Genomic DNA, 54,173 nt, shown 5'->3' with positions numbered 1-54,173 from the left:
TATGTCTGGTTCCAACTCATCGCCCCCTTCCGCCGTGCACGCCTTGCCCGCCGCGGCTGACGAGCCGCTCGGCCTGACCGTGCATTCGATGCCGTCGCCGCGCCAGGCCCTGGCGGGCGCCGAGGGCCGGCGCACGGTCCAGGGCCGCTGGAAGATGATCTTCGTGCTGCTGTGCTGCGCGGCCCCGGTGATCGCCTCCTACTTCACCTACTACGTGGTGCGCCCCGAAAGCCGCAGCGTCTACGGCGAGCTGATCGACCCGCAGCGTCCGCTGCCGAACATCGCGGCGACGCTGCCGGACGGCACCACCCAGCGCCTGCCCTCGCTCAAGGGCCAGTGGCTGCTGCTGACCGTGGCCGATGCCGGCTGCGATGCGCTCTGCGAACAACAGCTGTACCTGCAGCGCCAGCTGCGCGAGAGCCTCGGGCGCGAAAAGGACCGGCTCGACCGCGTCTGGCTGGTCAGCGACGACAAGCCGCTGCCCGAGCGGCTCGCCAACGGCCTGCGCGGCGCCACCGTGCTGCGCCTGCCGGCGGCCGAGATCGCCAAGTGGCTGCCGGCTGCCGCCGGCCATGCGCCGGCGGAGCACCTCTTCGTGGTCGATCCGCTGGGCAACCTGATGATGCGGTTCCCGGCCCGCATGGACGCCGCCGGCGCCAGCCGCGGCAAGCGCGACCTCGACCGGCTGCTGCGCGCCTCGTCTTCGTGGGACGAAGCCGGCCGCTGATCAACGCCATGGACACGACCTCGCTCTACGACCTCAAGCCGATCGCCTGGCTGCTGGCGGTCGGCGTCCTGCTGGCTCTCGGTCCGCTGGTCTGGGTCTGGCGCCGCAACGCCGGCGCCGCTGCCGCGCGCCGGCTGCATGCGCTGACCGTCCTGACCCTGTTCCTGACCTTCGACCTGACCCTGTTCGGCGCCTTCACCCGCCTGAGCGATTCGGGCCTGGGCTGCCCCGACTGGCCCGGCTGCTACGGCAACGCCAGCCCGGTCGGTGCCCGGCACGACATCGCGATGGCGCAGGCCGCCCAGCCGACCGGGCCGGTGACGCACAGCAAGGCCTGGGTCGAGATGGTCCACCGCTACCTCGCCACCGGGGTCGGCTTCCTGATCCTGGTGCTGGCGATCGCGACCTGGGTCGCGCGCCGCCGCCAACGCCGGCCCGACCACCGCGGCGAGCGTGCGCTCAGCGCCTGGTGGCCCGCGGCCACGCTGGCCTGGGTCTGCCTGCAGGGCGCCTTCGGTGCCCTGACCGTCACCTGGAAGCTGTTCCCGGCCATCGTGACGCTGCACCTGATGGGCGCCGTGGTGCTGCTGGCGCTGCTGTGCATCCAGGCCGTGCGCTACCAGCAGGCGGCGACGCAGCGCCTGCCGATGCCCCTGCCGTCGCCGCTGCGCGGCCTTCTTGTCGCCACCACCGCCTTGCTCGCGCTGCAGATCGCCCTGGGCGGCTGGGTCAGCACGAACTATGCGGTGCTGGCCTGCACCCAGTTCCCGACCTGCCAGGACAGCTGGTGGCCGCCGATGGACTTCGCCCAGGGCTTCCAGGTCTGGCGCCACCTGGGCGAGACCGCCGCCGGCAGCCCGATCGATTTCGCGGCGCTCACCGCCATCCACTACGTGCACCGCCTGATGGCCTACCTCGTGTTCGTCGCCATCGGGCTGCTGGCCTGGCGGCTGCGCCGCATCCGGCCGCTGCGTGCCCAATCGCGGTGGCTGGCTGGCCTGGCGCTGCTGCAGCTCGCCAGCGGCCTCGGCAACGTGCTGCTCGGCTGGCCGCTCGCGGCGGCCCTGCTCCACACCGGCGGCGCCGCCGCGCTCGCGGTGGTGCTGACCTGGACCCTCTGCGAAAGCCGTCGCGAAGGCGCGCGCAGCGCGGCCGGCGCCGGCGCCCGTGTTCCCAAAATGGAGGTGGCCCGATGAGCGCCCCCGTGTCTGTTCCCGCCCCGACCACCGCCAGCGTGCTGCGCCAGTTCTATGCGCTGACCAAGCCGCGGGTGGTGCAACTGATCGTCTTCTGCGCCCTGATCGGCATGGTGCTCGCGGTGCCCGGCGTGCCGTCGCTGGCCGATCTGCAGCAGGGCGCACTCGCCTGCCTCGGGATCTGGCTGGTTGCCGGCGCGGCGGCCGCCTTCAACTGCCTGGTCGAGAAGGGCATCGACGCCAAGATGAAGCGCACCGCCTGGCGGCCGACGGCGCGCGGGCAACTGAGCGACAAGCAGGCGCTGATCTTCTCGGCCGCGCTCTGCGCCGCCGGCTCGGCGCTGCTGTGGTTCACCGTGAACCCGCTGACCATGTGGCTGACCTTCGCCACCTTCGTCGGCTACGCGGTGGTCTACACCGTCATCCTGAAGCCGCTGACGCCGCAGAACATCGTGATCGGCGGCGCCTCGGGCGCGATGCCGCCGGTGCTGGGCTGGGCCGCGATGACCGGCGACGTCGGCCCCGAGGCGCTGATCCTGTTCCTGATCATCTTTCTGTGGACGCCGCCGCACTTCTGGGCCCTGGCCCTGTACCGGGTCGAGGACTACCGCAAGGCCGGCCTGCCGATGCTGCCCGTGACCCACGGCAACGAGTTCACGCGGCTGCAGGTGCTGCTCTACACATTCATCCTCTTCGCCGCCTGCCTGATGCCCTTCATCTACGGCATGAGCGGCTGGCTCTATCTGGTGGTCGCGATCGGCGTCAGCATCGGCTTCACCGGCTATGCCTTCGCGCTGTGGCGGAACTATTCCGACGCGCTGGCGCGCAAGACCTTTCGCTTTTCACTGATCCACCTGAGCGTGCTGTTCGCGGCGCTGCTGGTCGACCACTACCTCCAATGACCGAATCCATGAACAAGCGCCAAGCACTCCGGACCCTGGCCTGGGTCGGCGTCGCCGCGGCCGCGGGTGTCCAGCTCGCGGGCTGCACCGAGGCCAAGCCCAGCTTCAATGCGGTCGACATCACGGGCGCCGACTATGCCCGCGACTTCTCGCTGACCGATGCCGACGGCAAGGTCCGCACCCTGGCCGATTTCAAGGGCAAGGCGGTGGTGCTCTTCTTCGGCTACGCGCAGTGCCCCGACGTCTGCCCGACCACCATGAGCGAGATGGCGCAGGTCAAGCAGCAGCTGGGCGCCGATGGCGACAAGTTGCAGGTGGTGTTCGTCACGGTCGACCCGGCGCGCGACACGCCCGAGGTCATGAAGGCCTACATGGGCGCCTTCGACCCGTCGTTCGTGGCGCTGATCCCGACGCCGGACCAGCTCGCCGCGGTGGCCAAGGACTTCAAGGTCTACTTCAAGAAGGTCGAGGGCAAGACGCCGACCAGCTATTCGATGGACCACTCGGCGGCCAGCTTCGTCTACGACCCGCAGGGCCGGTTGCGGCTGTACGCGCGCTATGGCGCCGGCGTGGCGCCGATGGTGTCGGACCTCAAGACCCTGCTCAAATCCTGAACCCGTGGCGTCGGTCGACCACCTGAAGCAGCGCAAGGGCGCCTTCCGTATCGCGTTGATCCCGCCCGAGGTGCTGGACGCGCTCAACGACGGCCTGCTCGAGACCGTCAACCTCAACGAATTCATGGCGCTGGAGCTGCCGCGGCTGGCGCGCAGCGTGGCAGCGCAGATCGGGCTCGACCCGGCCAGCGAACGGCTGGCCGACACCTGCGCCATGCTGCCCGCCTTCAAGCCGATGCAGCGCCACGGCCACATCGCCCGGGCGTTCTACGACCTGGCCGGCGCCCACCCGGAGCGCGATGCCGTGGCCCACCGCCTGGCCACCCATGCGAGCGACGTGGCGCGCTGCTGGGCGACCCAGTGGCTCCCGATGTCGGGGCTCGCGCTGCCCGAGCAGCTGGCGGCGGTGCGCCGCTTTGCCGCCGATCCGCATTTCGGCGTCCGCGAGATGGCCTGGATGGGGGTGCGCGAGGCGACCATCCGCGCGCTCGATCAGGCGCTGGCCCTGCTCCAGCCCTGGACCGCCGATCCCGATCCGAACATCCGCCGCTTCGCCAGCGAGCTGACCCGTCCGCGCGGGGTCTGGTGCCCCCAGATCGAGCGGCTCAAGGCCGAGCCCTGGCTGGCCCTGCCGCTGCTGGAGCCGCTGCGCGCCGACCCCAGCCGCTACGTCCAGAACTCGGTCGCCAACTGGCTCAACGATGCCAGCCGGACCCAGCCGGACTGGGTCGAAGCCACCTGCGAGCGCTGGCTGGCCGACAGCGATGCCGCCGAAACCCGCTACATCGCGCGCCGGGCCTTGCGCACGCTGGCCAAGCGGCCGCCCGAAGAAGCGGCCTGACAACGAAAAAGCCCGGCGCGGGCCGGGCTTGTTTCGGGGGGCGGAGGCGCTCAGGCGTATTCGGCCAGGGCCTTCTTCATCTTCTTCATCGCGGCGACCTCGATCTGGCGGATGCGCTCGGCGCTCACGCCATAGACCGCGGCCAGGTCGTGCAGGGTCATGCCGCCCGAACCGTCGTCGTTGACCTTGAGCCAGCGCTCCTCGACGATGCGGCGGCTGCGGTCGTCCAGCGCCTCGAGCGCGGTCGAGATGCCGTCGGTCGACAGGCGGTCGCGCTGGCGCGATTCGATCTGCGCGGTCGGCTCCTGCGTGGCGTCGGCCAGGTAGGCGATCGGGCCGAAGCCTTCGTCGCCGTCGTCGGACGGGCTCGGGTCGAGCAGCACGTCGCCGCCCGAGAGCCGGGTTTCCATCTCGAGCACTTCCTCGGGCTTCACGTTGAGCCGGGTGGCCATCTGCGACACCTCGTCAGGGCTCAGCGTCTCGCGGTGGGTGCCCGCATCGGCGGCGGCCGAATCGGCCTTGAAACCCTGTTTCATGGAGCGCAGGTTGAAGAAAAGCTTGCGCTGGGCCTTGGTCGTCGCGACCTTGACCATGCGCCAGTTCTTCAGGATGTACTCGTGGATCTCGGCCTTGATCCAGTGCATGGCGTAGCTCACCAGCCGGACGCCCTGGTCCGGATCGAAGCGTTTCACGGCCTTCATGAGGCCGACATTGCCTTCCTGGATCAGGTCGCCGTGCGGCAGCCCGTAGCCCAGATATTGGCGGGAGATAGACACAACAAGGCGCAGATGCGACAAGATAAGCGCACCAGCAGCTTCGAGATCGTTGTTGTCGCGCAGTTTGCGCGCAAAGCCCTGCTCTTCTTCGAGCGTGAGCAACGGCAGGCGGTTGGCTGCCGAGATGTAGGCGTCCAAGTTACCCAGCGGCGGGACCATCGACCACGGATTGGCGACGGCGAGCTGGTTGGCAGAGGCTCCAGACAGTGTTGTCATTCGGGGAACTCCTTCTTTCATGGCCATATTAGCACTCGGTTGGAGGGAGTGCTAAGCTAAGGGTTCCCACCTATTTTCTATGGGGGCGATAGCCTTTTCCCGCGCCTACCAGCGAATGCCGAGGCGAGAAAAAAGCAGCGACAGCACGAACAAAGGGCCGACCCAAAGGTATTGGATGTCCTCGAAGAAGGAAGGTTTCCGCCCTTCGATCTTGTGGCCGATGAACTGGAAGATCCAGGCCACCACGAAGATGGCGGCGGAAATCGGCAGCACAAGGTCCCCCATGGCGTGGACCAGCGCCAGTGCGGCGGCCGTGGCCGCGAGCATCGCCACCAGGAAGACCGGCGCCCGCAGCCCGACGTAATAGACCGCGCTGGCCGCCACGAAGGCATAGGCCACCCAGGGATGGAGAGCGAACAGCAGCCCGACGATGCTGACCATGATCGCTGGGATCGCGACCACGTGGATCGCCTCGTTGGTCGGGTTGCGGTGGCTCTCGCCATAGTGGGCGAGCAGGCGGTCGACCTTGCGGTCGGCGCCGGCGAGGGGGGCGGAAGCGGTGTTCATGCGGGTCTCCGGGGCCTCTTGGCGGGCTCCGGCCATGATGCCAGAGCGCCCCGCGGCGCACAAATTAGCCGAGGAGGGCCTGAGCGAACTCGCGCGCGTCGAAGGTTTCCAGGTCCTCGAGCTTCTCGCCGACGCCGATGAAATAGACCGGGATCGGCCGTTCGCGCGCGATCGCGCACAGCACGCCGCCCTTGGCCGTACCGTCGAGCTTGGTCACGACCAGCCCGGTCAGGCCCAGCGCCTCGTCGAAGGACTTGACCTGCGCCAGCGCGTTCTGGCCGGTGTTGCCGTCGATCACCAGCAGCACCTCGTGCGGCGCCGTCGGGTCGGCCCGGTTGACCACCCGCTTGATCTTCTTGAGCTCGTCCATCAGGTGGATCTGGGTCGGCAGCCGGCCGGCGGTGTCGACCAGCACCACGTCCTTGCCGCGCGCCTTGCCGGCATTGACCGCGTCGAAGCTCACGGCAGCCGGATCGCCGCCCTCCTGGCTGACGATCTCGACCGTGTTGCGGTCGGCCCAGACCAGCAACTGCTCGCGCGCCGCGGCGCGGAAGGTGTCGGCCGCCGCAAGCAGCACCGAGGCACCCTCGTTGGCCAGGTGCTTGGTGAGCTTGCCGATCGAGGTGGTCTTGCCGGCGCCGTTGACGCCGGCGACCATGATCACGGTCGGCGTGTGCTCGCCGATGACCAGCGATTTCTCCAGCGGGCGCAGCAGGTCGGCGATGGCGTCCGCCAGCAGCAGCTTGACCTGTGCCGCGTCGCTCGCCATGGTGCTCTTGACGCGGCGGCGCAGGTCCTCGAGCAGGTGCTCGGTGGCCTTGACCCCGGTGTCGGCCATCAGCAGCGCTTCCTCGAGTTCTTCGTAGAGTGCGTCGTCGATCTGGGCGTTGACGAAGGTGGCGGCGATGCTGTTGCCGGTCTTGCGCAGACCGTTCTTTAGCTTGCCGAGCCAGCCGCTGCGCGCGGGTTCGGCCGCGGGCGGGGGAGGGGGAGGTGGTGGAGGCGGGGGCGGCGGTTCGGGCACCGGCGGCAACGCAGCGGGCAGGGCCGGCGCAGCCGCGGAAGGCGCGGGCACCGGGGCCGGCACCGCGACGGGGGCAGGAGGTGTCGGCGCAGCCACGGGGGCTGGCGGCGGCGGCTCCACCACAGGCGCCGCCTTGCCGCCGAACCAGCTGGAGGGCGAAAAGACCGATTTGGGGGCGGGCGCGGGCGATTCGGCCGGCGGGGCCGCCGGCTCCGGAGCCGGCGCCGGGCTCTCGACCGCAGGTTTTTTCTTGAAGAAACTGAACATTGGGCGCTTTTTACAATCCGAGCCATTCTATGAAACACCCCTTGCCACGCCGCGCTGCGTCGGTCGCGGTGCTGGCTTCGGTGCTGTTGGCACTGCCGAGCCTGCCTGCGCTGGCCCAGTCCGCCCATTCGCCCACCGCCGAGACGGCCGCGCCCACGGCGCCGGTTCCGGCCCGGCAATTCACGCTTTCCAACGGCATGACCCTGATCGTCAAGCCCGACCGCCGGGCGCCGACCGCGGTCCAGATGCTCTGGGTCCGGGTCGGGTCGGTCGACGAGGTCGACGGCACTTCGGGCGTCGCCCACGTGCTCGAGCACATGATGTTCAAGGGCAGCAAGCAGCTCAAGCCGGGCGAGTTCTCGCGCCGCGTGGCTGCGCTCGGCGGGCGCGAGAACGCCTTCACCACCCGCGACTACACCGGCTACTACCAGCAGATTCCGGCCGGCCAGCTGGAGCAGGTGATGAAGCTCGAATCCGACCGCTTCGCCAGCAGCCAGTGGCCCGACGACGAATTCAAGCGCGAGATCGAGGTCGTCAAGGAGGAGCGCCGGATGCGCACCGACGACCAGCCGCGGGCGCTGCTCGGCGAACAGCAGAACGCGGCGATCTTCACCGCCTCGCCCTACCACCGCCCGGTGGTCGGCTGGATGAGCGACCTCGAAGCGATGACGCCGGCCGATGCCCGCGCCTTCTTCCAGCGCTGGTACGTGCCGTCCAATGCGGCGATCGTGGTGGCCGGCGACGTCGATGTCGACCAGGTGCGGGCCTGGGCCGAGAAATACTACGGCTCGATCCCGACCCGCGCCGTGCCGGAGCGCAAGCCGCGCACCGAGCCGGCGCAGCGCGGCGTGCGCCGGGTCGAATTCAAGGCGCCGGCCGAGCAGGCCTATGTGTCGCTGGCCTTCCGCGCGCCGCAGATCGCGACCGGCGACGCTTTCGGCGCCGCGGCCGACAGCGACGCCTATGCGCTGGTGGTGCTGGCGGCCCTGCTCGACGGCTATCCCGGTGCCCGGCTCGACCGCGCCCTGACGCAGGGGCCCGACCGCGTGGCCGATTCGGCCGGCGCCTATGCAGGCTTCATCGGCCGCGGGCCGCAGATCTTCGGGCTCGACGGCGTGCCAGCCGCCGGCAAGACGCCCGAGGCCGTGGAGGCCGCGCTGCGCGCCGAGGTCGCCAAGGTGGCGCGCGAGGGCGTCGGCGCGGCCGAACTGGCCCGCGTCAAGACCCAGTGGGTGGCCAGCGAGACCTACAAGCTCGATTCGGTGATGGCCCAGGCCCGCGAGCTCGGCAGCAACTGGGTGCAGGGCCTGCCGCTGGACGCCAGCGAGCGGATCATCGCGAAGCTGCAGGCGGTCACGGCCGAGCAGGTGCAGGCGGTGGCGGCGAAATACTTCGGCGACGACCAGATGACGGCCGCCGTTCTGCGGCCGCTGCCGCCCGAACCCAACCGCCGCCCGCGCGGTTTTGCAGCGCCTGCCGGCGATCTGCGTTGAAACGAGGTTGCATCCCCATGTTTGACACACGACAGTTCGCGCTGCGCAGCCTGCTGGCCGGCGCCGCGCTTTTCATCGGCGCCGCCGCCCAGGCCGCCATTCCGATCCAGCACTGGAGCCTCGCGAACGGTGCCAAGGTCTACCTGGCCGCCACCAACGCGCTGCCGATCGTCGATGTCCAGGTCGACTTCGACGCCGGTGGGCGGCGCGACCCTCCGGCCCAGGCCGGCCTGGCCTCGATGACCGCAGGGATGGTCGAGAAAGGCATTCGTGCGAACGGCAGCGACCCCGCCTTGGACCAGAACGCGTTGGGCGAAGCCTGGGCTGATCTCGGCGCCAATTTCGACGCCGGTGCCGGCTCCGACCGCACCAGCTTCACCTTGCGCACGCTGTCCGATCCGGTGCTGCTCGACAAGGCGGTGCGCCTGGCCGCGCGCGAGATCGGCGAGCCGGCCTTCCCCGAGGACGTCTGGAAGCGTGAGCGCGAGCGCATCGGGGCCTCGATCCGGGAAGCCAACACCAAGCCCGCCACCCGGGTCGAGCGGGCCTTTTCGCAGGGCGTCTACGGCAGCCATCCCTACGGCCTGGAGACCACCGAGGCCACGCTGGCTCAGATCGACGTCGCCGCGATGCGTGCGCGCTATGCGCAGCTGATCGTGCCCTGCCGCGCCAAGATCAGCATCGTCGGCGCCGTCACGCGGGCGCAGGCCGACGGCATCGCCGCCACGCTGCTGTCGCGGCTGCCCGCCGGGGGCGCTTGCGCCGCGCTGCCGGCGGTGCCCGAAGTGCAGCCGCTGGCGGCGCCCAAGGACGATCGCATCCCTTTCGATTCGGCCCAGGCCCATGTGCTGATCGGCCAGCCCGGCTATCGGCGCGCCGACCCCGACCACTTCGCGCTCACGCTCGGCAACTACGTGCTCGGCGGCGGTGGCTTCGTCTCGCGCCTGACCGAGCAGGTGCGCGAGAAACGCGGGCTGGCCTACAGCGTCTACAGCGGCTTCTCGCCGGGCCTGCATGCGGGCGCCTTCCGCATCGGTTTCCAGACCCGGCCCGACCAGGCCGATGAAGCCGTCAAGGTCTCGAAGGACGTACTGGCGAAGTTCGTCGCCGACGGCCCGACCGAGGCCGAGCTCAAGGCCGCGAAAGACAACCTGATCGGCGGCTTTCCGCTGCTGCTGGACAGCAACCGGAAGCTGCTCGGCAACGTCGCCAACATCGCCTGGAACGACCTGCCGCTCGACTACCTCGAGACCTGGACCGCGCGCGTGAACGCGATCACCGTGGCCGACGTCAAGGCGGCCTTCGCGCGCAAGCTCCAGCCGGAGAAGATGGTGACGGTGGTGGTGGGCGGGCAACCTTGAAGGCCCGGTGCAGGCGGCTGCCGTTAAGCTCCCGGGTGTGAAACCAAAGTCCCGAACACCCGCCCCCGCGGCACCGGCCAAGCCGGCCAAACTCGCCAAGGCACCGCATTTCGTCCGCATCATCGGCGGCCAGTGGAAGCGAACCCGCCTCGCGGTCGCCGACAAGCCCGGCCTGCGCCCGACTCCCGACCGGGTGCGCGAAACCCTCTTCAATTGGCTCGCCAGCCTGGCCGGCGTCGGCGGCGGCGAGCTGCCCGGCTGGCAGTGCGTCGATGCCTTCGCCGGCACCGGCGCGATCGGCCTCGAAGCCGCCTCGCGCGGCGCCGCCTCGGTGCTGCTGTGCGAGCAGGACCCGACCCTGGTCGCCCAGCTCCAGGGCCTGAAGGCCAAGCTCGGCGCCGACGCCGTGCGCGTCGAGCGCGGCAACGGCGTCACGGCGCTCGAGCGGGTGCCGGCCGGGAGCCTGCATGCGGTGTTCCTGGACCCGCCGTTCGAGAACCCCGCCTTGTACGAGCCGGCCCTGCGTGCGGCCCTGCGGGCTCTGCGGCCCGAGGGCGTGGTCTACCTGGAGGCCGCCCGGCGCTGGAGCGACGACGAGCTCGCCGCGCTCGGCCTTTCGGTCTTCCGCTACCTGAAGGCCGGCGCCGTGCACGCCCACCTTCTGCAGGCCGCGGCAAGCCCCGCTGCATAATCCGCCGAACCTGGCCGACGGCGGCCGAATCAGGAGGAAAGAAGCATGTCCAGCAACGTGATCGCCGTATATCCCGGCACCTTCGACCCCATGACGCTCGGTCACGAGGACGTGGTGCGGCGCGCGACCCAGCTGTTTTCGCGGGTCATCGTCGCGGTGGCAGCGGGACACCACAAAAAGGCCTTGTTCACGCTGCAGGAGCGCATCGACATGGCGAGCGACGCCGTCAAGCCCTACAGCGACCAGGTCACGGTCGAGAGCTTCTCGGGCCTGCTGCGCGATTTCGTGGTCGCCCGCGGCGGCAAGGCGATGGTGCGCGGCCTGCGCGCCGTGACCGACTTCGACTACGAGTTCCAGCTGGCCGGCATGAACCGTTCGCTCATGCCCGAGGTCGAGACCGTGTTCCTGACGCCGAGCGACAAGTACCAGTTCATTTCCAGCACCTTCGTTCGCGAGATCGCGATGCTGGGCGGCGAAGTCGACAAATTCGTCTCGCCCAACGTCCAGGACAGCCTGCTCGCCAAGGTCCGCGGCCTCGTGCGCGAATGAGCCCCCGCCCGGCCGCTCCGAAGGGGGCTCGCACCGCAGTGCGAAGCACGGAGGTTTTCAAATGAGCCCCCGCCCGGCCGCTCCGAAGGGGGCTCGCACCGCAGTGCGAAGCACGGAGGTTGCCGTTTGACCCCCCAGCCGCTTCGGCTGCATTCTCTGGGCGAGGCCGCCTTGCTGTGCGAGCTGCCGGCGCCGGCGACGCTGGTCCAGCAGCAGCGCATCTGGGCACTGGCCGCGGAAGCGATGCAGTGGCGCGGCGTGCAGGAGGTGCTGCCGGGCATGAACAACCTGAGCCTGCTGTTCGATCCGGCGCAGATCGATGTCGTCGAACTCGAGATGCAGGTGCTGTCGGCCTGGCCGCAACTGGCCGCGGCCGGCATCCAGGGCAGGCAGGTCGAGATTCCGGTCGCCTATGGCGGCGAGTCCGGCCCCGACCTGGCCGAGGTCGCCCGCCACACCGGCCTGTCGCCGGCCGAGGTCGTGAAGCGGCACAGCGCGGGTCATTACGTGGTGTACCTGCTCGGCTTCCTGCCGGGCTTCGCCTTCATGGGCGGCCTGCCGCCGGAGCTGGCGACGCCGCGGCGCAAGGAGCCGCGCCTGGCCGTGCCGGCGCGTTCGGTGGGCATCGGCGGCGAGCAGACCGGCATCTACCCGCTGGTCTCGCCGGGCGGCTGGCAGCTGATCGGCCGCACCTCGCTGGAGATGTTCGATCCGGGCGCGGCCGAGCCGACCCGCCTGCGGCCGGGCGACCAGGTGCGTTTCGTGGTCGAAAGCATGGAAGCCTGATGACGGGCGCTTCCGGGCTCACGGTCCTGCGACCGGGCATGCTGGCCTCGGTGCAGGACCTCGGGCGTCCGGGGCACCGCCAGCTCGGCATCTGCCCGGGCGGCGCGCTCGACACGCTGGCCCTGACCCTCGCCAACCGGCTGGCCGGCAACCCCGACGGCGCCGCCGGCCTCGAACTCACGATGGGCGGCTGCGAGATTCGCTTCGAGGTCCCGACCCGCATCGCGCTGGCCGGCGACGACTTCGGCGCCACGCTCGACGGCGTGCCGCTGTGGCCGTGCTGGAGCCTGCCAGTGGCCGCGGGGCAGGTGCTCAAGCTGGCCGGCGCCAACCGGTCGGCACTGAAGGCCGGGCTGCGCAGCTGGCTGGCGGTGGCCGGCGGGATCGATGTCCCGGTGATCCTCGGCTCGCGCAGCACCGACCTCAAGGCCGGTTTCGGCGGCCACCACGGTCGGGCCCTCAAGAAGGGCGACAAGCTGGCGCTCGGCACGACGGCACTGGACGCGCAGCAGCTGGCGCGGCGGCCCTTCGGCGTGCGCAGCCCCGATCCGGGCCGCGGCAGCGACGGCGCGACCGTGCTGCGGGTGATGCCCGGCCCCGAGTTCGAGCAGTTCACGATCGCGTCGCGCGAGGCGCTGTGGGGCGGGTCCTGGCGCCTCACGCCGCAGAGCAACCGCATGGGGAGCCGGCTCGAGGGCTTCGAGCTCAAGCGCCGGCGCGCCGTCGACATGCTGTCTTCGGGCGTGATCCCGGGGACGATCCAGGTGCCGCCCGCGGGCCAGCCGATCATCCTGATGGGCGATGCCCAGACCACCGGCGGCTATCCGCGCATCGGCGTGGTGATCCGCGCCGACCTCTGGAAGCTGGCGCAGGCGCCGCTCAATGGCCGGCTGCGGCTGCAGCAGGTCGATTCGGCACAGGCGCTGGCGGCCTGGGACGAGCGCCGGCGCTATCTCTCGCAGGTGGCGCAAGGCCTGGCGTCGGCGGGGTGGATCGCACCGGCGCAGAATCCTCCCCAAGGAGAAAGCGATGCAGATTGACCTCAACGCCGACCTCGGCGAGGGATGCGACAACGACGAGGCCCTGCTCGGGCTGGTGAGCTCGGCCAACATCGCCTGCGGCTGGCACGCCGGCGACGCCCGCACCATGCAGCAGTGCGTGCGCTGGGCGATCGCCAACGGCGTCGCGATCGGCGCCCACCCGAGCTTCCCGGACCGCGAGAACTTCGGCCGCAGCACCATGCACCTGCCGCCCGAGGAGATCGTCGCCGGCGTGCTCTATCAGATCGGCGCGCTGGCCGCGATCGTCAAGGCCGAAGGCGGCCGGCTGGCCCACGTCAAGCCACACGGCGCGCTCTACAACCAGGCGGTCAAAGAGCCGGCGCTGGCCGAGGCGATCTGCGAGGCCGTGCGCCGCTTCGATCCCTCGCTGCGCTATTTCGGGCTGGCCGGCAGCGGCATGATCGGCGCCGCCGAGCGCGCCGGCCTGCGGCCGGTCGAGGAGGTCTTCGCAGACCGCGGCTACATGCCAGACGGCAGCCTGGTGCCGCGCAGCCAGCCGGGCGCCCTGATCGACGACGAAGAAGCCTCGCTGGCCCAGACCCTGTCGCTGGTGCGCGACCGGCAGGTGCGCGCCATCGACGGCAGCCTGGTGGCGGTGAATGCGCAGACGGTCTGCCTGCATGGCGACGGCCCGCATGCGCTGGCCTTCGCGCGCCGCATCCGCGAGCGGCTGGCGGCCGAAGGCATCGCGGTCGCGGCGACGTGAACGTCCTGCTGACCGGCTTCGAGCCCTTTGACCGGGAGACGGTCAATCCGTCCTGGGAGGCCGTGCGCGCGCTCGACGGCTGGCGCCAGGGCGCTGTCGTGGTGCATGCGCGCCGCATCCCCTGCGTATTCGGTGCCGCGCTGCGGGCGCTCGACGCGGCGATCGACGAACTGCAGCCGCAGCTGGTGCTCGCCGTCGGCCAGGCCGGCGGCCGCAGCGAGTTCACGCCCGAACGGGTGGCGATCAATGTCGACGACGGCCGCATCGGCGACAACGTCGGCCACCAGCCGATCGACCAACCGGTGGTGGCGGGCGCGCCCGCGGCCTACTTCTCGACCTTGCCGATCAAGGCCATGGTGCGCGACCTGCGGGCCGCGGGCATCCCGGCCGCAGTGTCGAACAGCGCCGGCACCTTCGTCTGCAACCACCTGTTCTTCGGGTTGATGCACCGGGCCGCGACCCGCCCGGTGCCCGGCATGCGGGCTGGCTTCATTCACGTCCCGTACCTGCCCGAGCAGGTGGCGCGACTGCCGGGGCAGCCGAGCATGGCGCTGGCCACCATGGTCGCCGCGCTGCGCGTCGCGATCGCCACGTCGCTCGCGGTCGGCGAGGACATCCGCGAGACCGGCGGCCAACTGCACTGATCGCGGTTTCCGAAAGTCCGGGGGTGCGTGCCGTGCGGTGCTGCCGAGGATGAACCGTCGGCGTGAGCCCACTCCGAACAACGGACCTATGGCGCGACCAGCAGGCGCTGCAGCCAGGGCCCCAGCGTGGCGTTGACCAGCTCCGGCCGCTCCATCGTGAGCATGTGGCCGCATTGCGGGACCCAGACCAGCTCGGCCTGCGGCACCAGGCTCGCGATCTCGCTCGAGCACTCGGGCGGCGTCAGGCGATCACCGTCGCCGCACATCACCAGCACCGGACAGCGCAGCGAGGGCAGGTGGGGGCGGGCGTCCGGGCGCGCCATCAGGGCCCGGTTCTGCCGCACCAGCTGCGCCGCGCCGGCATCGAGCACCAGTTCGACGTAGCGCCGCAGCAGGGGGGCATCGCCGCCGCGCGAGCTGTGGAAGGCGAAGCCGGCGTTCAGCTCGATCACGTCGCGGGCCTCGCCGTTCTCGAACAGCTCGATCGCCGAACGCCGCAGTTCGAACATCTCGGGCGTTTCGGCGCGCGCGTTGGTGCCGAGCAGGGCCAGCCCGGCGATGCGCGCGGGCGCCTGCCGGGCGACCTCCATCGCGACCATGCCGCCCATCGAGGCTCCGCAGAGGATCAGCGAGCCCGGGTGGTCGGCCAGCACGGCGGCGGCCATGGTCTCGATGCGGTCGCAGCGCATGTGGGCGTCGCTCACGCGGACATCGAGCGCCGGGGGCAGGACCGGCCGCTGGGCCTCCCAGAGGCGTTCGTCGCAGGCGAGTCCGGGGAGCAACACGAGGCTTGGCATGCCCGGATTCTCGGTGAAGCCGCGAACGGTCGCGTGCCTGACACCGGCTGCGGGGAGAATAGACCCTGCCTATGTCCACTCCCACCGAACTCATCCTGATCCGCCACGGCGAGACCGACTGGAACCGCGAGCTGCGTTTCCAGGGCCACATCGACGTGCCCCTCAACGACATGGGTCACGAGCAGGCGCGCCGCCTCGGGCTGCGCCTGGCCGGCGAACCGGTGCAGCAGCTGATCAGCAGCGACCTGATGCGGGCGCAGCAGACCGCGGCGCCGGCCGCGCGGCAGCTCGGGCTCGAGATCCTCACCACCGTCTCGCTGCGCGAGCAGAACTTCGGCATCGTCGAGGGGATGCGCGCCGACGAGATCCAGGCCCGGCATCCGCGCGCCTGGGAGGACTGGCTGAAGTTCAGCGAGGACCATGCGATGCCCGAAGGCGAATCGCCGCGCCAGTTCCACGCCCGCATCATCGAGGCGCTGGGCCGCATCGCGACCGCCAACACGGGGCAGCGGCTCTTGGTGGTCACCCACGGCGGCGTGCTCGACATGGTCTGGCGCACCGCGCGCGGGCTGGGACTCAACGGGCCGCGCCAGAGCGACATTCCCAATGCCGGCTTCAACCGAATCCGCATCGCCGAGGCCGCGAAGCCCGACCAGATCGAGATCGTCGACTGGGCCGATACGCGGCATCTGGCGGACCTGCCGGAGCAGCCTACGTACGACCAGCGGCGGCATTCCTGAGACCTTGCGGGACAGACCAAGAAACTGCGCAGCAGTTTTTGCTCTGTCCTCGACCTCGTGAGACCTTGTGGGACAGACCAAGAAACTGCGCAGCAGTTTTTGCTCTGTCCTCAACTGACTAGAGGAGCCCGCCCCCATGCCCTACGCGACCACCCGCGAACTAGTCGCAGCCCTCCAATCCGGCAAGACCTCCGCCGCCGCCCTCCTGGCGGATTCCATCGAGCGAATCAAACAGTTCGACCCGGCGCTCAATGCCGTCGCAGTGCGCGATTTCGAGCGTGCCCGCGTGGCCGCGCTGGCCGCCGATGCCGCGCTGGCGCGGGGCGATCGCCGCCCGCTGCTGGGCGTACCGGTCACGGTCAAGGAGGCCTTCAACGTCGAGGGCCTGCCGACCACCTGGGGCATCCCCGGCACCGGGCAGCCGCCCGCGGCCGAGGACGCGGTGCTGGTGCGCCGGCTCAAGGCGGCCGGCGCCATCGTCATCGGCAAGACCAACGTGGCGATGCAGCTGGCGGACTGGCAGTCGAGCAATCCGGTCTACGGCCGCACCAACAATCCCTGGGACCTGGCGCGCACGCCCGGCGGCTCGTCGGGGGGCGGTGCGGCAGCGCTGGCGGCGGGCTACGTGTCGCTCGAGTTCGGTTCCGACCTGGTCGGCTCGCTGCGCGTGCCGGCCCATTTCTGCGGCGTCTTCGCGCACAAGCCCACGCACGGCCTGGTGCCGATGCGCGGCAGCGCGCCGCCGGGCACGCCGGCCCTGTCGGCCGACCCCTGGGTCGACCTCGCGGTGGTCGGCCCGATGGCGCGCAGCCCCGCCGACCTGGCGCTGGCGCTCGACGCCATCGCCGGCCCGGACGATGCGCAGGCGATCGCCTACCGGCTGGCGCTGCCGCCGTCGCGCCATGCCGCGCTGGCGGATTTCCGCGTGCTGTTGCTCGACACCCATCCGCTGGTGCCGACCTCCGCGGCGGTCCGTTCGGCCTTGCAGCGTCTGGCCGACGGCCTGGCGCGCGCCGGCTGCCGGGTCGAGCGCGGCAGCCCGCTGCTGCCCGACCTGGCGCGGGTGGCGTCGCTCTGGGGCCAGCTCTTGTGGGCCCAGCTCGGTGCGGACATGCCGGGCGCCGAAGCGGGGATCAGCCATCGCGACTGGATTCATGCCGACCGCATGCGTGCCGCCACGGCGCACCGGTGGCGCGCCTTGTTCGCCCAGTGGGACGTGGTGCTGTGCCCGGTGTCGCCGACGCCGGCCTTCCCGCACGATCCGGGCGAGATGGAGACCCGGCGGCTGCGGATCGACGACCACGAGATCGCCTACAAGGACCAGTCGCCCTGGTCGAGCCTGGCGACGCTGACCGGGCTGCCCGCGACCGCGATGCCGATCGGCCTGAGCGAGGAGGGGCTGCCGGTCGGCATGCAGATCATCGGCCCGTACCTGGAGGACCGCACGACCATCGCCTTCGCCGAGGCCGTGGAGCGCGCCTTCGGCGGCTTCGTCCCGCCGCCTGGCTACGACGGCTGAACTGCCCATAATGGGCGCCTCCACGAGGTGCACACATGGCGCAACTGTCCGCACGAGAGATCGCGCAGTACCAGTCCGAAGGCTGGGTGATCCCGCAGTTCCGGCTGCCCGAGGCGCGGGTCGCGACGATGCGCGAGGCGCTCGACGAACTGATCCGCAACAACCCCGGCGTGCGTCCCGAGAAGCTGGTCTCGGCACATGTCGAGGGCGACAACGGCGAGGGCGTGCGCGGCAGCCGGCGCTTTCTCGAACTGGCGATGGACCCCGAGATCGTCGAACTGGTGTCGGGCGTGATCGGCGACGACGTGATCCTCTGGGGCTGCCACGTGTTCTGCAAGCCGGCCGCCGAAGGCTACGAGACCCCCTGGCACCAGGACGGCCACTACTGGCCGATCCGGCCGCTGGCCAACTGCACGGTCTGGGTTGCACTTGAAGCGTCGACGGTCGAGAACGGCTGCCTGCGCGTCATCCCCCGCTCGCACCGTGGCCAGGTGCTGCACGAGCACCTGCATGAAGATCGCACCGACCTGACCCTCAACCAGCGCCTGGCGGCGGGCAGCTTCGACGAGGCCTCGGCGGTCGACCTCGAACTGCAGCCGGGCCAGATGTCGCTGCACGACGTCTACATGATTCACGGCGCCCAGGCCAACACCTCCGCGAAACGCCGAACCGGCGTCGCCCTGCGCTACATGCCCGCGACCTCGGTGTTCCAGCGCGATCTGCGGCCGGTCGACGGCAAGAGCGGCGTGGCGGTCGATTTCGCCCGCCGCCCGCTGTGGCTGCTGCGCGGCACCGACCGCAGCGGCCGCAACGATTTCGAGATCGGGCACCGGGCGATGGGGCTGGATCGGTAGCGCTACCGCGGGCCTAGAATCCGGGCCATGAGCAATGAGGAGCCTCCGGTTCGACGGGCCCGCCGCGGCAGCGGCGCGGTCACGCTGCACGATGTCGCCAAGCTCGCCGGCGTCGCGCCGATCACGGCTTCGCGCGCGCTGAGCAGTCCCCGGCAGGTGTCGGCCGAGGTGTTGCAGAAGGTCACCGCGGCCGTCGAGCGCACCGGCTACGTGCGCAACGTGCTGGCCGGCGGGCTGGCGTCCACCCGCAGCCGGCTGGTGGCGGCGGTGGTGCCGACCATCGCCGGCCCGGTGTTCCTGCAGACGGTCCAGGCGCTGACCCAGGCGCTGGCCGAGCGCGGCTACCAGTTGATGCTGGGCCAGAGCGGCTACGTCGATTCGCGCGAGGACGCGCTGCTCGAGACCATCATCGGCCGCCGACCCGACGGCATCGTGCTGACCGGCATCATGCATTCGACCGAGGGCCGCAAGCGCCTGCTGGCGGCCGGCATCCCGGTGGTCGAGACCTGGGACCTGACGCCGACGCCGCTCGACATGCTGGTCGGCTTCTCGCATCCCGCGGTCGGCCGCGCGGTGGCCGAGTTCCTCCATGTCCGCGGCCGGCGCCGGCTGGCGGCGATCGCCGGCGACGACGAGCGCGCGTTCCGCCGGCTGCAGGCCTTCCAGGACACCGCGCGGGCCATCGGCCTGCCCGAGGTGGCCGTGGTGCGGGTGCCGGCCCCGACCACCCTCAAGAGCGGCCGCGCGGCGCTGGCCGAGCTGCTGCGCGACGCGCCGGGCATCGACGCCGTGTTCTGCAGCTCGGACCTGCTCGCGCTCGGCGTCATGACCGAGGCGCAGGCGCGCGGCATCGCGGTGCCCGGGCAGCTGGCGGTGGTCGGATTCGGCGACCTCGAGTTCGCCGCCGATCTCCACCCGGCCCTGACCACGGTGCGGATCGACGGCACAGCCATCGGCCGGCAGGCGGCGCAGTTCATCGTCGAGCGGGCCGAAGGCGGCCAGCGCGGCCCGCGGGTGGTGGACATCGGCTTCTCGATCATCGAGCGGGAGAGCGCCTGATCGGTACAAACCCCTAGTGGGTGTTTCGGATAGGTAGCGCTATCATTCGGCATCTGAAGGTAGCGCTACCATTTCCATTCATCCGCAGGAGACAGACATGAAACGATTGCTCGGCACCCTCGCGCTCGGCCTCGCGGCCCTCGGCGCCCAGGCCCAGGACTGGCCCCAGAAACCCGTGACGCTGGTGGTCCCGTTCCCGGCCGGCGGATCGACCGACATGGTGGCGCGTGCCATCTCGCCCCGGCTCGGCGAGAAGCTGGGCCAGTCCTTCCTGGTCGACAACAAGGCCGGGGCCACCGGCACCATCGGCGCCACCTTCGTGAAGCGGGCTACGCCCGACGGCGCCACCTTCCTCGTGACCTCCCTGGGCCCGCTGGTGATCGCGCCGCACCTGATCAAGGGCATGCAGTACGACGCCCTGAAGGATTTCGACCCGATCACGGTGGCGGTGCAGGCGCCCAACGTGCTGGTGGTCCCCGCCAAGTCGCCGTTCAAGACGGTGGCCGAGGTGATCGCCAACCTGAAGGCGCATCCCGGCAAGATGACCTTCGCGTCGTCGGGCAACGGCTCCAGCGACCATCTCACGGCCGAACTGTTCTGGCAGCAGACCGGCACCCAGGGCCTCCATGTCCCCTACAAGGGCGGCGCGCCGGCGATCACCGACCTGCTCGGCGGCCAGGTCGATGCCTCGTTCCAAAACGTCAACGCGGTGGTGCAGAACATCAACGCCGGCAAGCTGCGGGCGCTCGCGGTCACCGGCGACAAGCGTTCGCCGGTACTGCCCGACGTGCCGACCACGGCCGAGGCCGGCGTCAAGAACCTCGAGGTGTATTCGTGGCAGGCGATCGTCGCGCCCAAGGGCCTGCCGCCGGCGCTGCGCAGCAAGGCGCATGATGCGATGACCGCGGCGCTGAACGACCCCGCCGTGAAGCAGCAGTTCACCGCCATCGGCCTGGAGGTGGTCGCCAACACGCCCGAGCAGTTCGCCAAGTTCCAGCAGCAGGAGTCCGCCCGCTGGAAGAAAGTGATCGAGACAGGCAAGATCACTATCGACTGAGAGACCCGCCATGTCCCACTCCACTCCCCTCGTCACCGATTTGCGCGTGATCCCGGTCGCCGGCCGCGACAGCATGCTGCTCAACCTGAGCGGCGCCCACGGCCCCTTCTTCACCCGCAACCTGCTGATCCTCAGCGACAACGCCGGCCGCACCGGCGTCGGTGAAGTCCCTGGCGGCGAGAAGATCCGCCAGACCCTCGAGGACGCCCGCGACCTGGTGGTTGGCCAGTCGATCGGCAACGCCCAGCGCGTGATGCAGCAGGTGCAAAAGCAGTTCGCCGACCGCGATGCCGGCGGCCGCGGCCTGCAGACCTTCGACCTGCGCACCACGATCCATGCCGTGACCGCGATCGAGTCGGCGCTGCTCGACCTGCTGGGCCAGCACCTGGGCGTGCCGGTCGCGGCGCTGCTCGGCGAAGGGCAGCAGCGCGACGCGGTCGAGATGCTGGGCTACCTGTTCTATGTCGGCGACCGCGACAAGAGCGACCTGCCCTACGCCCGCGAGCCCGAGGCCGACAACGACTGGTTCCGCCTGCGCCACGAGAAGGCCATGACGCCCGAGGCCATCGTGCGGCTGGCCGAGGCGGCGCGCGACAAGTACGGCTTCAACGACTTCAAGCTCAAGGGCGGCGTGCTGCGCGGCGACGAGGAGGTCGATGCCATCGTCGCGCTGCACGAGCGCTTCCCCGAAGCGCGCGTGACGCTCGACCCGAACGGCGGCTGGCTGCTCAAGGATGCGATCCGCCTGGGCCAGCGGATGCGCGGCGTGGTCGCCTATGCCGAAGACCCCTGCGGCGCCGAGGAAGGCTTCTCGGGCCGCGAGGTGATGGCCGAGTTCCGGCGCGCCACCGGCCTGCCGACCGCCACCAACATGATCGCCACCGACTGGCGCCAGATGAGCCACGCCCTGGCGCTGCAGTCGGTGGACATCCCGCTGGCCGACCCGCATTTCTGGACCATGGCCGGGTCGGTGCGCGTGGCCCAGACCTGCCGCGACTGGGGCCTGACCTGGGGCTCGCATTCGAACAACCACTTCGATGTCTCGCTGGCGATGTTCACCCAGGTCGGCGCCGCCGCGCCGGGCCGTGTCACGGCGATCGATACGCATTGGATCTGGCAGGACGGCCAGCGCCTCACCAAAGACCCGCTGCAGATCGTCGGCGGCCACGTGCAGGTGCCGAAGAAGCCGGGCCTGGGCGTCGAGCTCGACATGGTCGAGGTCGAGAAGGCGCACCAGTTGTACAAGCAGCACGGCCTGGGCTCGCGCGACGATGCGATGGCGATGCAGGCGCTCATTCCCGGCTGGAAATTCGATCCCAAGCGGCCGGCCTTCGATCGTTGAAGACTTTGCGGGACAGACCAAGAAACTGCGCAGCAGTTTTTGCTCTGTCCTCGACTGACTGAGACCTTGCGGGACAGACCAAGAAACTGCGCAGCAGTTTTGCTCTGTCCTCGACTGACTGAGACCTTGCGGGACAGACCAAGAAACTGCGCAGCAGTTTTTGCTCTGTCCTCAACTGACTAGAAGGAGCTGTTCATGAGAGAAAACCGCCTGCGCACACTATGGAAATCGGGAGGCGCCGCAGTCAACGGCTGGCTCGCGATCCCCAACGGCTTCTCGGCCGAGACCATGGCCCACCAGGGCTGGGATTCGCTGACCATCGACCTGCAGCACGGCGTGGTCGACTACCAGTCGATGATCCCGATGCTGCAGGCGATCTCCACCACCGACACGGTGCCGGTGGTGCGCGTGCCCTGGCTCGACCCGAGCGCGCTGATGAAGACGCTCGATGCCGGCGCCTACGGCGTCATCTGCCCGATGATCAGCACCGCCGACGAGGCCGCCAGGCTGGTCGCCTACACCCACTACGCGCCGCGCGGCACGCGCAGCTTCGGCCCGGTGCGCGCGCTGCTCTACAGCGGCGCCGACTACGCCCAGCATGCCAACGACACCATCGTCACCTTCGCGATGATCGAGACCGCGCAGGCGCTGGAGAACCTCGACGCCATCATGTCGGTCGAGGGCCTGGACGCGGTCTACATCGGGCCCTCGGACCTCTCGCTGGCGCTCGGCTGCCGGCCGGTGTTCGACGACGTCGATCCGCCGGCGGCGCAGGCGATCGACCACATCCTCGAGCGCGCCAAGGCGCACGGCCTGGTGGCCGGCATCCACAACGGCACGCCCGAGGGCGCACTGGCGCGCATCGCCAAGGGCTTCCAGTTCGTCACCGTGAGCTCGGATGCGCGCCTGATGGCCGCCGGCTCGCAGCAAGTGCTTTCCAAGATGCGCGCCGCACCGGCCGCGCCCGGCTCCTCCACCTACTGAAAGGGAACATCACATGAAGATCGGATTCATCGGCCTCGGCATCATGGGCGCGCCGATGGCGCAGAACCTCATGAAGGCCGGCCACGAGATGGTCGTGCGCACGCGCAGCAAGGTGCCCGACGCCCTGCAGGGCGCCACCGTCTGCAAGACCAACGCCGAGGTCGCGCGCGCGGCCGAGGTCGTGATCCTGATGCTGCCCGACACGCCGGACGTCGAGCAGGTGCTGTTCGGCGAGGACGGCGTGGCCTCGGGCCTCTCCAAGGGCAAGACCGTGATCGACATGAGCTCGATCGCGCCGATGGAGACCAAGCGCTTCGCCAAGAAGATCAATGAACTCGGCTGCGACTACCTCGACGCGCCGGTGTCGGGCGGCGAAGTCGGCGCCAAGGCGGGCAGCCTGACGATCATGGTGGGCGGCGACGAGGCCGTGTTCGAGCGCGCCCGGCCGCTGTTCGAGGCCATGGGCAAGAACATCACGCTGGTCGGCGGCAACGGCGACGGCCAGACCACCAAGGTCGCGAACCAGATCATCGTGGCGCTCAACATCGCGGCGGTCGGCGAGGCGCTGCTGTTCGCGAGCAAGGCCGGCGCCGACCCGGCCAAGGTGCGGCAGGCACTGATGGGCGGCTTCGCGGCCAGCCGCATCCTCGAGGTGCACGGCGAGCGGATGATCAAGCGCACCTTCAATCCGGGCTTCCGCATCGCGCTGCACCAGAAGGACCTGAGCCTGGCGCTCGCCGGTGCCAAGGAGATGGACGTGTCGCTGCCCCAGACCGCTTCGGCGGCGCAGCTGATGCAGTCCTGCGCCGCCCATGGCTGGGACCAGCTCGACCATTCGGCGCTGGTCAAGGCGCTGGAGCAGATGGCCGCGCACGAGGTGGCGGCGGGCTGATCAGCCGAACGCGGGCAGGCCCAGCCGTGCGCAGACCGCGGCGGCCTGCTTTCTCAAGCGCAGCGACTCCGGCTGGCGGTTGACCTGCTGCTGCAGGATGCCTTGGGCGCCGGCCAGCGAAGCCTCGGTGCCGAGGCGCACCAGCGCATCGAGGTACACCTGCTCGAACAGGTCGCGCTGGGCATGGCTGCCGCCGATCTCGACCAGCCGCGGCAGGGCCAGCCCCAGGCCATCGATCGCCGCCGCGAAGTCGCCGCGGGCGTGGGCGCGCAGCCCGTGCGCCGCCGGCACGCAGACCCGCTGCCAGGCATCGCGGCTCGAAGGCGGCGCATGCGGTGCGAAGGATTCGATGTTGCGCAGCAGCAGGTCGGCCTCGTCCCGGCCCGCACGTGCCAGGCCGTAGAGGTATTGCAGGTCCAGGAAGGGCAGCACGTGGTCGTCGAGGCGCCGCGCGAGGTGGTTGGCCAGGTCCTGCCAGCGATCTTCGACCGGAATGCCCGCAAGCTCGAAGCGCGCCAGCAACGACACGGCGCCGATCTGGTCCTGCGAGTAGTCCTTGACCACGCCCCAGACCTCCCGGTCGTAGACCTCGAGCGCCTCGGCGTCACGGCCGAGGTCGATCAGGAACAGCGCCACGTGCCACCAGTTGTGCGTGACCATGAAGGAGTTGAGCCCGACCCAGGTGTCGCTGAGCGCGCGCATCACGGCCAGCCCTTCGGCCAGGCGCCCCTCGGTCAGCATCACGTGGCCGAGCGCGTGGTGTGCCCACGGCTCCTTGCGACGCATCATGATCGCGCGGCGCGCGCTGGCCTCGGCCTCGCGCATCAGGTGGCATTGCTCGTAGCCGAAGGCGGCCATTCCGTGCAGGTACGCGACGTCGCCGGCCGCCGGCAGCGCGGCCAGCGCGAGCCGCAGCATGCCGGGGCAGTCGCCGCTGTTGAAGCAGTGGTACTGGCCGAGCTTGAGCGAGGCCAGGTCGCGCGGATGCTCCAGTGCCTGCTCCTGGTGCAGTGCGATCGCGCGCGCGATGTCGCCCGCGGCCCAGGCGGCGACCGCGTCGATGTAGCGCTGCTCGCGCGGCGTGGCGCGCGACGCGCCGGCCTGGGCGCGCTCGAGGAAGGGCCGCGCGTTGGCCACTGCATCCTTCGATTCGGCGAACAGGTGCAGGGTGGCGCAGTAGGCCTGCACCAGCGGGCTCGGGTCATGAGCGGCGGCCAGCGTGTCGACCGCCCGGGCCTCGCAGGCGATGAAGCCCTCGACGAAGGCATTGACCGCCGGCAGGCTCGCCGCGTCCTCCAGCGTGACCGGATTGCCGAGGCTGTCGGTGCTGCGCATGGCGTCGCGCCGCTCAGTCGCGCGGCGGTTCGGGCCAGGGCCGCTGCGGGTCGCGGATCTGCTCGAAGGCGCGCGAGACCTTCAGCACGCCCAGGTCGTCGAAACGCCTGCCGGCGATCTGCAATCCGATCGGCAGTCCGCCGCTGCTGTAGCCGCAGTTGATCGAGGCCGCCGGCTGCTCCGACATGTTGAACGGCACCGTGAAGCCGATGTGCTCCAGCGGGCGCAGCGGATCGTTGGTGGGCGACGGCGCCTCGGCCGCGGCCGGCAGGTTGGGTGCGGTCGGCGAGATCACGTAGTCGTAGCCTGCGCAGGCCGCCACCGCGGCGACGCGGGTCGCGTGGAACTGGCTGAAAGCCCTGAATACGTGCTCGCCGCTGAAGCCCTCGGCGCTGTCGGCCCACTGCCGGATATAGGGCAGCACCTTGGCACGCTGGTCGGGGCGCAGTGCGTTCATGTCGACCCGCGAGCGCATGCGCCACAGGTGGTCCATGCCGTCGAGCATGGTCTGCGTCATGAAGGGCTGCATCGGCTCGACGATCGCGCCCGCGCGTTCGAAAAGCCGTGCCGCATGCTCGACCGCGGCGCGGATCTCGGGCTCCACCGCCAGGCCGCAGCCGGCGTCGAGCAGCAGGCCGATGCGCAGGCCGCGCAGGTGTTCGACCCCGACGTCGAAGCCGGACCAGTCGATCGCCTCCGGCGGCAGGCTCATGCTGTCGCGCGCGTCGGCCAGCGACAGCGGCGCCATCATCAGCGCCGCGTCGGCCACCGTGCGCGTCATGGGACCGGCGGCGCGCCCCATGTAGGGCGGGTCGATCGGGATCCGGCCCAGGCTGGGCTTGAGCGTGAAGATGCCGCACCAGGCGGCCGGCAGGCGCAGCGAGCCACCGATGTCGGTGCCGATGTGCAGCGGACCGTAGCCCGCGGCCGCCGCGGCGCCGGCGCCGGCGCTCGATCCGCCCGGCGTGCGCGACAGGTCCCAGGGATTGCGCGCCAGCACATGGAAGCTCGACAGGCCGGAGGACAGCATGCCGTAGTCGGGCATGGTGGTCTTCGCCAGGATCACCGCGCCGGCTTCCTTGAGCCGGGCCGCGGGCGGCGCGTCGACCGCCGCCGGCCGCAGGTCGGTGGCCGCGGTGCCGGCCGGCATCGGGTCGCCGCGGGTCGCGATGTTCTCCTTGATCGTGGTCGGGACGCCGTCGAGCGGGCCCAGTGGCTCGCCGCGGGCCCAGCGCGCCTCGGCCGCGCGGGCCTGTTCCAGCGCGGCCTCGGGGCGCAGCAGCCAGGTGGCCTGCAGCCGCGGCTCCCAGCGCCCGATGTGGTCCAGCACCGACTGCGTCACCTCGACCGGAGAGAGGCGCTTGGCGTGGTAGCCGGCGATCAGTTCGCGCGCCGACAGGTCATGCAGCGCGCCCCTCACGACCAGGACAGCGCCGACAGGTCGTTGACGAAGATCGGCATGTCCTTCCACAGCCCCCGCACGCTCTTCTTCGCGACGGTCGGCCATACGGGCTGGAACAGGAAGCCGTTGGCCGCATCGTTGGCCAGCAGGCGCTGGGCGTCGCCGAGCAGCTTGTTGCGCTCGGCCGCATTGCCGGTGGTCTTGATCTTGTCGAACAGCGTGTTGAAGTCCTTCGACTGGTAGCCCCAGTAGTAGTCGGCCTTGGCATAGTTGCCGAGGTCGAAGGGCTCGACGTGCGAGACGATGCTGAGGTCGAAGTCGTGGCCGCCGCCGTAGGTGCCGCTGAGCCACTGGGCCCACTCGACGTTCTGCACTTTCACGTTGATGCCGATCTTGGCCAGTTGGGCCACGATCATCTCGCCGCCCTGGCGCGCATACGGCGGCGGCGGCAAGGTCATCGTGAGTTCGAGCGGCGTCTTCACGCCGGCCTCGGCCAGCAGCGCCTTGGCCTTCTCGATGTTGAACGGGTTTACGCCCGTGGTGTCGACATAGCCGGCGGCGCCCGGCACGTAGTGGCTGCCGATCGGCACGCCGAAGCCGTCGACTGCGCCCTCGATCAAGGCCTTGCGGTCGATCGCCATCAGGATCGCGCGCCGCACGCGGACATCGTCCAGCGGCTTGCGCTTGTTGTTGATCGCCAGGATGGTCTTGGCCCGCGAACCGCTCAGGATGACCTGGAACTGCGGGTTGTTCTTGAACTGCGGCACGACGCGCGTGCCGATGCGCGGGAAGGCGTCGACGTCGCCGGCCAGCAGCGAGGCGGCCTGGGCTGCGGGGTCGGCAATGAAGCGGAAGCTGACCTTGTTGAGCTTGGCGGCGCCCGGGTTGCGAAAGCCGTCCCATTTGGAGAGCACCAGCGAGCTGCCCTTGTTCCAGCTGTCGAGCTTGTAGGGGCCGGTGCCGACCGGCTTGGTGGCGTTGGTGTCGGCGCTCTTGGGCTCGACGATGACGGCGGTCGCCTGGCCCAGCACGAAGGGCAGGTCGGGGTCGATTTCCTTGTTGATGATCACCACCGTGTGGTCGTCGACCACCTGGGTGCTGATGTTGGCGAAGGTGCGCTTGTCCTTGTTGGTGCTCTTCTCGCCGCCGGCGCGGTCGAACGAGAACTTGACCGCCTGCGCATTGAAGGGCTCGCCATTCTGGAACTTGACGCCGCGGCGCAGCTTGAAGGTGTAGGTGCGCAGGTCGGGCGAGACCTCCCAGCTCTCGGCCAGCAGCGGCGTGACGCTGCCGTCGGAGTTGATCTTGGTCAGCGTCTCGAGGATGTTGTAAAGAACGATCTCGCCGATCGCCGAGGCGGCGCCGGCGGTCGGGTCCAGGCCCGGCGGCTCGAGCGCCATGCCGATCACCATCGCGTCCTTTCGGCCCTGCGCCAGTGCGGCCTGCGGCAGCGCGAGCGGCACGGTGGCGAGTGCGGCGGTGGTCAGGAGGGTACGGCGATTCAGCATGGTTCAGGGCTCCAGGGAAAGGCGGATGGGAAATACAGTGTTACATCATCGCGAACCGGCGCCCGCGCCGCAAGCATTTGCTCATGCGCGATCATGCCGAAGCCAGCGGCTCGGCGCGCGGCACCGCGTCCAGCAGTGCCCGGGTATAGGGATGCTGCGCGTGCGCGAAAAGGTGCCGCGGCGCGCCGCGCTCGACCACGATGCCGCGATGCAGCACGCAGACCTCGTCGCACAGGTGGTTGACCACCGCCAGGTCGTGGCTGATCAGCAGGTAGCTGATGCCGAACTGCTGCTGCAGGTCCTGCATCAGATTGAGCACCTGGGCCTGCACCGAGACGTCGAGCGCGCTCACCGGCTCGTCGGCCACGATCAGCTTCGGCCGCGTGATCAGGGCCCGCGCGATGGCGATCCGCTGGCGCTGGCCGCCCGAGAACTCGTGCGGGTACTTGTGCAGGTCGGTGCTGCGCAGGCCGACGGCGGCCAGCGATTCGCCGGCCCGTTCGCGCTGCTCGGCCCGGCTGGTCTCGGCCAGCGCCTCGAGTGGCTCGGCGACGATCCGCGCGACCGTCTGGCGCGGATCGAGCGAGCCATAAGGGTCCTGGAACACCATCTGCACATCGCGGCGGGCGGCGCGCAACTCGTCTTTCGGCAAGGCGTGCAGGTCGCGTCCCAGCAGCTTGACGTGACCGGAAGTCGGCCGGTCGAGCGCCATCACGAGCCGCGCGATGGTCGACTTGCCCGAGCCCGATTCGCCGACGATGCCCAGGCTCTGGCCCGGCCGGACGCTGAAACTCACGCCGTTGAGCGCCTTCACCATCGGCGCCGGGCCGAACAGCCGCTCGCGCGGCAGCGTGTAGTGGCGCACCAGGTCCGTGACTTCGAGCAGCGCGGCCGACTTCGGGTCCGGATCGAACTGCGTCATGCGGCGGCTCCCGCAACGGCCGCGATCTCGTCGAGCCGTATGCAGCGCACCCGGTGGTCGCGCGGCAGCGAGACCGCCGGCGGGCGCGTGGCCTCGCAGGCGTCGACCGTGTAGCGGCAGCGGCCCGCGAACGGACAGCCCGGCGGCAGGTCGACCAGTTCCGGCACGCTGCCGCGGATGGTCGCGAGCTTGAGGCCGCGCGGCGCGCCGAGCGCCGGGCGGGCCGCGAACAGGCCTTGCGTGTACGGATGCGCCCGCTCGGCGAAGACCGCCGCGGTCGGCCCGCTCTCGACCACGCTGCCGCCATACATCACGAGCATCTTCGAGACGCTCTCGGCGATCACGCCGAGGTCGTGCGAGATCAGGATCAAGGCCATCCCGCGCTCCGCGACCAGGCCGCGGATCAGCTCGAGGATCTGCTTCTGGATCGTGACGTCGAGCGCGGTGGTCGGCTCGTCGGCGATCAGCAGGTCGGGCCCGCAGGCCAGCGCCATCGCAATCCCGATGCGCTGGCGCTGGCCGCCCGAGAACTGGTGCGGATAGGCGTCGAGGCGCGAGGCCGCATCGGGGATGCCGACGCGCTCGAGCAGCGCCAGCGCCTCCTTGCGCGCGTCGGCGGCCGAGAGGCCGCGGTGCAACCGCAGCGGCTCGCCGACCTGGCGGGCGATCGTGTGGACCGGGTTCAGCGCGGTCATCGGCTCCTGGAAGATCATGCCGATGCGATCGCCGCGCAGCTTGCACATCTCGCGCTCGGGCAGGCCGACCAGTTCGCATCCCTCGAAGCGGATGCTCCCGCTGACCTTGGCGCTCGCCGGCAGCAGGCCCATCAGCGATTGCACCGTGATCGACTTGCCGCAGCCGGATTCGCCGACGATGCCCATCGTCTCGCCGCGCTCCAGCGTGAAGCCGATGCCGCGCACCGCCTCGGCCGGGCCGCGCTGCGTCTGCAGCTGCACATGAAGGTCGTTGACTTCGAGAAGAGGCATGGGAGCTTCAGCGGGCGCGCGCAAGGCGGGGATCGAGCAGGTCCCGCAGGCCGTCGCCCAGCAGGTTGAGGCCCAGCACCGCCAGCGCGATCGCCATGCCGGGGAACACGGCCAGCAGGGGGGCCTGGAACATCATGGTCTGGGCCTCGCTCAGCATGCGGCCCCACGAAGGCTGCGGCGGTTGTGTGCCCAGGCCGAGGTAGGACAGCGCCGCCTCGGCCAGGATCGCGACCGCGAAGCGGATCGTGATCTGCACGATCAGCACCGCCGAGATGTTGGGCAGCACGTGCTGCATCGTGATGGCGAACGCGCCCTTGCCGCAGGCGCGGGCGGCCGCCACGTACTCGCGCGACCAGATCGCGTTGGCCGAGGCCCGCGTGATGCGCGCGAAGGTCGGGATGTTGTAGATGCCGATGGCGACGATCGCGTTGACGATGCCGGCGCCGAACACCGCGGTCATCATGATCGCCGACAGGATCGCCGGGAAGGCCATCGTGAAGTCGGTCAGGCGCATGATCGCCTCCTCGACCCAGCCGCGGCGAGCGGCGGCGAGCAGGCCGAGCGCGGTGCCCACCGTGAGGCCGATGCCGACGGCGATCACGCCGACCAGGATCGAGGCGCGGGCGCCCACCAGCAGCAGCGAGGCGACATCGCGGCCGAAGGTGTCGGTGCCGAGCCAGTGCGACCAGCTCGGCTTCTGCAGCTTGCTCGCGAGGTCCATCTCGTAGGGCGACCAGGGAGTCCACACCAGCGACACCGCGGCCGCCGCCACCAGCAGCAGGCTGAGCACTGCGCCGATCGTGAAGCTGCGGTGCCGCAGCGCGCGGCGCCAGAAGCCGGGGACTTTGAAGGCGGCCGCGCTGGGCACCGCAGCGGGTACTGCGCTCATGCGTGCCCCCGCGCTCGGCACTTCGTGTCCTCGCTGCCCCCCGAGGGGGCGCGAGCTTGCTTGGGGCGGCCCGGCGCTGCGCTCATATGTCGGAAGCCTTGATGCGCGGGTCGATCACGGCATACAGCACGTCGACCACGAAATTGACGATGACCACCATCGCGGCCAGCAGCATCACGCAGTTGCGCACCACGATCAGGTCGCGGTTGCTGATGGCCTGGAAGATCAGCCGGCCCAGGCCGGGCAGGTAGAACACGTTCTCGACCACGATGGTGCCGGCCAGCAGTTCGGAGAACTGCATGCCCATGACCGTGACCACCGGGATCATGGCGTTGCGAAGCACGTGGCCCCAGAGCACCGCCCGCTGCGACACGCCCTTGGCGCGGGCGGTGCGAACGAAGTCCTCGCGCATCACCTCCAGCACCGCCGAGCGCGTGATGCGCGCCAGGATCGCGGCCTGCACCACGGCCAGCGACAGGGCCGGCAGCAGCAGCGACTTGAGCCCGGACAGGATGCCCTCGCCCCAACCCTCGAAGCCGCCCGCCGAAAACCACTGCAGCTGGACCGAGAACACCAGGATCAGCAGGATCGCGAACCAGAAATTCGGGATCGCGATGCCGACCTGCGTGAGGCCCATCAGCCCGACGTCGCCGAGCTTGTTGTGGCGGGCCGCCGCCGTCACGCCGACCGCCAGCGCCAGCACGGTGGTGAAGGCCATCGCCAGCAGCGCCAGCGGCACGGTCAGGGCGAGCCGCTCGAGGATCAGGTCGAGGACCGGCGAGCTGTAGGCGTAGCTGTCGCCGAGCTGGCCGGTGAGCAGGCCGCCGATCCAGTGCCAGTAGCGGCTCCAGGCCGGCTGGTCGAGCCCCAGCTTGGCGGCCAGCGCGGCCACCGCCTCGGGTGAGGCGTCCGGGCCCATGAGCATCTGGGCGGCATTGCCGGGCAGGATCTCGAGCACCAGAAAAACGATGACCGAGGCGCCGATCAGGGTGGCGATCAGGGTCAGGAAACGCTTGAACAGGAACAGACTCATAGGGCGGGGCGCAGCATAACCCGACACGCAACGTCCGTGCCCGAGAGCATCGATAATCGGGCCATGGCCTTGATGATCACCGACGAATGCATCAACTGCGACGTCTGCGAGCCGGAGTGCCCCAACGACGCGATCTACATGGGCGAGGAGATCTACGAGATCGACCCGCACAAGTGCACCGAATGCGTGGGCCACTTCGACGAACCGCAGTGCGTGCAGGTGTGCCCGGTCGCGTGCATCCCGACCAATCCCGCGCATGTCGAGACGCGCGAGACGCTGTGGCAGAAGTTCGAGCGGCTGGCAGCCGAGAAAGCGGCCAGGGCCGCGGCGCAGCCCGGGCCGGTCCCGGCGCCCTAGTCTTTCGCAGGGCGCTTTTTCTTGGGCGCTGCCGAGGGATCCCGCGGGCTCAGGTACTGCGGGTCCTTGCGCGGCTTGCCCTTCTTCATCGAAACATCACGGGGTTCCGGCGCGGCCGCCCGGGCGCGTGGCGCGTTGTCGATCAGGATCGCCTGCCCGGGACCTGCGCGGCTTCGAGCCGCAGGCGATCGCGCTCCATGCGCTGGGCCTCGGCGCGGGCTTCGCGCGTCGCCTGGTCGGCTTCTCGTTTTCGCGCCGCGCCCGGCGCCTCGTCGAGCGGCAGGGCCCGGCCGGTGTCGCAGGGCTGATCGGTGTAGCTGTTGCCGCAGCGCCAGATGCCGCTGGCGCCCTGTGCCGTGGCGGCCCAGTGCAGGCAGGCGCCGGCCAGCAGCAGGCTGCCGCGGGTGGCGATTCGTGCTTGTGACAGACTCATTTTTTGTTGTCTCCCTTTCCTTCTTCTCGCTTGCTTCCGCTAGCCCGCGGCGGGTGTACCCCCGTCGCCGGGCTCGCGCCGCGGTGGTTTGGGGCGCGGCGGTTTGCTCGTGTGGATGAGCAGGGTCGCCTTGTCCATCTCGCCGGCCACCAGGGCCGGAAAAGCATGCAGCGAGCGCACAATTGCATCCTCGATCGCCTCGCGTTGTTCCTTCAGCGGCTTCTTGAGCACCCAGTTCACGACCTCGGACTTGACGCCCGGATGGCCGATGCCGAGCCGCAGCCGCCAGTAGTCGCCGGTGCCGAGTTGCGCGTGGATGTCGCGCAGGCCGTTGTGGCCGGCGTGGCTGCCGCCGAACTTGAGCTTGGCCTGCCCCGGCACCACGTCGAGCTCGTCGTGCGCGACCAGGATCTCGCTGGGCTCGATCTTGAAAAAGCGCGCCAGCGCGGCGGTCGACTTGCCCGAAAGGTTCATGAAGGTCTGCGGCTCGAGCAGCCAGAGCGGCTTGCCGCCGACCTGGGTGCGCGCCACCAGCCCGTGGTAGCTGCGCTCGGGCGCGAGCGTGAGCTTGAGGTCGCGGGCCAGCGCGTCGATCCACCAGAAGCCCGCGTTGTGGCGCGTGGCCTCGTATTCAGGGCCCGGATTTCCGAGGCCTACAAACAGCTTGATCATGAGGACGGATTGTGACTTGGCGCGCCAACGAAAACGGCCCGCACTGGGCGGGCCGTTCAGGCGCGATCGCGAAGCAGAATTACTTCTTCTTCGCGGGTGCCTTGGCGTCGGCCTTGGCGGCCGGTGCGGCAGCACCTTCGGCCGGAGCGCCTTCGGCGCCGGCTGCAGGCTCTTCGGCGACCAGCGGCGGCACGGCCGAGACCACGACCGGGTTGATCTTGCCGTGGCTCACGAACTTCACGCCCTTGGGCAGCTTGATGTCGTTGACGTGCACGGTGGCGTTCTTGGTCAGGCCCGACAGGTCGACTTCGATGAACTCGGGCAGGTCGGCCGGCAGGCAGCTGACTTCGAGTTCGTTCATCACGTGGTTCACGAGGTTGTGGTCGAGCTTGACGGCGGTCGACTCTTCTTCACCCTTGAAGTGCAGCGGCACCTTGACCGTCATGCGGGTGCGGGCATCGACGCGCTGGAAGTCGACGTGCTGCACGAGCTGGCGGAACGGGTGGTATTGCACGTCGCGCAGCAGCACCTTGGTGGTGGCGCCGGCGAGTTCCATCTCGAGGATCGACGAGTGGAAGGCTTCCTTCTTGAGGGCGTGCCACAGCGCGTTGTGATCGATCTCGATCAGTTGCGGCTGGCCTTCGCCACCGTAGACGATACCGGGCGTCTTGCCCGTGATGCGGAGACGGCGGCTCGCACCCGTGCCCTGCTTGGCGCGCTCAAAAGCGACGAATTTCATGGATAACTCCTGTGGAAGCCGACCGCGACCAGTGCGGCTCCGGTTTTCAAAATGGGCTTCCGCTGCGGGAAGCCCGGCTCTTTGCTCAGAACAGGTTTTCCTGGTCCGAGAACAAACTCATCACCGACTCGCCCTTGGCGATGCGCTGGATCGTTTCGGCGATCAGCGGCGCCACGGACAGTTGGCGGATCTTGGTGCAGCCCAATGCCGCATCGCTCAGCGGGATCGTGTTGGTCACGACCACTTCGTCGAGCGCCGAGCCCTGGGCGATGCGCTCGATGGCGGGGCCCGAGAAGATCGGGTGCGTGCAATACGCATAGACCTTCTTAGCGCCGCGTTCCTTCAGGACTTCGGCCGCCTTCACCAGCGTGCCGGCGGTGTCGATCATGTCGTCCATGATCACGCAGTTGCGGCCGTCGATCTCGCCGATCACGTGCATGACTTCGCTCACGTTGGCGCGCGGGCGGCGCTTGTCGATGATCGCGAGGTCGCAATTGAGCTGCTTGGCCAGCGCCCGGGCACGCACCACGCCGCCGACGTCGGGCGAGACCACGATCAGGTCTTCGTAGTTCTTCTGGCGCAGGTCGCCCAGCAGCACCGGCGAGGCATAGATGTTGTCGACCGGAATGTCGAAGAAGCCCTGGATCTGGTCGGCGTGCAGGTCCATGGTGAGCACCCTGGCCACGCCCACGGTCTCGAGCAGGTTGGCCACCACCTTGGCCGAGATCGGCACCCGGCTGGAGCGCGGACGGCGGTCCTGGCGCGCGTAGCCGAAGTAGGGGATCACGGCACTGATGCGCTCGGCCGATGCGCGCTTGAGCGCGTCGACCATGATGAGCAGTTCCATCAGGTTTTCGTTGGTCGGGGCACAGGTCGACTGGACCACGAACACGTCGCGGGCGCGGACGTTCTGGTTGATCTCGACGGTGACTTCGCCGTCGGAGAAGCGCCCGACCCGCGCGGCGCCGAGCGACGTGCCCAGGTTGTGCGAGATCTCGGCGGCAAGGCCCGGATTGGCGTTGCCGGTGAAAACCATGAAGTCAGGGTGTTGAGCCTGCATGAGTGCGTCCCGGCAATGCGAATTGGCTCTTTCGGGAGAGCCGCCAAAATTCTCGTGAGTGAATTTGGCAGGGGAGAAAGGATTCGAACCTTTGCATGCTGGAATCAAAATCCAGTGCCTTAACCAGCTTGGCGACTCCCCTACACGGGTCGACGACCAATGTCGCCAACCGATATATGTCGCATCAGATCGCGTGAGCGACCTGATTATCTTCTCAGACCGCCCAACCCACGAGGGGGTGAACGGCCAGGTTGCTGCATTTGCGAACCTGCCAGCCCTCGGGGGCCTCGGCCAGTTCCGCGTCATGCGGCATCGCTGCAAATACCGAACTTCCCGAACCGGTCATCCGCGCTTCGAGTCCTTGGTGGCCGAGCCATTCGATGGCTTCGGTGACCGCGGGACAAAGCCGCTGGGCAACTGGCTGCAGGTCGTTTCTGCCAAAGCCCCATCTTTTTTCGATCTGGCCCTGACGCGATTCGCTATGTGCAGCAAAGCCCGAGATTATAGCAGTAGGAGTTGCGCGTTGCAGATCCTCTGCTGAAAAAATCTGTAGCGTACCGAGTCCCTCGGGCGGTTTCACGACCGCGAAGCAGCCCGGCGGGAGCTCGACGGGCGTGATTATCTCGCCGATTCCCTCGACCCAGGCGTTGCGTCCGCGCAGGAAGAAAGGAACGTCGGCGCCCAGTGCGAGGCCGATGCGCTCGAGCGTCGCGAGCGGCAGGTCCAGCCCCCAGAGACGATTGAGGGCCAGCAGGCAGGTGGCCGCGTCGGAGGAGCCGCCGCCCATGCCGGCCTGGGCCGGCACCTGCTTGGCGACCCCGATGTGGGCCCCCAGCGGCGTTCGCGCCTCGGCTTGCAAGGCCCTGGCCGCGCGCACGACCAGGTCGTCGGCCGGCAGCGGGGTGGTCAGGTCCTCGCGGGTGATCACTCCATCGGCGCGCTGCTCGACATGCAGCGTGTCGCACCAGTCGATCAGCATGAAGACCGACTGCAGCAGGTGGTAGCCGTCGGCGCGCCGGCCCGTGATGTGCAGGAAGAGATTGAGCTTGGCCGGTGCCGGCAGGTCGTAGAGCGCCTTCATGCGCGTTCGAAGACGATCCGCAGGTCGGCCCGGGGCCTCGGTGATTCGCGCGTCGCCTGCAGGCGGCCCGCAGCCACTTGCGAAAGATCCGGCCGCCAGCCGGGCACCTGCTCGTCGCGGCCGGCCAGCCAGGCGAACAGGGCGCCGACCGGGATCGCGGCGCCGGTGGCGGCCTCGATCAGCGCATCGACCGAATCGTAGCGGCGGGTTTCGCTGCCGTTCCTGAGCACGGCCTCGCCGGGTGCCCAGTGGAGCTGGGCCAGGGTGCTGCCGATCGGGCTCGTGAGGATCAGGTCGCCGGCCCGCGGCGCACCGCGCAGTTCGAACAGCGCCGAGAAGCTCTGGCTGGCGTCGCCTTCGAGGCGCAGCGACAGGCGCCCGCTCCAGGCCTCGCTGGTGGCGCCGGGTCCGGGCGCGCCGCCCGGACTCGCACAGCCCGCCAGCACCAGCAGGCCGGCGCCGCCGGCCAGCAGCAACCCACGCCGGTTCAAAGCTTCACGTGCAGGCGCTTGAGCGTTTCCTGCAGCGTCTCGTTGTCCGCATCCGCGAGCGACGCTTCCTTCCAGATGCTCACCGCGCGATCGCGCTGGCCGGCGGCCCACAGCACCTCGCCCAGGTGGGCGCCGATCTCGGGATCGGGCCGGCGCTTGTAGGCATCTTCGAGGATGCGCATCGCCTCGGTCGTGTTGCCGAGCCGGTACTCGACCCAGCCCAGGCTGTCGGCGATGAACGGGTCTTCGGGCGCCAGCTGCACGGCCTTCTGGATCAGCGTGCGCGCCTCTTCGAGCCGCACCTTTCGATCGGCCAGTGAATAGCCGAGCGCGTTGTAGGCGTTCTGGTTGTCCGGCTTGAGCTCGATCACCCGGCGCAGCAGGCGCTCCATCTCGTCGAGGCGATTGAGCTTCTCGGCCACCATGGCCTGGTCGTAGATCAGGTCGACGTCGTTCGGTGCGGCGGCGCTGGCCTGGGCCAGCATGTCGAAAGCGGCCTGGTATTGCTTGGCGTCGCGCAGCAGCTGAACTTCGGTGAGGAACTTCTGCTTCTTTTCGTCGGCGGTGCGTTCGGGCAGGCTGCGCACCAGTTCGCGGGCCTGCGGCAGCTTGCCCTGGCGGGCCAGCAGCGCGGCGCGGCGCGCCTGGGCGCCGACCAGGTCGTCGGTGCTGTCGATGCGGGCCAGCCAGCCGTCGGCAGCGGTGAAATCCTTGCGCCGCTCGGCCAGCTGCGCCATCAGCAGGTAGGCCTGGGTCAGGCCGCGCTCGCGCCCTTCCGGGTCGCGAATGTCGGGCGCGAGCGAGATGAAGCGGTTGAGCGAGGTTTCGGCCGCCTTGTCCTGGCGCGCCTGGGTCTGCAGGCTGCCGAGCAGCAGCCAGGGTTCGGGCAGCTCGGGGCGGGCCGCGGTGAGGGCGGCGAGTTCGCTCGAGGCCTCGGCATAGCGGCGGCCCTCGACCAGGGCGCGGGCGTAGCCGACGCGCATTTCGGGCAGGACCTTGGGGCCGGCGAGGTAGCGCTTGACGATCGGTTCGGCCAGCGGCTGGCTCGGATCCATGATCTCGAGCGCCAGCATGGCCGGGCCTTCGGAGGCCGGATCCAGCTGCTGGCCCTTGATGGCCGCATCGAGCGCGCCGGAGGTGTCGCCGGCGGCCAGCCGCAGCCGGCCGACGGTGGCCCAGGCGGCGCCCGCGGTGGCGGGGTTCGCCAGTTCGTCGGCCAGCGCCTGCTCGACCACCGAGGCGGCGAGTTTCTTGTCGGTGGCCCGCGAATAGTTGCGGGCGATCACGGCGAAAAGGAAGGGACGCTCGATCTGCGGCGTGGCGGCGATCTCGGCCCGCAGCGGCTCGACCGTATCGGCGATGCGGTTCAGCGCGATCAGGATCTGCAGCTCGACGCGGCGCGCCTCGCGCGACTCGGGCAGGCTGTCCTTCCAGGCCCGGGCGGCTTCCAGGGCCGAGTCACCGGAGCGCGACTGCAGTGCGATCTCGACCGCGCGCTGGAACAGCTTGCCGTCGCGGGAGCGGCGGGCGGCGTCGAGCACCAGCCCGTAGGCGGCGCCGGGATCGGAGCGGGCGCTGAGCTCGCCCAGCAGCACTTCGTAGAACAGGTCGGCGGTCATCGCCGAGGGCTGGGCGGGGGCGCTGGACTTGGCGGATTCCGGCGTTGCCGCAGCTCGTGCCGGATCGACGAGAGGGGCGGGGGGCGAGGTCTGGCCTTGCGCCGCAAGCGCGATCAGGGCCAGGAAAGCGGCCGCCGCAAGGCGGGATCGGCGGAGCGTGAAGGTCATCGCAGCCATAATAATCCAAGGCTTTTGCGCCATGGGACGTGGGGTCTCAACGCCGGCGTTTTTTCGTGTCAGCCTGCCCGCCCATGCCAGAACTCCCCGAAGTCGAAGTCACCCGCCGCGGATTCGCGGATCGCATCGCGGGCGCCCGGATCGAGGCGGTGCGGGTCGGCAAGCCGCTGCGCTGGGCGCTGGCGGTCGAGCCTGGCGACCTGGTGGGGCGCAGCGTGCTCGGCGTGCGCCGGCGCGGCAAGTACCTGCTGGTCGACCTCGACGCCGGCCTGCTGCTGATGCACCTGGGCATGTCGGGCAGCCTGCGCTTCGACACCGCCTTGCCGGCGCCCGGCACCCATGATCACTTCGACCTCGTCACCAGCCGCGGCACCTTGAGGCTCAACGACCCGCGCCGCTTCGGCGCCGTGGTCTACGTCGAGGACGAGGCTTCGCCACTGGCGCGCAAGCTGCTCGGCGGACTCGGCATGGAGCCGTTGGGCGACGGCTTCGACTTCGAGGCCTTCCATGCCGGCCTGCGCCGTCGCCGGGCCCCGATCAAGCAGGTGCTGCTGGCCGGCGACGTGGTGGTGGGCGTGGGCAACATCTACGCCTCGGAAGCCCTCTTCCTGGCCGGCATCCGGCCGACCTTGTCGGCCGCGCGCATCAGCCGGCCGAGGGCGTTGCGCCTGCATGCGGCGGTGCGCGACATCCTGGCGCGAGCGGTCGCGCGCGGCGGCAGCACGCTGCGCGATTTCTCCAACGTCGACGGCCAGAGCGGCTATTTCCAGCTCGAGGCCACGGTCTACGGGCGCAAGGGCGAGCCGTGTCGGGTCTGCGCGACACCGGTGCGGATGATGCGCCAGGGCCAGCGGGCCACGTATTTCTGCCCAGTGTGCCAAAAGCACTGAATCCCAACGGCGAATGACGCGGTACGCAGCCTGCGATGCTATATTTTGTAAGTCGCCCTTACAAACCCTGCTTTGACCGATTCCTTCAATCAGCAATTCGACAAGCACGGCGCTTGGCGGCGCAATTTCGCGCACCGCCTCAAGTGGCTGTCCCGCTGGCTGAACGAAAACGACCTGCTGAACCAGAGCGTCGCCGAGCGGCTGCGCGACCTGGAGTCGCAGTTGCGCACCAGCAAGGTCATGGTGGCTTTCGTGGCCGAGTTCTCGCGCGGCAAGTCCGAGCTGATCAACGCCATCTTCTTCGCCGGCTACGGGCGCCGGATCATGCCGGCCAGCGCCGGCCGCACGACCATGTGCCCGACCGAGCTGGGCTACGACCCGGCGCTGCAGCCGAGCCTGCGCCTGCTGCCGATCGAAACCCGGCTCGAGGCCCATTCGCTCGCCCATTGGCGCGACGAGCCCGAGCGCTGGACCGAGATCGCGATCGACGTCGAGAACGCCGAACTGCTGTCGCAGGCGATGGGCAAGGTCGCCGAGGTGCGCTGGGTGCCGCTCGAGGAAGCGCGCGCGCTCGGCTTCTGGAGCGACGACGTACCCGACGACAACCCGGTGCCCGATGCCGATGGCCGGGTCGAGATCCCGCGCTGGCGCCACGCGGTGCTGAACATGCCGCACCCGCTGCTGGAGCAGGGCCTGGTGATCCTCGACACGCCCGGACTGAACGCGATCGGCGCCGAGCCCGAACTGACGGTGAGCCTGATTCCACAGGCCCATGCGGTGGTCTTCATCCTCGGTGCCGACACCGGCGTGACCCGCTCCGACCTGGCCATCTGGCGCCAGCACCTGGTCACCGAGGGTGACCTGAGCGAAACCCGCATCGTGGTGCTGAACAAGATCGACACGATGTGGGACATCCTGAGCACGCCGGCCCAGATCGATGCCCAGATCCAGCGCCAGCGCAAGGGCGCGGCCGAATTGCTGGGCGTGCCGCTGACGCAGGTGCTGCCGGTGTCGGCGCAGAAGGGGCTGCAGGCCAAGATCCGCCGCGACGTGCCGCTGCTGCAGGCGAGCCGGCTGCCGGCGCTCGAGGCCGTGCTCGGCGAAGGCCTGCTGGGCAAGCGCGAGACCATGCTGCGGCTTGCCGTCGACGCCGGCATCGTCGCGCTCAGGACCGAGGCGGCGCGCATCCTCAACGTGCGCCAGCGCGACCTGTCCGAGCAGGCGCTGGAGCTGCAGGGCCTGCGCGGCAAGAACGGATCGGTGATCCGCCACATGCGCAGCCGCATCGAGGCCGAGCAGACCGAGTTCGAAGGCAGCAACACCCGCATCCTGGCGCTGCGCTCGGTGCAGGGCAAGCTGCTGCGCGAGGTCTACGCGGTGCTCGGCAGCACCGCGCTCAAGGCCGACATGGGCCGCCTGTCGGCCGCGCTGAAGCGCCGCGGCATCAAGTTCAGCGTGCGCAAGGTGTATGGCGAGACCTTCGAGTCGCTGCGCAACAACCTGCGCGAGGTGCAGGCGACCAGCGCCGAGATCCAGTCGATGCTGCACGCCACCTTCCGGCAGCTCAACGCCGAACACGGCTTCACGCTGCAGGCGCCGCCCGAGCCTGACCTGTCGGGCTTCGAGCAGCAGCTCGACCAGATCGAGCGCAGTCATATCCACTACCTGGGCGTGGGCAACATGCTCAAGCTGGCGCAGCCCGACTTCTGCGACAAGCTGGTGCGTGCGCTGGCGAGCCGGCTGCGGGTGGTCAACGAGGCGGCCATGACCGAGGTGGAGCGTTGGAGCAAAGGCGCCGGCGCCCAGCTCGACGCCCAGCTCAAGGAACGGCGCCGCAATTTCACCAAGCGCATCGAGGCCGTGGAGCGCATCCAGGGCGCGGCGGGCAATCTCGACGAGCGCCTGGCCGAGCTGTCGGCGCAGGAAGCCAACCTGGGCGAGCTGCACCGGCGGCTGGCCGAACTCACCACCCTGCTCGCGAGCAACGAAGCGCCGCACGCCCCCGCGGCGCGGACCGAACTTGTCGCCTGAAGATCCGCAGGGAAGAGTCGTGGACTTTGCCGGGCGGATCGTCGCCTGGCAGGCCAGCCACGGCCGCAGCGAACTGCCGTGGCAGAACACCAGTGACCCCTATCGCGTCTGGCTGTCCGAGGTGATGCTGCAGCAGACCCAGGTGAGCACCGTGCTCGGCTACTTCGCGCGCTTTCTCGACCGGTTTCCGGACGTGGCCGCGCTCGCCGCGGGCACCGAGGACGAGGTGTTCGGACTCTGGAGCGGGCTCGGCTACTACAGCCGCGCGCGCAACATGCACCGCTGCGCGCAGGAGGTGGTCTCGCGCTTCGGCGGCGAATTCCCGCGCAACGCGGCCGAGTTGCAGAGCCTGCCGGGCATCGGCCGCTCCACCGCCGCGGCCATCGCGGCCTTTTGCTTCGGCGAGCGGGTTGCGATCCTCGACGGCAATGTCAAGCGGGTGCTCACGCGGCTGCTGGCCTTCGACGGCGACCTGTCGTCGGCTGCCCAGGAGCGACTGCTGTGGAACGAGGCCACCGGGCTGCTGCCGCCGGCCGAGGATCGAAAGGCCATCGCCCGCTACACCCAGGGGCTGATGGACCTGGGCGCCACCGTCTGCCTGCCGCGCAAGCCGAGCTGCATGATCTGCCCGGTGAGCGACCTGTGCGCGGCGCGCAAGCAGGGTGCGCCCGAGCGCTACCCGGTCAAGACCCGCAAGCTGCGGCGCAGCGCGCAGTCGCTCTGGATGCTGCTGGCGCACGACGCCGATGGGCGCGTGTGGCTGGAAAAGCGGCCCCCGCGCGGGATCTGGGCCGGCCTCTACAGCCTGCCGGTGTTCGACAGCCGCGAGGCGCTGTTGGAGACGCTGGGTGCCCGGGACCGCGCCGGCGCCCGCGACGAACCGGCCTTCGTGCATGTGCTGACTCACAAGGACCTGCATCTGCATCCGGTCGCCGTCGAGAGCCGCGGCGTGCGGCCGCTGGCGGACACGGGCGGCTGGTTCGCGGGCGCCGAGTGGCGCGGCCTGGGGCTTCCGGCGCCGGTGCGCAAGCTGCTGGGCAGCGAGCCCGGCTGAGGCTGGACGCTCAGGCCCCGTCGAGTTCGCGATGGCGCTTGAGCGCCGCCCAGCGTTCGCCGAAGCCGCGCGCCAGCTGCTCGACCAGGAACACCGACCGGTGCTGGCCGCCGGTGCAGCCGATCGCCACCGTGACGTAGCTGCGATGGTCGCGCGCCAGGGCATCGAGCCAGCGCTGCAGGAACTGCTCGATGTCGCCGTACATGCGCGCCACGTCCTCGTGCTCGCGCAGCCACTCGATCACGGGCGTGTCGCGCCCGGTCAGGGCGCGCAGGGCCGGCACGTAGTGCGGATTGGGCAGCATGCGGACGTCGAACACGTAGTCGGCATCGAGCGGCACGCCGCGCTTGAAGGCGAAGGACTCGAACACCAGGGTCAGCGCGCTGTCGGGCGCCGAGATCAGCGCCTTGACGTAGCTCTGGAGCTGCGGCGGCCGGATGATGCTGGTGTCGACGACGTCGGCGCCGTCTCGCAGGTCGGCGAGCAGCTCGCGTTCGAGCTCGATCGCCTGCATCAACACGCGCTGCTGCTCGGGCATGTCGGTGCGGCCTTCCTGGCGCGACAGCGGATGGCGGCGCCGCGTTTCGGAATAGCGGCGCACCAGCGCATCGGTGGTGGCGTCGAGGAACAGCGAGCGCAGCGAAACGCCCTGCTGGCGCAGCGCCTCCAGCTGCTGCGGCACCAGCGGCAGCGAGACGCCGCTGCGCACGTCCATCGCGATCGCCACCTTGGTGGCCTGCTGCTGCTGCTGCAGCGCGATGAAGGGCGACAGCAATTCGGGCGGCAGGTTGTCGACGCAGTAGTAGCCGGCGTCCTCGAGCGCGTGCAGCGCGACGGACTTGCCGGAACCGGACATCCCGGTGATGAGGACCAGTTCGAGGTTCATGATGCCGCGGCCTCCGTCTTCTGGCCCAGCATCTCGCGCGCATGGGCGAGCGAGGTGCGCGAGACGCGTTCGCCGCCGAGCATCCGTGCGACTTCCTGGGCCCGGCCTTCGGCGTCGAGCACCGCGACGCTGCTTTCGGTGCGTGCGGCGGCCTGACCCTTGGCGGCGGTCTGCCGCTTGGCCACCACGAGATGGTGGTCGGCGCAGGCCGCCACTTGCGGCAGGTGGGTCACGGCCAGGACCTGGCGGTCGCGGCCGAGCTGCTTCATGAGCCGGCCGACGGTCTCGGCCACCGCACCGCCGACGCCGGCATCGACCTCGTCGAAGATCAGGGTCTGGGCGGCACCGAGTTCGCTGGTCGTGACCGCGATGGCCAGGGCGATGCGCGACAGCTCGCCGCCGGACGCCACCTTGCCGATCGAGCGCGGCGTGCTGCCGGCATGGCCGCTGACCAGGAAGGCGATCTCCTCGAGGCCGGCGCGGCCGGGTTGCGCCAGGGGCTGCAGCGCGACCTCGAAGCGGCCGCCCTTCATGCCGAGCTCCTGCATCGCCTGCGTGACCGCCTGCGAGAGCTTCGGCGCCGCCTGCTTGCGGGCCTTGGCCAGTGCCTTGGCCTCTTTCAGGTAGGCCTGCTGCGCCGCTTGCTCGGTGCGCTCCAGCGTGTCGAGGTCGCTTTGCGCATCGAGGGCCTTCAGTTCGGCCTGCCAGCCCGCCAGCAGGGCCGGCAGCTCGGCCGGCGGACGCCGGTAGCGGCGCGCCAGCGACATCCAGCTGCCCATGCGCTCGTCCAGTTCGGCCAGCCGCTCGGGATCGGTGTCGGCCTGGCGCAGGTAGCTGTGCAGCGAATGCGCGGCATCCGAGGCCTGCGCCACGCTCGAGGCCAGCACTTCGCCCAGCGCCTTGAATTCGGGCTCGATGTGCTCGCAGTTCTGCAGCAGCGCGACGGCGCGGCTCAGGGCCGCCAGGGCGCCGCTGTCGTCGTCCTCGAGGGCGCTGGCGGCGCCTTCGGCGGCATCGATCAGGGCCTGGGCATTCGAGATCCGGGTGTGGCTGGCCGACAGCTCTTCCCATTCGTCCTCGCCCGGCGCCAGCTTGGCGACCTCGGCGACCTGCCACTGGAGGCGCTCGCGCTCGCGCTGCAGCGAATCCTGGGCCGAACGGGCGGTTTCGAGCGCGCCGATCGCCTGCCGCCAGGCCTGCCAGGCGCTGTCGAGCGCACCGGTGTCGACGCCGGCATAGGCATCCAGCAGGCCGCGCACGGCCTCGGGGCGGGTCAGGCTCTGCCAGGCGTGCTGGCCATGGATGTCCAGCAGCCGGTCGCCGAGCTCCCGCAGCTGGGTGGCCGTTGCCGGGCTGCCGTTGATCCAGCCGCGGCTGCGGCCCTGCAGGTCGACCGTGCGGCGCAATAGCAGGGCGTCGCCGGCCTCGAAGCCGCCTTCGTCCAGCCAGCCGGCCAGGTCCGGGTCGGCGTCGAACTCGGCGCTGACGTCCAGCCGTTCGGCACCCTCGCGCACCGCGCCGGCATCGGCCCGGTTGCCGAGCGCCAGCTGCAGCGCATCGATGAGGATCGACTTGCCGGCACCGGTCTCGCCGGTGAGCACCGTGAATCCGGCCGAGAAATCGAGTTCGAGGGCCCGCACGATCACGAAGTCCCGCAGCGCAATGCGCCTCAACGCCATCTCAAGATCCCCCTTCGTTCCAATGCAGTTTCTTGCGCAAGGTATCGAAATAGCTCCAGCCCTTGGGGTGCAGGAAGCGCACCCGGTAGTCGGAGCGGCGCACCATCACCTGGTCGCCGATGGCCAGCGAGGCCAGCGACTGCATGTCGAAATTGGCGCTCGCATCGCGACCGCCCACCAGTTCCATCGTGACCTCGTCGGCGTCGGGCAGCAGCAGCGGGCGGTTCGACAGCGTGTGCGGCGCGATCGGCACCAGCACCCAGCCGCGCACCGCCGGATGCAGCAGCGGCCCGCCGGCCGAGAGCGCATAGGCGGTCGAGCCCGTGGGCGTCGAGATGATCATGCCGTCGGCGCGCTGGTTGGCGACGAAATGGCGGCCGACCGTGACCCGCAGCTCGACCATGCCCGAGGTGGCGCCGCGGTTGACCACCACGTCGTTCATGGCCAGGGTGTCGAACACCGACTGGCCGTCGCGGATCACCTTGGCCTGCATCAGGGTGCGCAGGTCTTCCTCGTACTCGCCGGCCAGCATCGGGATCAGCGTCGCCTGGTAGTTGTCGAGCGAGATGTCGGTGATGAAGCCGAGGCGGCCGCGGTTGATGCCGATCAGCGGCACGTCGTGCGGCGCCAGCTGGCGGCCGATGCCCAGCATCGTGCCGTCGCCGCCGACCACCAGGCCCAGGTCGCATTGCTGGCCGATCTCCTCGACCGTCAGCGCCGGGTAGGGGCCGGTTTCGACCGGCTGGGTCTGCGACTTCTCGACGAACACCTTGCAGCCCTGCGATTCGAGGAAGGTGCCGATGCCTTCCATCACGTCGTCGTGCGCGCCGCACTGCGCCCGGGCGCCGGAGGCCTGGTATTTACCGATCAGTGCGACATGCCGAAAGCGGGAGCTCATTCACAAATTACAACATTAAAATCATTCGATGCTGGACGACCGTGCCAAGTTGCTGTTGAAGACTCTCGTCGAGCGCTATATCGCCGACGGGCAGCCGGTCGGCTCGCGCACGCTTTCCCGTGCGCCGGGCCTGGATCTGTCGCCGGCGACGATCCGCAACGTGATGTCCGACCTCGAGGTGCTGGGGCTGATCGCAAGCCCCCACACGTCGGCGGGTCGGATCCCGACCGCGCGCGGCTACCGCCTCTTCGTCGACACCATGCTGACCGCCGAGCGCGAGCAGTTCGCGTCGGCGCCGAGCCTGGCCGCCGACCAGCCGCAGAAGGTGATCGCCAATGCGGCCCACCTGCTGTCGAACCTGTCGCAGTTCGTGGGTGTCGTGATGGCGCCGCGGCGGGCCTCGGTGTTCCGGCAGATCGAGTTCCTGCGGCTGTCGGACCGCCGGCTGCTGGTGATCATCGTGGCGCCCGACGGCGACGTCCAGAACCGGGTCATCTTCCCCGAGGTCGACTACACGCAGTCGCAGCTGGTCGAGGCCGCGAACTACATCAACGCCCATTTCGCCGGGCTGTCGATCGAGCAGGTGCGCGACCGTCTGCAGTCCGAGGTCGAGCAGCTGCGCGGCGAGATCGCGGCGCTGATGCAGGCCGCGGTGCAGGTCAGCTCCGAAGTCATGACCGAGGCCCAGGACGAAGTCGTCATCGCCGGCGAGCGCAACCTGCTGGCGGTCACCGATTTCTCCAGCGACATGGGCCACCTGCGGCGCGCCTTCGAGCTGTTCGAGCAGAAGACGCAGCTGATGCGCCTGCTCGATGTCTCGAGCCAGGCCGAGGGGGTGCGCATCTTCATCGGCGGCGAAAGCCAGGTCGTGCCCTTCGACGACCTGTCGATCGTCAGCGCGAACTACGAGGTCGATGGCCAGGTGGTCGGCACGCTGGGCGTGATCGGCCCGACCCGGATGCCGTACGAGCGAATGATCCAGATCGTCGACATCACGTCGAAGCTGGTCACCAACGCGCTGAGCCACCGCAAGTAGGGAAGGGCGCCGGGCCCACTAGAATCCCTGGCGCGTGGGCCGTTAGCTCAGTTGGTTAGAGCAGCGGACTCATAATCCGTTGGTCCCTGGTTCAAGCCCAGGACGGCCTACCACCCGACTCCTCGCGACGCATGGGTTAGACTCCGTGCGCGATCGAGAGTCTTCGCAGACTCGGTCTTCCCCGGTGACAGCCCGGGACGAACCGTCCGCATGTCGTTGAGCTTCATTCCGGCTTCTGGCTGGAAAGGTAGCTGAAATGCATGCTATAATCGCAAGCTGTGCGGCTGTAGCTCAGTTGGATAGAGTACTTGGCTACGAACCAAGGGGTCGTGGGTTCAATTCCTGCCAGCCGCACCAACTCTCAGTAAGCCCCTGATTTTGTTAAAGAAATCAGGGGCTTTCCTGTTTCACGCAGCACCCTCATCCAAAGGGTGCATCCGTACAGAATCTCTTTCGCTATTGTCATCCCCTCGGTGGGCGGCGCTCCATGGCCACAGGAATTCTGCCCGCGCAGGTTCTGGCTGCCAGAGAAGCGCAGCGGGCCAACGTGCGCCCCAAGACACCCGCGGCGGCAGATACGCATCTCAAGCTCGCGGAGGTCGACGACGAAGTTCTCCGCCGGTTTAGAACCGAAGCGCTCTCCACGTTCCTTGCATGCGAGAACCACGCCCGCATCAAGTATTCGACGCGCTCTATGAAAGAACCGATCGCAGCGGTGACTGCGGCGGGTGACAACTGGCCGATCATGAGCAAGCCGCGCATCGTCGCTCAGATGGCGGCGCTGCGTGCCGGTGACTTTGCGCACGAAGTGCCATGAAATGGTATTGCTCGCCTCCAAGGCGGTGACTCAAGCATTAAGAATGTGAACTTCCGTATTGTTTCTTGAGCGCGATCGGTTATAACCGCCGCTACCGAATTAACGTCTCGATACGTTTCTCGTCGAAACTGCTCGCGCAGTCACTTCCATATGCCCATTGGGTTCTTTCAATGCTGACCTTCATCGTGCCTGTACGACATCCGCAAAATGCGCGGGACTGGTCGCGTGTCAAACAGGTACTCAAACAAACGGCCACCTCAATCGCTGGTCAGGAGTCAGATGAGTGGCGCGCGGTCGTGGTCGCAAATACTGGCTCGGACTTGCCGCCTTTGCCGCCGCGATTCAGCGTGGCTTGGGTCGATTTCCCGCCAAATCCGGCGCATGACGTGAATGTTCCGACACCGGAGGACAAGTTCGAAATATTCAGGTACGACAAGGGCCAGCGCGTCGCAGCGGGCTTGGTACACGCCCCCGATAGTGACTACTACATGGTGGTTGATGACGACGATTTCGTGTCCTCGCGCTTGGCAGGGTTCGCTGCGCGCCATCCAGATGAACACGGGTGGTATATCGGAAACGGTTATTGCTGGTCGGAAGGGAGCCAGTGGACTTTCGCCCACCCGACGCTCCACAAGGCCTGCGGTACGACCCACATCTTGCATCGGGACTTGATGAAGATTCCACTGTCGGTGGCTGATGCGCCACGGCCACATGTGCGCTGGTTAGGACAACACGGTCAAACTACGGAAGATCTCGTCGCTGCGGGGACACCGCTCCAACTCTTGCCGTTCCCTGGATCCGTGTATCGCATCGGGCACGGCAACGCTCACAGCTTGTCGCGTTCCATCTGGCGAACATTCATTTTGCGCAAGAATGTGCTGATGCGACCCTACTTGCTGGTTCGCAATTCGCTACGCCTGAAACGCCTGACACCAGCGTTGATCCGCGAATTCGGAATGGGCGAAGCAGTTGGCAAGAGCCGTTGACCTGAAGTATGGATTGTGGCGGAGTCGTCGGGCTGTTGATGTGTTGATGTCGCCGGGGGTGGCCATCGTGAAGTCCGGATAAGTTTGGGGTGCGACCCACCAAACCTGTCCATAAAGGAAATCACAATGACCAACATGGCATCAGCCGAGCTGGCCGAGAAGTGAGCGGACGTCGACGTGCTGCGCCAGATGGTTCGGTTCATGGCTCAGCGCCTGATGGAGCTCGATGTCGAAGGCCGCTGCGGCGCGGCCTACGATGAGAAGAATCCCGCCGAGCGCCTCAACAGCCGCAACGGCTACCGCGAGCGCACCCGTCGCGGCGGCGACGTCGGGGGACGGTCAGGTTGTTGTGGGATGGGGAGACACCCCCGATGGTGAAGTCGCGTATCTTCACTCGCGGGTCGCCACCCGCCGACTCCCTGCCCCTCGACCCTTTGCCATCCGCCTGCCATCCGACGACACTGCGCAGCACGTCGTGCGCGACAGCCATGATGAATTCGAGGAGAGCATCCGAATGCGCATCGTCAACGACAGCGAGCACTGCCGCCGCTGGTGGGTTGGCTCCCGGGCCGGCGACGCCGTCCAGCGGGCGCTCGACGCCAACGCCGATGGCGCCATCACCCTCGGCGATTTCGTCGCCTGGGCCGTCTACATCTTCCATCTCCCCGCCTACACGGGAATGATCATCGTCGACAGCTTTCCGCTGGTGGCGCAGTTCTTTGCCGTCGACTGCAGGACCGGGTTCGGCTGGGGCGGAACGCTCTTCAGCCTCGTCGCCTGGGCCCTGCTGGCCACCAGCGTCGCAACGCCATCGAAGGCCACCGACGCCAGGATCCGGAACCAGCCCTGAATTTGCTGCTTTCGGAGGCACCGTGTCGCAGGCCCCGCCAGGCAACGATCTCGACCGAAGTCGGCACGGTTTTCCCCAGCATTGTCCCCAGGAATAAGGGAAAACCCGGGACTGGCCGATATGCCATCGCGGCCCGGCCGGACGGCTTATGGGCCACGCCAGGTGCTGCGGCCAGAATCAGCGGATGGAGTCGATGAGCGATGAAGAACTCGCCGCAGCGGCGTATGTGCAGCGAAAGCGGGCGGAGCTTGGCGATCCCGATGCCTTGAAGGCGGCGCATCGCCTGGAGGCGGAGTTGCGAAGGCGGCTCGGGTCGACGCCGTCGGGCCACGGGCCGCTCGAGCCGGAGGTCCGGCCGGCACGGCCCTGGTGGCGCTTCTGGTAGGCGATGCCTGCGCTCTTCGTTTGCCTTGGCAACTCGGCCGGTTGGCGGCAGACTGCGCATCCCAATTTCCGACCGGGAGTGGCACGCGATGTTCTCGCATGTCTTCGTGAGCGTGAGCGATTTCGAGCGCGCCCTGGGCTTCTATGGTCCGCTCATGGAGAGCCTCGGTGTCGCGATGCGCTTCTGCGAGCGCGAGCGGCCCTGGGCCGGCTGGCATGCCGCGGGTGGCGTGCGGCCCTTCTTCGTGATTTGCAAGCCGCACGACGGCCGACCGCATGCGCCCGGCAATGGCCAGATGGTGGCCTTCGCCGCCGCCGACCGGGCGAGGGTGCGCACCTCCCACGCGATCGCGCTCGCCCATGGCGGCCGTTGCGAAGGCCCGCCCGGCCTGAGGCCCGAGTACCACCCTCACTACTACGGCGCCTACTTCCGCGATCCCGACGGCAACAAGTTCTGCGTTGCCTGCCACGACCCCGAGCCCGGGGCGCCCGGCAGCGCCTGATCCGGTCAGTGCAGCGTCGACCAGCCGCAGAAGACGAGCAGCACCACGGCGGCGAAGAGGTCGGAAACCATCGCCAGGTTTTCCTTGGCGTTGCGGTGCCGCTGCAGGGCGTGGTTGATGCCGGCCAGGCCATAGAAGAGGCCGCCCACCAGCGCCGCCGGAACGACCCAGCCGGCGAAGAACAGGCTCAGCGTGCCGACGACGCCGATCGCGAGGTTGCCGAAGCCCAGCTCGCGCACCAGCAGCAGCGCATCGTCGCCCTTGATGCCGAGGATGGTCTCGGCGGTGTAGCGCGGCTGAAGGATCTGCCGAATGCCGGCCAGCAGAAGCCGCAGGCCGACGGCCCAGAACACGTACCACTTGCCGATCAGCATGATGCCGAGGGGCGCATGTCCCGCGCTGGCCTCGATCGCGATCGAGAGCAGCGGAAACACCAGCATCAAGCCCGCGACGCTGAAGAAGTACATGGCGCCTCAGTGTGAATCCGCGCCGGACGCGGGCGCCGGATAGCGCACCGCCAGCACCTCGACCTCGTGCACGCCGCCAGGGGTCGCGAGCTTGACCACGTCGCCTTCCCTGGCCTTGAGCAGCGCCCGTGCGATCGGCGAGATCCAGCTGACCTGGGCCTCGGCGCTGTTCGCTTCGTCGATGCCCAGGATGGTCACTTCGCGCTCGTCGCCGCTTTCGTCGGCGTAGCGCACGGTCGCCCCGAAGAAGACCTGGTCGCGGCCATGGTGCACCGAGGGATCGGTGACTTCGGCCACTTCGAGCCGTTTGGTGAGGAAGCGGATCCGCCGATCGATCTCGCGCAACCGCTTCTTGCCGTAGAGATAGTCGCCGTTCTCCGAGCGGTCGCCGTTCTTGGCCGCCCAGTGCACGGCCTCGACCACCTTCGGTCGCTCGTTGTCCATGAGATCGAGCAGTTCGGTGCGCAGGCGCGCATAGCCGGCCGGCGTCATGTAGTTCTTGCCGCCCGCGGGCAGCGGCGGCAACGCGGCGCCACCGTCATCGTCGTCGCTGTCGGTGTCGCTCTCCTTCGTGAATGCCTTGCTCATGGGCCGAAGGTTGTATCACAGCCAAAATCTCGACCCACGCACCCGGGCGAGGTGCGTGCGTCAGGATGCCAATGGATACAAAAGATACCGGCGTTCGAACCCATGTCGGCGTCGGGCGAGCGCTCAGCCGGTCTGGGTCTGCGCTTCGGACGGGGTGTCGAAAGCCTGCTGTTGCACCTGATCGGGCCCCGTCGCGAGGGCGGCCCGTTTGCCGAACCCGCCGGGCACGATGCCGCGGACCAGGTGCCTCGGCAGGCGGTGCGACTTCTGCAGCAGAGCCAGGGCCTCGCTGCGTGCGGGCTCGGATGCCGGCAGGAACATTTGCAATGAGCTCATCGTGATCGCCCCATCGAGCGCCAGGATTCGGAACCGGCCCCTGGCTTGGCCGAGGGCGGATTATGGGCGTCTCGGGCGCGGCCGTCACAGGGCGTCCACCCCGGCTGTAGTGTTGATGGTTGCCGCCCGTTACAGATGGGCAGGCCGGCCCTTCAACGGGGTGCCGGCCCCGCGCCCGCGGCGGCGTCGCGGCGCACAATCTCCTCCACCAGGGCGTTGAACTGCCGCGTCATCACCCGGCGCATCACCGCTCTCCCGACCACCGGCGGCAGCGGGAATTCGGGTTCCAGCAGGCCGGCATAGGAGAGCCGCACCTCGCCGCTGGCGAGCACTTCCAGGGCGTAGCGGCCCTCCATCTGACGGAGATTGCCGCTCACCGCGCGGGCGACGATGTGCTGCCGCGGCGACTCGACGACCTCCAGCCGGACGGCGACCGCCTGCTGGAAGAAAAGAAAGCCGAAGTGGCCGGCCTGGTCGACCAGCAGCCGGTCGCCGTCGCGCCGCACCACCCGCGAACTCTGCATGTCCGGGATGAATTCGGCCAGGTGGTCGTAGTCTGAGATCACGCTCCATGCCGTGCGCGGGTCCACCTGCATGTCGGCGAACGCGGTGACCACGACCCCTTCGCCCTGGCTGGCGGACTCGATGCGCACCTGCTGCGCCTCGGCCGCCGTCCAGGTGCACGGCGTGCAGCCCAGTGCGACGAGCGAGGCGGCGTTTCGTCGGTTCATGGCGACGGCGCGGTCGCCAGGATGCTGAAGCGCAGGCTCAGCCGATCCTGCACCTGGATGGCGCCGCCCAGGATCGAGAAGGGCGCGATGCCGAAATCGGACTGGTTGAACTCCAGGGTGCCGGCGACGCTGATCTCGCCGGGGCTGCGGGCGACCGGGGCCGGCACGGTGAAGCTGCGGCGCACGCCGTGCAGCATGATCGCGACGGCCAGCGGCCCATCCGGTACGGGCCGGTCGACGCGGAGGGTCGCGAAGGGGAAGCGCTGCACCTCGAGCACCTTGTCGAGCATGTTGGAGCGGGTGCCGGCGATGTCGGACTCGCTGGGCTGGGTGTCCAGGCCCGCCTCGGCCCGCAGCGCCGGCTCGTCGACCGTGAGTTCGGCCAGCGGGATGAAGAGGTCGGCACGGCCTTCGCGCGGCGCGACATAGCCCTGCACGGCGCGGCTGGCGACGATGTGGTCGTGGCCGAGATGGCCCAGCGATCCGCCGCGCCGCACGGTGATGGCAACCAGCGACCGCGCGCTGTCGATGCGATAGACCGCCTCGCCCCGCGCGTAGTGCTCGGCGGGAAAGCCCTCGGGCACGGCGCCCTTCGCGGCCGCGGCCGGCGGCGCGGTTTCGCGCACCAGCGGCGCGCAGGCGGCGACCGCCAGTACGGCCGCGACGGCCCCCGCGGCCAGCCATGCGATGCCCGCGGTGCGCGGCGCGGCCACTTCAGCGGGCCTCGCGCAATTGAACGTGGAACTTCACGTTCACGTCGGCGCCGATGACGCTGGTCGCCGCCCACTCGCCGGTCCCGATTCCGAACAGGCTGCGCTTGACGCTGAACTCGCCGTCCAGCGTCGCGCCGCCGGCCGCCGCGGTCCAGGCGAGCGGCACCTCGAGCGGCTGCGTCACGCCCTTGAGCGCCAGCGTGCCGCGCGCGATGAAGCGCCCGGCTGGCGAGCCCGCCGGCGCGCGCCGGATCTCGGTGGCGTGGAATTCGGCCACGGGATGGTGGGCGACATCGAACCACTCGGCGCCGGCGATCGCCTTGTTGATGTCCGCGCTTGCCATGTCGGCGCTCGCGATCCGGATCGTGACGTCGAGGCGCCCGCCCGCCGGGCTGTCGCCGTCGAGCCCCAGGCGGACGTCGAAATCCTTGAAGACGCCCGGCGCCGGCGTCTTCTCGAACTGGGCGGCGAATTCGAGCCGGCTGCCGGCGGGCTCCATCTTCCAGTCGGCCGCCCGGGCGGGCTGGAGCGCGGCGAAGGCCAGCGCCAGGACGATCGAGCCGGCGATCGGGTTCATGTGCGAGCGGTCCTGGCGGGCAGCATCCGGGTCAGCACGTCGTCGCGCTTCGCGAAGTGGTGGCGCAGCGCCGCGGCGATGTGCAGCACCAGCAGCGCGACGAGGGCGATGCCGAGCGCGAGGTGAACGGCCGCGGCGAGCTCGGCGGTGTGCCGGTCGGGCGCGACGATGGCCGGCAGCGGGAGGCGCCAGAAAATGCGGAACGGGACGCCGGCGGCGGCACTGACGATCCAGCCGCTCAGCGGCAGGGCCAGCATCAGGCCGTAGAGCAGCGCATGGCTGGCGTGCGCGGCCGCGCGTTCCCAGGCCGGCATGCCGGGCGGCAGCGCCGGAGCGCGGGTCGCCAGGCGGTTCAGCAGGCGCAGAACGACCAGCGCC

General features: G+C 69.4%; 60 protein-coding genes, 3 tRNA genes and 1 pseudogene (2 of these 64 cut by a window edge). 35 read left to right on the top strand and 29 right to left on the bottom strand.

Features of this window, described 5'->3' with window-relative positions; genetic code table 11:
• The 6 genes in view from QTI17_RS17755 to QTI17_RS17730 are tightly spaced (at most 8 nt apart) and all read left to right on the top strand, a layout consistent with a single transcriptional unit that may run on beyond the window.
• Window positions 1-60: the 3' portion of an SURF1 family protein gene (locus QTI17_RS17755; protein WP_286534745.1), read on the top strand. It extends 780 nt beyond the left edge of the window; the window shows 60 of its 840 coding nt (coding positions 781-840); its start codon lies off the left edge, out of view; the stop codon is at window positions 58-60.
• On the top strand, window positions 2-727 hold the full coding sequence (locus tag QTI17_RS17750) for a redox-active disulfide-containing membrane protein (protein WP_286534744.1): 726 nt from the start codon (window positions 2-4) through the stop codon (window positions 725-727). Before QTI17_RS17755 ends, QTI17_RS17750 begins: the two co-directional genes overlap by 59 nt.
• A gap of 8 nt (window positions 728-735) precedes the next feature.
• A complete protein-coding gene (locus QTI17_RS17745) occupies window positions 736-1,923 on the top strand; it encodes a COX15/CtaA family protein (RefSeq protein ID WP_286534743.1) in 1,188 nt (395 codons plus the stop codon).
• On the top strand, window positions 1,920-2,825 hold the full coding sequence (cyoE, locus tag QTI17_RS17740) for a heme o synthase (protein WP_286534742.1): 906 nt from the start codon (window positions 1,920-1,922) through the stop codon (window positions 2,823-2,825). Before QTI17_RS17745 ends, cyoE begins: the two co-directional genes overlap by 4 nt.
• Before the next feature lie 8 nt (window positions 2,826-2,833).
• The gene (locus QTI17_RS17735; RefSeq protein ID WP_286534741.1) at window positions 2,834-3,439 is read left to right on the top strand and encodes an SCO family protein; all 606 of its coding nucleotides are present in this window, start codon (window positions 2,834-2,836) and stop codon (window positions 3,437-3,439) included.
• A 4-nt stretch (window positions 3,440-3,443) separates the two neighbouring features.
• Window positions 3,444-4,280 carry a DNA alkylation repair protein gene (locus tag QTI17_RS17730; RefSeq protein ID WP_286534740.1) on the top strand — a complete coding sequence of 279 codons (837 nt, stop codon included), beginning with the start codon at window positions 3,444-3,446 and terminating at the stop codon, window positions 4,278-4,280.
• A 50-nt stretch (window positions 4,281-4,330) separates the two neighbouring features.
• Here the strand turns inward: QTI17_RS17730 and rpoH are convergent, their stop codons facing one another.
• The 3 genes from rpoH to ftsY form a co-directional block, all read right to left on the bottom strand.
• On the bottom strand, window positions 4,331-5,272 hold the full coding sequence (gene rpoH, locus QTI17_RS17725; protein WP_286506051.1) for an RNA polymerase sigma factor RpoH: 942 nt from the start codon (window positions 5,270-5,272) through the stop codon (window positions 4,331-4,333).
• 105 nt (window positions 5,273-5,377) lie between these two features.
• Window positions 5,378-5,839: an Mpo1 family 2-hydroxy fatty acid dioxygenase gene (locus QTI17_RS17720; protein ID WP_286534739.1), complete on the bottom strand. Its 462-nt coding sequence runs from the start codon at window positions 5,837-5,839 to the stop codon at window positions 5,378-5,380.
• Window positions 5,840-5,903: 64 nt separating this feature from the next.
• A complete protein-coding gene (gene ftsY, locus QTI17_RS17715) occupies window positions 5,904-7,130 on the bottom strand; it encodes a signal recognition particle-docking protein FtsY (RefSeq protein WP_286534738.1) in 1,227 nt (408 codons plus the stop codon).
• A gap of 29 nt (window positions 7,131-7,159) precedes the next feature.
• Between ftsY and QTI17_RS17710 the strand changes: the two genes are divergently transcribed.
• From QTI17_RS17710 to pcp, 8 genes are all read left to right on the top strand, one after another.
• Window positions 7,160-8,623 (top strand): M16 family metallopeptidase, encoded by a 1,464-nt coding sequence (locus QTI17_RS17710; protein WP_286534737.1) that lies wholly within the window; start codon window positions 7,160-7,162, stop codon window positions 8,621-8,623.
• A 17-nt stretch (window positions 8,624-8,640) separates the two neighbouring features.
• Window positions 8,641-9,984, top strand: a complete 1,344-nt coding sequence (locus QTI17_RS17705) for a M16 family metallopeptidase (protein ID WP_286534736.1) — start codon at window positions 8,641-8,643, stop codon at window positions 9,982-9,984.
• A 37-nt stretch (window positions 9,985-10,021) separates the two neighbouring features.
• A complete protein-coding gene (locus QTI17_RS17700) occupies window positions 10,022-10,675 on the top strand; it encodes an RsmD family RNA methyltransferase (RefSeq protein ID WP_286534735.1) in 654 nt (217 codons plus the stop codon).
• 45 nt (window positions 10,676-10,720) lie between these two features.
• Window positions 10,721-11,224, top strand: coding sequence for a pantetheine-phosphate adenylyltransferase (gene coaD, locus QTI17_RS17695; protein ID WP_286534734.1), 504 nt, complete (start codon window positions 10,721-10,723; stop codon window positions 11,222-11,224).
• A gap of 126 nt (window positions 11,225-11,350) precedes the next feature.
• Window positions 11,351-12,010 carry a 5-oxoprolinase subunit PxpB gene (pxpB, locus tag QTI17_RS17690; RefSeq protein ID WP_286534733.1) on the top strand — a complete coding sequence of 220 codons (660 nt, stop codon included), beginning with the start codon at window positions 11,351-11,353 and terminating at the stop codon, window positions 12,008-12,010.
• Window positions 12,010-13,050: a 5-oxoprolinase subunit C family protein gene (locus QTI17_RS17685; RefSeq protein ID WP_286534732.1), complete on the top strand. Its 1,041-nt coding sequence runs from the start codon at window positions 12,010-12,012 to the stop codon at window positions 13,048-13,050. The genes pxpB and QTI17_RS17685 overlap by 1 nt, the downstream gene beginning before the upstream one ends.
• On the top strand, window positions 13,040-13,777 hold the full coding sequence (gene pxpA / locus QTI17_RS17680) for a 5-oxoprolinase subunit PxpA (protein WP_286506060.1): 738 nt from the start codon (window positions 13,040-13,042) through the stop codon (window positions 13,775-13,777). The genes QTI17_RS17685 and pxpA overlap by 11 nt, the downstream gene beginning before the upstream one ends.
• Window positions 13,774-14,421, top strand: a complete 648-nt coding sequence (pcp, locus tag QTI17_RS17675; RefSeq protein WP_286534731.1) for a pyroglutamyl-peptidase I — start codon at window positions 13,774-13,776, stop codon at window positions 14,419-14,421. Before pxpA ends, pcp begins: the two co-directional genes overlap by 4 nt.
• A gap of 86 nt (window positions 14,422-14,507) precedes the next feature.
• Here pcp and QTI17_RS17670 read toward each other — a convergent pair whose 3' ends face one another.
• On the bottom strand, window positions 14,508-15,218 hold the full coding sequence (locus QTI17_RS17670) for an alpha/beta fold hydrolase (protein ID WP_286534730.1): 711 nt from the start codon (window positions 15,216-15,218) through the stop codon (window positions 14,508-14,510).
• Between the two features lie 71 nt (window positions 15,219-15,289).
• On the opposite strand from QTI17_RS17670, the gene QTI17_RS17665 reads away from it, so the two are divergent.
• From QTI17_RS17665 to glxR, 8 genes are all read left to right on the top strand, one after another.
• A complete protein-coding gene (locus QTI17_RS17665) occupies window positions 15,290-15,958 on the top strand; it encodes a histidine phosphatase family protein (protein WP_286534729.1) in 669 nt (222 codons plus the stop codon).
• Window positions 15,959-16,094: 136 nt separating this feature from the next.
• Window positions 16,095-17,477 (top strand): amidase family protein, encoded by a 1,383-nt coding sequence (locus QTI17_RS17660; RefSeq protein WP_286534728.1) that lies wholly within the window; start codon window positions 16,095-16,097, stop codon window positions 17,475-17,477.
• A 35-nt stretch (window positions 17,478-17,512) separates the two neighbouring features.
• A complete protein-coding gene (locus tag QTI17_RS17655; protein WP_286534727.1) occupies window positions 17,513-18,331 on the top strand; it encodes a phytanoyl-CoA dioxygenase family protein in 819 nt (272 codons plus the stop codon).
• A 27-nt stretch (window positions 18,332-18,358) separates the two neighbouring features.
• Window positions 18,359-19,390: a LacI family DNA-binding transcriptional regulator gene (locus tag QTI17_RS17650; RefSeq protein ID WP_286534726.1), complete on the top strand. Its 1,032-nt coding sequence runs from the start codon at window positions 18,359-18,361 to the stop codon at window positions 19,388-19,390.
• A gap of 97 nt (window positions 19,391-19,487) precedes the next feature.
• Entirely contained in the window at window positions 19,488-20,447 is a 960-nt protein-coding gene (locus tag QTI17_RS17645; protein ID WP_286534725.1) for a Bug family tripartite tricarboxylate transporter substrate binding protein, read from the top strand.
• Window positions 20,448-20,457: 10 nt separating this feature from the next.
• Window positions 20,458-21,789, top strand: coding sequence for a glucarate dehydratase (gene gudD / locus QTI17_RS17640; protein WP_286534724.1), 1,332 nt, complete (start codon window positions 20,458-20,460; stop codon window positions 21,787-21,789).
• A 195-nt stretch (window positions 21,790-21,984) separates the two neighbouring features.
• A complete protein-coding gene (locus QTI17_RS17635; RefSeq protein ID WP_286534723.1) occupies window positions 21,985-22,773 on the top strand; it encodes an HpcH/HpaI aldolase family protein in 789 nt (262 codons plus the stop codon).
• Between the two features lie 13 nt (window positions 22,774-22,786).
• Window positions 22,787-23,665 carry a 2-hydroxy-3-oxopropionate reductase gene (gene glxR, locus QTI17_RS17630; RefSeq protein WP_286534722.1) on the top strand — a complete coding sequence of 293 codons (879 nt, stop codon included), beginning with the start codon at window positions 22,787-22,789 and terminating at the stop codon, window positions 23,663-23,665.
• Here the strand turns inward: glxR and QTI17_RS17625 are convergent, their stop codons facing one another.
• The 7 genes from QTI17_RS17625 to QTI17_RS17595 form a co-directional block, all read right to left on the bottom strand.
• The gene (locus QTI17_RS17625) at window positions 23,666-25,000 is read right to left on the bottom strand and encodes a tetratricopeptide repeat protein (RefSeq protein WP_286534721.1); all 1,335 of its coding nucleotides are present in this window, start codon (window positions 24,998-25,000) and stop codon (window positions 23,666-23,668) included.
• A 13-nt stretch (window positions 25,001-25,013) separates the two neighbouring features.
• The gene (locus QTI17_RS17620) at window positions 25,014-26,420 is read right to left on the bottom strand and encodes an amidase (protein WP_286534720.1); all 1,407 of its coding nucleotides are present in this window, start codon (window positions 26,418-26,420) and stop codon (window positions 25,014-25,016) included.
• A complete protein-coding gene (locus tag QTI17_RS17615; protein WP_286534719.1) occupies window positions 26,417-27,910 on the bottom strand; it encodes an ABC transporter substrate-binding protein in 1,494 nt (497 codons plus the stop codon). Before QTI17_RS17615 ends, QTI17_RS17620 begins: the two co-directional genes overlap by 4 nt.
• 91 nt (window positions 27,911-28,001) lie before the next feature.
• A complete protein-coding gene (locus QTI17_RS17610; RefSeq protein WP_286534718.1) occupies window positions 28,002-28,832 on the bottom strand; it encodes an ATP-binding cassette domain-containing protein in 831 nt (276 codons plus the stop codon).
• Complete coding sequence (locus tag QTI17_RS17605) at window positions 28,829-29,818, bottom strand: ABC transporter ATP-binding protein (protein WP_286534717.1); 990 nt, start codon at window positions 29,816-29,818, stop codon at window positions 28,829-28,831. Before QTI17_RS17605 ends, QTI17_RS17610 begins: the two co-directional genes overlap by 4 nt.
• A gap of 7 nt (window positions 29,819-29,825) precedes the next feature.
• On the bottom strand, window positions 29,826-30,707 hold the full coding sequence (locus tag QTI17_RS17600) for an ABC transporter permease (RefSeq protein ID WP_286534716.1): 882 nt from the start codon (window positions 30,705-30,707) through the stop codon (window positions 29,826-29,828).
• Window positions 30,708-30,789: 82 nt separating this feature from the next.
• Window positions 30,790-31,740 carry an ABC transporter permease gene (locus QTI17_RS17595; protein ID WP_286534715.1) on the bottom strand — a complete coding sequence of 317 codons (951 nt, stop codon included), beginning with the start codon at window positions 31,738-31,740 and terminating at the stop codon, window positions 30,790-30,792.
• Window positions 31,741-31,803: 63 nt separating this feature from the next.
• Here QTI17_RS17595 and QTI17_RS17590 point away from each other — a divergent pair, with 63 nt between their 5' ends.
• Window positions 31,804-32,097, top strand: coding sequence for a YfhL family 4Fe-4S dicluster ferredoxin (locus tag QTI17_RS17590; protein ID WP_286534714.1), 294 nt, complete (start codon window positions 31,804-31,806; stop codon window positions 32,095-32,097).
• A 142-nt stretch (window positions 32,098-32,239) separates the two neighbouring features.
• Here QTI17_RS17590 and QTI17_RS17585 read toward each other — a convergent pair whose 3' ends face one another.
• The 8 genes from QTI17_RS17585 to QTI17_RS17550 form a co-directional block, all read right to left on the bottom strand.
• Entirely contained in the window at window positions 32,240-32,530 is a 291-nt protein-coding gene (locus tag QTI17_RS17585) for a hypothetical protein (protein WP_286534713.1), read from the bottom strand.
• A gap of 39 nt (window positions 32,531-32,569) precedes the next feature.
• Window positions 32,570-33,202: an aminoacyl-tRNA hydrolase gene (gene pth, locus QTI17_RS17580; RefSeq protein ID WP_286534712.1), complete on the bottom strand. Its 633-nt coding sequence runs from the start codon at window positions 33,200-33,202 to the stop codon at window positions 32,570-32,572.
• Window positions 33,203-33,281: 79 nt separating this feature from the next.
• A complete protein-coding gene (locus tag QTI17_RS17575) occupies window positions 33,282-33,941 on the bottom strand; it encodes a 50S ribosomal protein L25/general stress protein Ctc (protein ID WP_286534711.1) in 660 nt (219 codons plus the stop codon).
• Between the two features lie 85 nt (window positions 33,942-34,026).
• Window positions 34,027-35,001: a ribose-phosphate pyrophosphokinase gene (locus QTI17_RS17570; protein ID WP_286534710.1), complete on the bottom strand. Its 975-nt coding sequence runs from the start codon at window positions 34,999-35,001 to the stop codon at window positions 34,027-34,029.
• Window positions 35,002-35,066: 65 nt separating this feature from the next.
• Window positions 35,067-35,143: transfer RNA gene (locus tag QTI17_RS17565), tRNA-Gln, on the bottom strand.
• A gap of 72 nt (window positions 35,144-35,215) precedes the next feature.
• Window positions 35,216-36,082: a 4-(cytidine 5'-diphospho)-2-C-methyl-D-erythritol kinase gene (ispE, locus tag QTI17_RS17560; RefSeq protein ID WP_286534709.1), complete on the bottom strand. Its 867-nt coding sequence runs from the start codon at window positions 36,080-36,082 to the stop codon at window positions 35,216-35,218.
• The gene (locus QTI17_RS17555; protein WP_286534708.1) at window positions 36,079-36,573 is read right to left on the bottom strand and encodes a lipoprotein insertase outer membrane protein LolB; all 495 of its coding nucleotides are present in this window, start codon (window positions 36,571-36,573) and stop codon (window positions 36,079-36,081) included. The genes ispE and QTI17_RS17555 overlap by 4 nt, the downstream gene beginning before the upstream one ends.
• A complete protein-coding gene (locus QTI17_RS17550; RefSeq protein ID WP_286534707.1) occupies window positions 36,570-38,360 on the bottom strand; it encodes a tetratricopeptide repeat protein in 1,791 nt (596 codons plus the stop codon). Before QTI17_RS17550 ends, QTI17_RS17555 begins: the two co-directional genes overlap by 4 nt.
• Window positions 38,361-38,443: 83 nt before the next feature.
• Here QTI17_RS17550 and mutM point away from each other — a divergent pair, with 83 nt between their 5' ends.
• The 3 genes from mutM to mutY all read left to right on the top strand — a co-directional run bounded on the left by mutM (window position 38,444) and on the right by mutY (window position 42,344).
• Window positions 38,444-39,259 (top strand): bifunctional DNA-formamidopyrimidine glycosylase/DNA-(apurinic or apyrimidinic site) lyase, encoded by an 816-nt coding sequence (gene mutM, locus QTI17_RS17545; RefSeq protein ID WP_286534706.1) that lies wholly within the window; start codon window positions 38,444-38,446, stop codon window positions 39,257-39,259.
• 72 nt (window positions 39,260-39,331) lie between these two features.
• Window positions 39,332-41,290 carry a dynamin family protein gene (locus QTI17_RS17540; RefSeq protein ID WP_286534705.1) on the top strand — a complete coding sequence of 653 codons (1,959 nt, stop codon included), beginning with the start codon at window positions 39,332-39,334 and terminating at the stop codon, window positions 41,288-41,290.
• Between the two features lie 19 nt (window positions 41,291-41,309).
• The gene (gene mutY / locus QTI17_RS17535; RefSeq protein ID WP_286534704.1) at window positions 41,310-42,344 is read left to right on the top strand and encodes an A/G-specific adenine glycosylase; all 1,035 of its coding nucleotides are present in this window, start codon (window positions 41,310-41,312) and stop codon (window positions 42,342-42,344) included.
• Window positions 42,345-42,354: 10 nt separating this feature from the next.
• On the opposite strand, the gene rapZ is transcribed toward mutY, so the two are convergent.
• Genes rapZ through QTI17_RS17520 form a run of 3 tightly spaced genes read right to left on the bottom strand, consistent with a single transcriptional unit; the run spans window position 42,355 to window position 45,807 of the window.
• Window positions 42,355-43,230, bottom strand: a complete 876-nt coding sequence (gene rapZ / locus QTI17_RS17530) for an RNase adapter RapZ (RefSeq protein WP_286534703.1) — start codon at window positions 43,228-43,230, stop codon at window positions 42,355-42,357.
• A complete protein-coding gene (gene recN / locus QTI17_RS17525) occupies window positions 43,227-44,909 on the bottom strand; it encodes a DNA repair protein RecN (protein WP_286534702.1) in 1,683 nt (560 codons plus the stop codon). Before recN ends, rapZ begins: the two co-directional genes overlap by 4 nt.
• Before the next feature lies 1 nt (window position 44,910).
• A complete protein-coding gene (locus tag QTI17_RS17520) occupies window positions 44,911-45,807 on the bottom strand; it encodes an NAD kinase (RefSeq protein WP_286534701.1) in 897 nt (298 codons plus the stop codon).
• Window positions 45,808-45,835: 28 nt separating this feature from the next.
• On the opposite strand from QTI17_RS17520, the gene hrcA reads away from it, so the two are divergent.
• The 9 genes and pseudogenes from hrcA to QTI17_RS17475 all read left to right on the top strand — a co-directional run bounded on the left by hrcA (window position 45,836) and on the right by QTI17_RS17475 (window position 50,383).
• Window positions 45,836-46,843 carry a heat-inducible transcriptional repressor HrcA gene (gene hrcA / locus QTI17_RS17515; protein ID WP_286525301.1) on the top strand — a complete coding sequence of 336 codons (1,008 nt, stop codon included), beginning with the start codon at window positions 45,836-45,838 and terminating at the stop codon, window positions 46,841-46,843.
• Window positions 46,844-46,879: 36 nt separating this feature from the next.
• Window positions 46,880-46,956 (top strand) — tRNA-Ile (locus QTI17_RS17510).
• Between the two features lie 167 nt (window positions 46,957-47,123).
• Window positions 47,124-47,200 (top strand) — tRNA-Arg (locus tag QTI17_RS17505).
• 130 nt (window positions 47,201-47,330) lie between these two features.
• Window positions 47,331-47,660: a hypothetical protein gene (locus tag QTI17_RS17500; protein ID WP_286534700.1), complete on the top strand. Its 330-nt coding sequence runs from the start codon at window positions 47,331-47,333 to the stop codon at window positions 47,658-47,660.
• A 65-nt stretch (window positions 47,661-47,725) separates the two neighbouring features.
• Complete coding sequence (locus tag QTI17_RS17495) at window positions 47,726-48,646, top strand: galactosyl transferase (protein WP_286534699.1); 921 nt, start codon at window positions 47,726-47,728, stop codon at window positions 48,644-48,646.
• 177 nt (window positions 48,647-48,823) lie between these two features.
• Window positions 48,824-48,967: pseudogene (locus tag QTI17_RS17490) on the top strand (transposase); the annotation flags it as partial.
• Between the two features lie 193 nt (window positions 48,968-49,160).
• A complete protein-coding gene (locus QTI17_RS17485) occupies window positions 49,161-49,496 on the top strand; it encodes a hypothetical protein (RefSeq protein WP_286534698.1) in 336 nt (111 codons plus the stop codon).
• 193 nt (window positions 49,497-49,689) lie between these two features.
• On the top strand, window positions 49,690-49,881 hold the full coding sequence (locus QTI17_RS17480) for a hypothetical protein (protein ID WP_286525293.1): 192 nt from the start codon (window positions 49,690-49,692) through the stop codon (window positions 49,879-49,881).
• Window positions 49,882-49,969: 88 nt separating this feature from the next.
• Window positions 49,970-50,383 (top strand): VOC family protein, encoded by a 414-nt coding sequence (locus QTI17_RS17475; RefSeq protein ID WP_286534697.1) that lies wholly within the window; start codon window positions 49,970-49,972, stop codon window positions 50,381-50,383.
• Window positions 50,384-50,388: 5 nt separating this feature from the next.
• On the opposite strand, the gene QTI17_RS17470 is transcribed toward QTI17_RS17475, so the two are convergent.
• The 7 genes from QTI17_RS17470 to QTI17_RS17440 all read right to left on the bottom strand — a co-directional run.
• Window positions 50,389-50,850 carry a DUF6790 family protein gene (locus QTI17_RS17470; protein ID WP_286534696.1) on the bottom strand — a complete coding sequence of 154 codons (462 nt, stop codon included), beginning with the start codon at window positions 50,848-50,850 and terminating at the stop codon, window positions 50,389-50,391.
• A 6-nt stretch (window positions 50,851-50,856) separates the two neighbouring features.
• On the bottom strand, window positions 50,857-51,438 hold the full coding sequence (gene greB / locus QTI17_RS17465) for a transcription elongation factor GreB (protein WP_286534695.1): 582 nt from the start codon (window positions 51,436-51,438) through the stop codon (window positions 50,857-50,859).
• A 123-nt stretch (window positions 51,439-51,561) separates the two neighbouring features.
• Window positions 51,562-51,774: a hypothetical protein gene (locus tag QTI17_RS17460; protein WP_286534694.1), complete on the bottom strand. Its 213-nt coding sequence runs from the start codon at window positions 51,772-51,774 to the stop codon at window positions 51,562-51,564.
• Window positions 51,775-51,926: 152 nt separating this feature from the next.
• Window positions 51,927-52,505 carry an SRPBCC family protein gene (locus tag QTI17_RS17455; RefSeq protein ID WP_286534693.1) on the bottom strand — a complete coding sequence of 193 codons (579 nt, stop codon included), beginning with the start codon at window positions 52,503-52,505 and terminating at the stop codon, window positions 51,927-51,929.
• Window positions 52,502-53,218: a YceI family protein gene (locus tag QTI17_RS17450; protein WP_286534692.1), complete on the bottom strand. Its 717-nt coding sequence runs from the start codon at window positions 53,216-53,218 to the stop codon at window positions 52,502-52,504. Before QTI17_RS17450 ends, QTI17_RS17455 begins: the two co-directional genes overlap by 4 nt.
• Window position 53,219: 1 nt before the next feature.
• The gene (locus QTI17_RS17445) at window positions 53,220-53,795 is read right to left on the bottom strand and encodes a YceI family protein (protein ID WP_286534691.1); all 576 of its coding nucleotides are present in this window, start codon (window positions 53,793-53,795) and stop codon (window positions 53,220-53,222) included.
• Window positions 53,792-54,173 carry the 3' portion of a cytochrome b gene (locus QTI17_RS17440; protein WP_286534690.1) on the bottom strand. It continues 182 nt past the right edge of the window, so only the last 382 of its 564 coding nucleotides appear in the window; its start codon lies beyond the right edge, outside the window — the gene reads right to left on this strand; it ends in the stop codon at window positions 53,792-53,794. Before QTI17_RS17440 ends, QTI17_RS17445 begins: the two co-directional genes overlap by 4 nt.

The sequence above is a fragment of the Variovorax sp. J31P179 genome, from assembly GCF_030316985.1.
In the GTDB taxonomy this organism is placed as follows: domain Bacteria; phylum Pseudomonadota; class Gammaproteobacteria; order Burkholderiales; family Burkholderiaceae_C; genus Variovorax; species Variovorax ginsengisoli_B.
This window is presented reverse-complemented; position numbering and strand designations above follow the sequence as displayed.

Coding starts and splice junctions, on each gene's coding strand:
- QTI17_RS17750 (WP_286534744.1), top strand. CDS start 2: ATGTCTGGTTCCAACTCATCGCCCCCTTCCGCCGTGCACGCCTTGCCC.
- QTI17_RS17745 (WP_286534743.1), top strand. CDS start 736: ATGGACACGACCTCGCTCTACGACCTCAAGCCGATCGCCTGGCTGCTG.
- cyoE (WP_286534742.1), top strand. CDS start 1,920: ATGAGCGCCCCCGTGTCTGTTCCCGCCCCGACCACCGCCAGCGTGCTG.
- QTI17_RS17735 (WP_286534741.1), top strand. CDS start 2,834: ATGAACAAGCGCCAAGCACTCCGGACCCTGGCCTGGGTCGGCGTCGCC.
- rpoH (WP_286506051.1), bottom strand. CDS start 5,272: ATGACAACACTGTCTGGAGCCTCTGCCAACCAGCTCGCCGTCGCCAAT.
- QTI17_RS17720 (WP_286534739.1), bottom strand. CDS start 5,839: ATGAACACCGCTTCCGCCCCCCTCGCCGGCGCCGACCGCAAGGTCGAC.
- ftsY (WP_286534738.1), bottom strand. CDS start 7,130: ATGTTCAGTTTCTTCAAGAAAAAACCTGCGGTCGAGAGCCCGGCGCCG.
- QTI17_RS17710 (WP_286534737.1), top strand. CDS start 7,160: ATGAAACACCCCTTGCCACGCCGCGCTGCGTCGGTCGCGGTGCTGGCT.
- QTI17_RS17705 (WP_286534736.1), top strand. CDS start 8,641: ATGTTTGACACACGACAGTTCGCGCTGCGCAGCCTGCTGGCCGGCGCC.
- coaD (WP_286534734.1), top strand. CDS start 10,721: ATGTCCAGCAACGTGATCGCCGTATATCCCGGCACCTTCGACCCCATG.
- QTI17_RS17685 (WP_286534732.1), top strand. CDS start 12,010: ATGACGGGCGCTTCCGGGCTCACGGTCCTGCGACCGGGCATGCTGGCC.
- pxpA (WP_286506060.1), top strand. CDS start 13,040: ATGCAGATTGACCTCAACGCCGACCTCGGCGAGGGATGCGACAACGAC.
- QTI17_RS17670 (WP_286534730.1), bottom strand. CDS start 15,218: ATGCCAAGCCTCGTGTTGCTCCCCGGACTCGCCTGCGACGAACGCCTC.
- QTI17_RS17665 (WP_286534729.1), top strand. CDS start 15,290: ATGTCCACTCCCACCGAACTCATCCTGATCCGCCACGGCGAGACCGAC.
- QTI17_RS17660 (WP_286534728.1), top strand. CDS start 16,095: ATGCCCTACGCGACCACCCGCGAACTAGTCGCAGCCCTCCAATCCGGC.
- QTI17_RS17655 (WP_286534727.1), top strand. CDS start 17,513: ATGGCGCAACTGTCCGCACGAGAGATCGCGCAGTACCAGTCCGAAGGC.
- QTI17_RS17650 (WP_286534726.1), top strand. CDS start 18,359: ATGAGCAATGAGGAGCCTCCGGTTCGACGGGCCCGCCGCGGCAGCGGC.
- QTI17_RS17645 (WP_286534725.1), top strand. CDS start 19,488: ATGAAACGATTGCTCGGCACCCTCGCGCTCGGCCTCGCGGCCCTCGGC.
- gudD (WP_286534724.1), top strand. CDS start 20,458: ATGTCCCACTCCACTCCCCTCGTCACCGATTTGCGCGTGATCCCGGTC.
- QTI17_RS17635 (WP_286534723.1), top strand. CDS start 21,985: ATGAGAGAAAACCGCCTGCGCACACTATGGAAATCGGGAGGCGCCGCA.
- glxR (WP_286534722.1), top strand. CDS start 22,787: ATGAAGATCGGATTCATCGGCCTCGGCATCATGGGCGCGCCGATGGCG.
- QTI17_RS17625 (WP_286534721.1), bottom strand. CDS start 25,000: ATGCGCAGCACCGACAGCCTCGGCAATCCGGTCACGCTGGAGGACGCG.
- QTI17_RS17615 (WP_286534719.1), bottom strand. CDS start 27,910: ATGCTGAATCGCCGTACCCTCCTGACCACCGCCGCACTCGCCACCGTG.
- QTI17_RS17610 (WP_286534718.1), bottom strand. CDS start 28,832: ATGACGCAGTTCGATCCGGACCCGAAGTCGGCCGCGCTGCTCGAAGTC.
- QTI17_RS17605 (WP_286534717.1), bottom strand. CDS start 29,818: ATGCCTCTTCTCGAAGTCAACGACCTTCATGTGCAGCTGCAGACGCAG.
- QTI17_RS17600 (WP_286534716.1), bottom strand. CDS start 30,707: ATGAGCGCAGTACCCGCTGCGGTGCCCAGCGCGGCCGCCTTCAAAGTC.
- QTI17_RS17595 (WP_286534715.1), bottom strand. CDS start 31,740: ATGAGTCTGTTCCTGTTCAAGCGTTTCCTGACCCTGATCGCCACCCTG.
- QTI17_RS17590 (WP_286534714.1), top strand. CDS start 31,804: ATGGCCTTGATGATCACCGACGAATGCATCAACTGCGACGTCTGCGAG.
- QTI17_RS17585 (WP_286534713.1), bottom strand. CDS start 32,530: ATGAGTCTGTCACAAGCACGAATCGCCACCCGCGGCAGCCTGCTGCTG.
- pth (WP_286534712.1), bottom strand. CDS start 33,202: ATGATCAAGCTGTTTGTAGGCCTCGGAAATCCGGGCCCTGAATACGAG.
- QTI17_RS17575 (WP_286534711.1), bottom strand. CDS start 33,941: ATGAAATTCGTCGCTTTTGAGCGCGCCAAGCAGGGCACGGGTGCGAGC.
- QTI17_RS17570 (WP_286534710.1), bottom strand. CDS start 35,001: ATGCAGGCTCAACACCCTGACTTCATGGTTTTCACCGGCAACGCCAAT.
- ispE (WP_286534709.1), bottom strand. CDS start 36,082: ATGAAGGCGCTCTACGACCTGCCGGCACCGGCCAAGCTCAATCTCTTC.
- QTI17_RS17550 (WP_286534707.1), bottom strand. CDS start 38,360: ATGACCTTCACGCTCCGCCGATCCCGCCTTGCGGCGGCCGCTTTCCTG.
- mutM (WP_286534706.1), top strand. CDS start 38,444: ATGCCAGAACTCCCCGAAGTCGAAGTCACCCGCCGCGGATTCGCGGAT.
- rapZ (WP_286534703.1), bottom strand. CDS start 43,230: ATGAACCTCGAACTGGTCCTCATCACCGGGATGTCCGGTTCCGGCAAG.
- recN (WP_286534702.1), bottom strand. CDS start 44,909: ATGGCGTTGAGGCGCATTGCGCTGCGGGACTTCGTGATCGTGCGGGCC.
- QTI17_RS17520 (WP_286534701.1), bottom strand. CDS start 45,807: ATGAGCTCCCGCTTTCGGCATGTCGCACTGATCGGTAAATACCAGGCC.
- hrcA (WP_286525301.1), top strand. CDS start 45,836: ATGCTGGACGACCGTGCCAAGTTGCTGTTGAAGACTCTCGTCGAGCGC.
- QTI17_RS17500 (WP_286534700.1), top strand. CDS start 47,331: ATGGCCACAGGAATTCTGCCCGCGCAGGTTCTGGCTGCCAGAGAAGCG.
- QTI17_RS17485 (WP_286534698.1), top strand. CDS start 49,161: ATGCGCATCGTCAACGACAGCGAGCACTGCCGCCGCTGGTGGGTTGGC.
- QTI17_RS17480 (WP_286525293.1), top strand. CDS start 49,690: ATGAGCGATGAAGAACTCGCCGCAGCGGCGTATGTGCAGCGAAAGCGG.
- QTI17_RS17475 (WP_286534697.1), top strand. CDS start 49,970: ATGTTCTCGCATGTCTTCGTGAGCGTGAGCGATTTCGAGCGCGCCCTG.
- QTI17_RS17470 (WP_286534696.1), bottom strand. CDS start 50,850: ATGTACTTCTTCAGCGTCGCGGGCTTGATGCTGGTGTTTCCGCTGCTC.
- greB (WP_286534695.1), bottom strand. CDS start 51,438: ATGAGCAAGGCATTCACGAAGGAGAGCGACACCGACAGCGACGACGAT.
- QTI17_RS17460 (WP_286534694.1), bottom strand. CDS start 51,774: ATGAGCTCATTGCAAATGTTCCTGCCGGCATCCGAGCCCGCACGCAGC.
- QTI17_RS17455 (WP_286534693.1), bottom strand. CDS start 52,505: ATGAACCGACGAAACGCCGCCTCGCTCGTCGCACTGGGCTGCACGCCG.
- QTI17_RS17445 (WP_286534691.1), bottom strand. CDS start 53,795: ATGAACCCGATCGCCGGCTCGATCGTCCTGGCGCTGGCCTTCGCCGCG.